The sequence below is a fragment of the Reyranella sp. genome (assembly GCF_004297405.1).
GTDB lineage: Bacteria > Pseudomonadota > Alphaproteobacteria > Reyranellales > Reyranellaceae > Reyranella.
The window spans coordinates 1-56927 of the sequence record NZ_SCVC01000023.1 but is presented as its reverse complement, the minus strand read 5'-3'; the positions used below and the strand labels follow the sequence as shown (position 1 = coordinate 56927).

Annotated in this window: 53 protein-coding genes (1 of these 53 running past the window's edge); 26 read left to right on the top strand and 27 right to left on the bottom strand. The window is 61.6% G+C overall.

The window, feature by feature from the left end:
• Positions 1-47, top strand: the 3' end of a protein-coding gene (locus EPO50_RS16490; protein WP_296345947.1) for a TetR/AcrR family transcriptional regulator. It extends 586 nt beyond the left edge of the window; the window shows 47 of its 633 coding nt (coding positions 587-633); the start codon falls outside the window, past its left edge; the stop codon is at positions 45-47.
• 53 nt (positions 48-100) lie between these two features.
• On the opposite strand, the gene EPO50_RS16485 is transcribed toward EPO50_RS16490, so the two are convergent.
• Positions 101-973, bottom strand: coding sequence for a fumarylacetoacetate hydrolase family protein (locus EPO50_RS16485; RefSeq protein ID WP_296345945.1), 873 nt, complete (start codon positions 971-973; stop codon positions 101-103).
• A gap of 103 nt (positions 974-1076) precedes the next feature.
• Here EPO50_RS16485 and EPO50_RS16480 point away from each other — a divergent pair, with 103 nt between their 5' ends.
• Positions 1077-1712, top strand: coding sequence for a hypothetical protein (locus tag EPO50_RS16480; RefSeq protein ID WP_296345942.1), 636 nt, complete (start codon positions 1077-1079; stop codon positions 1710-1712).
• On the opposite strand, the gene EPO50_RS16475 is transcribed toward EPO50_RS16480, so the two are convergent.
• Positions 1709-2506, bottom strand: a complete 798-nt coding sequence (locus EPO50_RS16475; RefSeq protein WP_296345940.1) for an HAD-IIB family hydrolase — start codon at positions 2504-2506, stop codon at positions 1709-1711. The two genes, EPO50_RS16480 and EPO50_RS16475, sit on opposite strands and share 4 nt — an antisense overlap.
• 70 nt (positions 2507-2576) lie before the next feature.
• On the opposite strand from EPO50_RS16475, the gene purB reads away from it, so the two are divergent.
• On the top strand, positions 2577-3902 hold the full coding sequence (gene purB, locus EPO50_RS16470; protein WP_296345938.1) for an adenylosuccinate lyase: 1326 nt from the start codon (positions 2577-2579) through the stop codon (positions 3900-3902).
• A gap of 24 nt (positions 3903-3926) precedes the next feature.
• Here the strand turns inward: purB and EPO50_RS16465 are convergent, their stop codons facing one another.
• Complete coding sequence (locus EPO50_RS16465) at positions 3927-4253, bottom strand: DUF1476 domain-containing protein (protein WP_296345936.1); 327 nt, start codon at positions 4251-4253, stop codon at positions 3927-3929.
• 108 nt (positions 4254-4361) lie between these two features.
• Between EPO50_RS16465 and EPO50_RS16460 the strand changes: the two genes are divergently transcribed.
• The 4 genes from EPO50_RS16460 to EPO50_RS16445 are packed head-to-tail and all read left to right on the top strand — an operon-like array spanning position 4362 to position 7515.
• The gene (locus EPO50_RS16460) at positions 4362-5210 is read left to right on the top strand and encodes a MaoC family dehydratase N-terminal domain-containing protein (RefSeq protein ID WP_296345934.1); all 849 of its coding nucleotides are present in this window, start codon (positions 4362-4364) and stop codon (positions 5208-5210) included.
• Positions 5207-5746 carry a hypothetical protein gene (locus EPO50_RS16455; RefSeq protein ID WP_296345932.1) on the top strand — a complete coding sequence of 180 codons (540 nt, stop codon included), beginning with the start codon at positions 5207-5209 and terminating at the stop codon, positions 5744-5746. Before EPO50_RS16460 ends, EPO50_RS16455 begins: the two co-directional genes overlap by 4 nt.
• A gap of 8 nt (positions 5747-5754) precedes the next feature.
• Positions 5755-6792, top strand: coding sequence for a glycosyltransferase family 2 protein (locus tag EPO50_RS16450; protein ID WP_296345929.1), 1038 nt, complete (start codon positions 5755-5757; stop codon positions 6790-6792).
• An 18-nt stretch (positions 6793-6810) separates the two neighbouring features.
• On the top strand, positions 6811-7515 hold the full coding sequence (locus EPO50_RS16445) for a class I SAM-dependent methyltransferase (protein WP_296345927.1): 705 nt from the start codon (positions 6811-6813) through the stop codon (positions 7513-7515).
• On the opposite strand, the gene EPO50_RS16440 is transcribed toward EPO50_RS16445, so the two are convergent.
• Entirely contained in the window at positions 7512-8633 is a 1122-nt protein-coding gene (locus EPO50_RS16440; protein ID WP_296345925.1) for a ferritin-like domain-containing protein, read from the bottom strand. The genes EPO50_RS16445 and EPO50_RS16440 overlap by 4 nt on opposite strands.
• A 140-nt stretch (positions 8634-8773) precedes the next feature.
• Here EPO50_RS16440 and purC point away from each other — a divergent pair, with 140 nt between their 5' ends.
• The 6 genes from purC to grxD are packed head-to-tail and all read left to right on the top strand — an operon-like array spanning position 8774 to position 13373.
• Positions 8774-9538: a phosphoribosylaminoimidazolesuccinocarboxamide synthase gene (gene purC, locus EPO50_RS16435; protein ID WP_296345922.1), complete on the top strand. Its 765-nt coding sequence runs from the start codon at positions 8774-8776 to the stop codon at positions 9536-9538.
• A gap of 20 nt (positions 9539-9558) precedes the next feature.
• On the top strand, positions 9559-9801 hold the full coding sequence (gene purS, locus EPO50_RS16430; RefSeq protein WP_296345920.1) for a phosphoribosylformylglycinamidine synthase subunit PurS: 243 nt from the start codon (positions 9559-9561) through the stop codon (positions 9799-9801).
• The gene (purQ, locus tag EPO50_RS16425; protein ID WP_296345918.1) at positions 9801-10490 is read left to right on the top strand and encodes a phosphoribosylformylglycinamidine synthase subunit PurQ; all 690 of its coding nucleotides are present in this window, start codon (positions 9801-9803) and stop codon (positions 10488-10490) included. Before purS ends, purQ begins: the two co-directional genes overlap by 1 nt.
• Positions 10487-12727 carry a phosphoribosylformylglycinamidine synthase subunit PurL gene (gene purL, locus EPO50_RS16420; protein ID WP_296345916.1) on the top strand — a complete coding sequence of 747 codons (2241 nt, stop codon included), beginning with the start codon at positions 10487-10489 and terminating at the stop codon, positions 12725-12727. The genes purQ and purL overlap by 4 nt, the downstream gene beginning before the upstream one ends.
• 10 nt (positions 12728-12737) lie before the next feature.
• Positions 12738-12974: a BolA/IbaG family iron-sulfur metabolism protein gene (locus tag EPO50_RS16415; RefSeq protein ID WP_296345915.1), complete on the top strand. Its 237-nt coding sequence runs from the start codon at positions 12738-12740 to the stop codon at positions 12972-12974.
• Positions 12975-13031: 57 nt separating this feature from the next.
• Entirely contained in the window at positions 13032-13373 is a 342-nt protein-coding gene (gene grxD / locus EPO50_RS16410) for a Grx4 family monothiol glutaredoxin (RefSeq protein ID WP_296345913.1), read from the top strand.
• 18 nt (positions 13374-13391) lie between these two features.
• Here grxD and EPO50_RS16405 read toward each other — a convergent pair whose 3' ends face one another.
• Positions 13392-14156 carry a class III extradiol ring-cleavage dioxygenase gene (locus EPO50_RS16405; protein WP_296345911.1) on the bottom strand — a complete coding sequence of 255 codons (765 nt, stop codon included), beginning with the start codon at positions 14154-14156 and terminating at the stop codon, positions 13392-13394.
• A gap of 73 nt (positions 14157-14229) precedes the next feature.
• Here EPO50_RS16405 and EPO50_RS16400 point away from each other — a divergent pair, with 73 nt between their 5' ends.
• The 4 genes from EPO50_RS16400 (at position 14230) to EPO50_RS16385 (ending at position 18786) form a co-directional block, all read left to right on the top strand.
• A complete protein-coding gene (locus EPO50_RS16400) occupies positions 14230-15813 on the top strand; it encodes an ABC transporter substrate-binding protein (RefSeq protein ID WP_296345909.1) in 1584 nt (527 codons plus the stop codon).
• 147 nt (positions 15814-15960) lie between these two features.
• Positions 15961-17535, top strand: coding sequence for an ABC transporter substrate-binding protein (locus EPO50_RS16395; RefSeq protein WP_296345907.1), 1575 nt, complete (start codon positions 15961-15963; stop codon positions 17533-17535).
• A gap of 315 nt (positions 17536-17850) precedes the next feature.
• On the top strand, positions 17851-18270 hold the full coding sequence (locus EPO50_RS16390) for a helix-turn-helix domain-containing protein (protein ID WP_296345906.1): 420 nt from the start codon (positions 17851-17853) through the stop codon (positions 18268-18270).
• Positions 18271-18294: 24 nt separating this feature from the next.
• Positions 18295-18786 carry a hypothetical protein gene (locus EPO50_RS16385; RefSeq protein ID WP_296345904.1) on the top strand — a complete coding sequence of 164 codons (492 nt, stop codon included), beginning with the start codon at positions 18295-18297 and terminating at the stop codon, positions 18784-18786.
• Between the two features lie 3 nt (positions 18787-18789).
• Here the strand turns inward: EPO50_RS16385 and EPO50_RS16380 are convergent, their stop codons facing one another.
• From EPO50_RS16380 to EPO50_RS16340, 9 genes are all read right to left on the bottom strand, one after another.
• Entirely contained in the window at positions 18790-20352 is a 1563-nt protein-coding gene (locus EPO50_RS16380; protein ID WP_296345902.1) for an ABC transporter substrate-binding protein, read from the bottom strand.
• A 126-nt stretch (positions 20353-20478) separates the two neighbouring features.
• Complete coding sequence (locus EPO50_RS16375) at positions 20479-21519, bottom strand: amidohydrolase (protein ID WP_296345901.1); 1041 nt, start codon at positions 21517-21519, stop codon at positions 20479-20481.
• A 27-nt stretch (positions 21520-21546) separates the two neighbouring features.
• Positions 21547-21978, bottom strand: coding sequence for an AtzH-like domain-containing protein (locus EPO50_RS16370; RefSeq protein ID WP_296345899.1), 432 nt, complete (start codon positions 21976-21978; stop codon positions 21547-21549).
• Positions 21975-23150 (bottom strand): amidase, encoded by a 1176-nt coding sequence (locus tag EPO50_RS16365; RefSeq protein WP_296345897.1) that lies wholly within the window; start codon positions 23148-23150, stop codon positions 21975-21977. Before EPO50_RS16365 ends, EPO50_RS16370 begins: the two co-directional genes overlap by 4 nt.
• Positions 23151-23181: 31 nt before the next feature.
• Positions 23182-26304, bottom strand: coding sequence for an efflux RND transporter permease subunit (locus EPO50_RS16360; protein WP_296345895.1), 3123 nt, complete (start codon positions 26302-26304; stop codon positions 23182-23184).
• 26 nt (positions 26305-26330) lie between these two features.
• Positions 26331-27551 carry an efflux RND transporter periplasmic adaptor subunit gene (locus EPO50_RS16355; protein WP_296345893.1) on the bottom strand — a complete coding sequence of 407 codons (1221 nt, stop codon included), beginning with the start codon at positions 27549-27551 and terminating at the stop codon, positions 26331-26333.
• 165 nt (positions 27552-27716) lie between these two features.
• Complete coding sequence (gene rpsD / locus EPO50_RS16350; protein ID WP_296345892.1) at positions 27717-28331, bottom strand: 30S ribosomal protein S4; 615 nt, start codon at positions 28329-28331, stop codon at positions 27717-27719.
• Positions 28332-28593: 262 nt separating this feature from the next.
• On the bottom strand, positions 28594-29712 hold the full coding sequence (locus tag EPO50_RS16345; protein ID WP_296345891.1) for a histidine kinase dimerization/phospho-acceptor domain-containing protein: 1119 nt from the start codon (positions 29710-29712) through the stop codon (positions 28594-28596).
• A gap of 44 nt (positions 29713-29756) precedes the next feature.
• Complete coding sequence (locus EPO50_RS16340) at positions 29757-30530, bottom strand: response regulator transcription factor (RefSeq protein ID WP_296345889.1); 774 nt, start codon at positions 30528-30530, stop codon at positions 29757-29759.
• Positions 30531-31085: 555 nt separating this feature from the next.
• Between EPO50_RS16340 and EPO50_RS16335 the strand changes: the two genes are divergently transcribed.
• Complete coding sequence (locus EPO50_RS16335; protein ID WP_296345887.1) at positions 31086-32426, top strand: outer membrane beta-barrel protein; 1341 nt, start codon at positions 31086-31088, stop codon at positions 32424-32426.
• A 170-nt stretch (positions 32427-32596) separates the two neighbouring features.
• Positions 32597-33004, top strand: coding sequence for a response regulator (locus EPO50_RS16330; protein ID WP_296345885.1), 408 nt, complete (start codon positions 32597-32599; stop codon positions 33002-33004).
• Here EPO50_RS16330 and EPO50_RS16325 read toward each other — a convergent pair.
• Positions 32997-33824 carry a phytanoyl-CoA dioxygenase family protein gene (locus EPO50_RS16325; RefSeq protein ID WP_296345883.1) on the bottom strand — a complete coding sequence of 276 codons (828 nt, stop codon included), beginning with the start codon at positions 33822-33824 and terminating at the stop codon, positions 32997-32999. The two genes, EPO50_RS16330 and EPO50_RS16325, sit on opposite strands and share 8 nt — an antisense overlap.
• A 706-nt stretch (positions 33825-34530) precedes the next feature.
• On the opposite strand from EPO50_RS16325, the gene EPO50_RS16320 reads away from it, so the two are divergent.
• The gene (locus EPO50_RS16320) at positions 34531-34869 is read left to right on the top strand and encodes a hypothetical protein (protein ID WP_296345881.1); all 339 of its coding nucleotides are present in this window, start codon (positions 34531-34533) and stop codon (positions 34867-34869) included.
• A gap of 16 nt (positions 34870-34885) precedes the next feature.
• On the opposite strand, the gene EPO50_RS16315 is transcribed toward EPO50_RS16320, so the two are convergent.
• Genes EPO50_RS16315 through EPO50_RS16300 form a run of 4 tightly spaced genes read right to left on the bottom strand, consistent with a single transcriptional unit; the run spans position 34886 to position 38434 of the window.
• Positions 34886-35377, bottom strand: a complete 492-nt coding sequence (locus EPO50_RS16315; RefSeq protein WP_296345879.1) for a DsrE family protein — start codon at positions 35375-35377, stop codon at positions 34886-34888.
• Positions 35378-35408: 31 nt separating this feature from the next.
• Positions 35409-36053 (bottom strand): hypothetical protein, encoded by a 645-nt coding sequence (locus tag EPO50_RS16310; protein ID WP_296345878.1) that lies wholly within the window; start codon positions 36051-36053, stop codon positions 35409-35411.
• Positions 36054-36061: 8 nt separating this feature from the next.
• Positions 36062-37114, bottom strand: coding sequence for a C4-dicarboxylate ABC transporter substrate-binding protein (locus EPO50_RS16305; RefSeq protein ID WP_296345876.1), 1053 nt, complete (start codon positions 37112-37114; stop codon positions 36062-36064).
• A gap of 27 nt (positions 37115-37141) precedes the next feature.
• Entirely contained in the window at positions 37142-38434 is a 1293-nt protein-coding gene (locus EPO50_RS16300; protein ID WP_296345874.1) for a hypothetical protein, read from the bottom strand.
• Between the two features lie 226 nt (positions 38435-38660).
• Here EPO50_RS16300 and EPO50_RS16295 point away from each other — a divergent pair, with 226 nt between their 5' ends.
• On the top strand, positions 38661-39716 hold the full coding sequence (locus tag EPO50_RS16295) for a glycosyltransferase family 2 protein (RefSeq protein WP_296345872.1): 1056 nt from the start codon (positions 38661-38663) through the stop codon (positions 39714-39716).
• Positions 39717-40178: 462 nt separating this feature from the next.
• Here the strand turns inward: EPO50_RS16295 and EPO50_RS16290 are convergent, their stop codons facing one another.
• Entirely contained in the window at positions 40179-40724 is a 546-nt protein-coding gene (locus tag EPO50_RS16290; RefSeq protein ID WP_296345988.1) for an FkbM family methyltransferase, read from the bottom strand.
• A gap of 263 nt (positions 40725-40987) precedes the next feature.
• Here EPO50_RS16290 and EPO50_RS16285 point away from each other — a divergent pair, with 263 nt between their 5' ends.
• Together EPO50_RS16285 and EPO50_RS16280 are read left to right on the top strand one after the other, a co-directional pair.
• On the top strand, positions 40988-43120 hold the full coding sequence (locus tag EPO50_RS16285; protein WP_296345870.1) for a hybrid sensor histidine kinase/response regulator: 2133 nt from the start codon (positions 40988-40990) through the stop codon (positions 43118-43120).
• 150 nt (positions 43121-43270) lie between these two features.
• Complete coding sequence (locus EPO50_RS16280; RefSeq protein WP_296345868.1) at positions 43271-45010, top strand: hypothetical protein; 1740 nt, start codon at positions 43271-43273, stop codon at positions 45008-45010.
• A 224-nt stretch (positions 45011-45234) separates the two neighbouring features.
• On the opposite strand, the gene EPO50_RS16275 is transcribed toward EPO50_RS16280, so the two are convergent.
• Both EPO50_RS16275 and EPO50_RS16270 read right to left on the bottom strand, forming a co-directional pair.
• Complete coding sequence (locus tag EPO50_RS16275; RefSeq protein ID WP_296345866.1) at positions 45235-46017, bottom strand: response regulator transcription factor; 783 nt, start codon at positions 46015-46017, stop codon at positions 45235-45237.
• Positions 46018-46279: 262 nt separating this feature from the next.
• On the bottom strand, positions 46280-47347 hold the full coding sequence (locus EPO50_RS16270) for a hypothetical protein (RefSeq protein ID WP_296345865.1): 1068 nt from the start codon (positions 47345-47347) through the stop codon (positions 46280-46282).
• Positions 47348-47574: 227 nt separating this feature from the next.
• On the opposite strand from EPO50_RS16270, the gene EPO50_RS16265 reads away from it, so the two are divergent.
• Positions 47575-49047, top strand: coding sequence for a flippase (locus tag EPO50_RS16265; protein ID WP_296345864.1), 1473 nt, complete (start codon positions 47575-47577; stop codon positions 49045-49047).
• 95 nt (positions 49048-49142) lie between these two features.
• Here EPO50_RS16265 and EPO50_RS16260 read toward each other — a convergent pair whose 3' ends face one another.
• The 3 genes from EPO50_RS16260 to rfbF are packed head-to-tail and all read right to left on the bottom strand — an operon-like array spanning position 49143 to position 51539.
• Entirely contained in the window at positions 49143-49691 is a 549-nt protein-coding gene (locus EPO50_RS16260; RefSeq protein WP_296345862.1) for a dTDP-4-dehydrorhamnose 3,5-epimerase family protein, read from the bottom strand.
• The gene (locus EPO50_RS16255; protein WP_296345860.1) at positions 49678-50781 is read right to left on the bottom strand and encodes an NAD(P)-dependent oxidoreductase; all 1104 of its coding nucleotides are present in this window, start codon (positions 50779-50781) and stop codon (positions 49678-49680) included. The genes EPO50_RS16260 and EPO50_RS16255 overlap by 14 nt, the downstream gene beginning before the upstream one ends.
• Positions 50766-51539 carry a glucose-1-phosphate cytidylyltransferase gene (gene rfbF, locus EPO50_RS16250; protein ID WP_296345859.1) on the bottom strand — a complete coding sequence of 258 codons (774 nt, stop codon included), beginning with the start codon at positions 51537-51539 and terminating at the stop codon, positions 50766-50768. Before rfbF ends, EPO50_RS16255 begins: the two co-directional genes overlap by 16 nt.
• 231 nt (positions 51540-51770) lie before the next feature.
• Here rfbF and EPO50_RS16245 point away from each other — a divergent pair, with 231 nt between their 5' ends.
• Both EPO50_RS16245 and EPO50_RS16240 read left to right on the top strand, forming a co-directional pair.
• Complete coding sequence (locus EPO50_RS16245; protein WP_296345856.1) at positions 51771-53243, top strand: MBOAT family protein; 1473 nt, start codon at positions 51771-51773, stop codon at positions 53241-53243.
• Positions 53244-53258: 15 nt separating this feature from the next.
• Complete coding sequence (locus tag EPO50_RS16240; protein WP_296345854.1) at positions 53259-54260, top strand: hypothetical protein; 1002 nt, start codon at positions 53259-53261, stop codon at positions 54258-54260.
• A gap of 3 nt (positions 54261-54263) precedes the next feature.
• Here EPO50_RS16240 and EPO50_RS16235 read toward each other — a convergent pair whose 3' ends face one another.
• Positions 54264-55331 carry a glycosyltransferase gene (locus EPO50_RS16235; RefSeq protein ID WP_296345852.1) on the bottom strand — a complete coding sequence of 356 codons (1068 nt, stop codon included), beginning with the start codon at positions 55329-55331 and terminating at the stop codon, positions 54264-54266.
• Between the two features lie 26 nt (positions 55332-55357).
• Positions 55358-56671: an NAD(P)-dependent oxidoreductase gene (locus tag EPO50_RS16230; RefSeq protein WP_296345851.1), complete on the bottom strand. Its 1314-nt coding sequence runs from the start codon at positions 56669-56671 to the stop codon at positions 55358-55360.
• Positions 56672-56927 lie beyond the last annotated feature (256 nt).

Here is a 56927-nt window from a genome sequence, read left to right as displayed (position 1 = left end):
CCACCCGCCTGATGCTGGGCGGCCTGCACCGACTGCCGCGGCGGTAGCGCAGTCGCACCGAGAGTGCGCCACCGAAGTGGCGTACCCTCGGTCTATTCGCCTAGGCGCCCTGGATCACCGGGTTGCGCAGCACGCCAATCTTCTCGATCTCGATCTCGCAGACGTCGCCCGGCTTCAGCCAGTTCGGCGGCTTGCGCGCCATCGCGACACCCGACGGCGTGCCGGTGATGATGACGTCGCCCGGATCGAGGGTCATGACCTTGGTGAGCTCGTGCACCAGGGTCGGCACGTCGAAGATCAGATCGTCGGTGTTGCTGTCCTGCATCGTCTTGCCGTTGACGCGGGTCATGATGCGCAGCGGCGAGCCGCCTGGCGGGAGCTCGTCGGAGGTAACGATATCGGGGCCGAACCCGCCGGTGCCGTCGAAGCCCTTACCCAAGGTGAACTGGCCGCCCGACTTGCGCTGCCAGTCGCGCAGCGAGCCGTCATTGAAGCAGGCGTAACCCGCGATCACGCTGAGGGCCTTTGCCTTCGGCACGTTGCGGCACTTCTTGCCGATGATGACGGCGAGCTCGGCTTCCCAGTCGAACTGGTTGGAGTGGCTGGGGCGCAGCAACTTGCCGTTATGCGGCACCAGCGTGTTGTTGAAGCGGGTGAACACCAGCGGATAGTCCGGGATCGCACTGCCGGTTTCCTCGGCGTGCTTGCGGTAGTTGAGACCGATGCAGAGGATCTTGCCGGGATTGGGAACCGGCGGCAGATACTTGGCCGACTTCTCCGACACCGTGGCGCCCGCCTTGGGCTTGGCGCAGGCCTTGAGGACGGCCTGCTGCAGCTTCTTGCCACCAGCCAGGATCTCGACGACCGACTTCGGTCCGCGCGGCATCTGCTTGCTGAGATCGATGATCTTGCCGTTGCCCGTCTTGACGCCGACGACGGCCTTGCCGCCGTTCTGGATGGTGCACAAACGCATCGTGTTTCCCCCTGAAAAGTTCGTCCGAAATACGGCCGCGGCGTAAACTCCTCCCTCCCGAAGAGCCGGTCAAGCCGGACACGTTTTTTGCTAGGCTGGCAGCATGCGCATCGTTCTTTTTCTTCTGCCATTCTTCCTCGCCACGCCAGCGGCCGCGCAACTCGTGGTGCCGCTCACGACGCCGGATGGCCGTGTCGGCTGCACCCAGGGGATGACGGGGATCGGCCGTCCGCCGGTCTGGCAGGCCGTTCCGGACAAGGACGGGCCCGACGGCTGGGCGCTCACCGAAACCGCCGCTGACGCAACGGACCTGCGTTTTCCCCTCTGCATTTCCGAGCAGACCGTCGCGCGCGACTTCGATGCGACGCTGCGCTTCAAGCCGATTTCCGGGTCGCGTGAGCAGGTCGCGGGTTTCGCCTTCCGGGCGCAGAGCGCCAACGACTACCTGCTCGTCCGTGCCAATGCGCGCGACAATTCAGTGCGCCTCTATCGCGTGGAAAAGGGCAAGCGCAGCCAGATTGCCGGCAAGGAGGCGCCGATTGCCCTCGGCGAATGGCACTCCCTGCGCGTGATCGCCGTCAACGACCGCTTCGAGGTGGCGCTCGACGGTAAGCCGCTCTTCACCGCCACCGACCGCGGCTTGGTCCAGTCCGGCGCCATGGGCGTCTGGAGCCAGGCCGACAGCATCACCCATTACGGCTCGTTGCTGGTGGCCCCGCCGACACCGCCGACGCGCTAGCGCCGCGCGGCGATCAGCGCTTTCGCCAGTTCCACGAAGCCCGCACCCGAACGCGCCGACGCGATCCAGCGCGGCTTGTGCTCGAGGCGGTCGGCGAAGTCGCGGACATTGGCCACACCCAGGGCATTGGGAAAGTAGCCGAACATCGGCGCATCGTTCGGCGAATCGCCCGCGAAGACGTACCGTTCCCGCTCGGCAGCGATATCGGCGCCGAACAGCTCGGCCATCATCGTGCGGCTGGTCGTGAGCTTGTCGTAGTCGCCGAACCAGCCGTTGACATGGATCGAGCTCACCTTGGCGTGGGCACCGTGCTTTTCGAAGATCGCGACGATACGTTCGATGTCGGCGGCCGGCAGCGGCGGAACATCCTCACAGAAATCGACGGCCAGGTCGGCCGCGCGATAGGGCTGGTCCGAGGCAATCCCCGTCCCGGGCACCTCGCGCAGCACCTCGGTGCGCACCGCGTCCAGACGGCGGCGACCTTCGGCACGCTCCGCGTCGGACTGGATGAAGCGGGTGCGGAGCTTGCCCGCGCCAGCGTCATGCCACATCCAGAAGGCGCCGTTCTCCCCCACCACGGCGTCGACCGGCCAGAAGCGGGCGATGAGATCGCACCAGCCGGCCGGCCGGCCAGTGACGGGGACAACCAGCAGGCCAGCCTTCTTCAGCGCCTCCAGGGCGCCATAGGCCTCGGCTGTCAGCTTGCCGTCGGTGGACAGTGTTTCGTCGATGTCAGTCAGCACGCCCTTGATGGCAGCCAGGGTGTCGCGGGGGCAGTTTTTGAGCGGTTCCATGTCTTCTGCAGATTGATGTGCGCCACTTCTAGCATGGCGTCGCACAGGCTTCGGCGCTAAAAACCCGGCCATGATCCCCCGCTATTCCCGGCCGCAGATGGCGGCCATCTGGGCCCCCGAGAACCGCTTCCGCATCTGGTTCGAGATCGAGGCGCACGCCTGCGACGCCATGGCGGAACTGGGCATCATCCCCAAGGCCTCGGCCAAGGCGATCTGGGACGGCGGCAAGAAGGCCATGGCCGCTTTGCAGGCCGATCCAGCGGGCAATGTCGAGAAGATCGACGCCATCGAGCGGGTCACCAAGCACGACGTCATCGCCTTCCTGACCTGGCTGGGCGAGTTCATCGGCCCGGAATCGCGCTTCGTCCATCAGGGCATGACCTCCTCGGACGTGCTCGATACCTCCTTCGCCGTGCAGCTCACCCAGGCGGCCGACATCCTGCTGGCCGATACCGACCGGCTGTTGGCGGCGCTGAAGAAGCGCGCGTTGGAGCACAAGGACACGCTCACCATCGGCCGTAGCCACGGCATCCATGCCGAGCCGACAACCTTCGGCGTCAAGCTCGCGGGCCACTACGCCGCTTTCGAGCGCAACCGAGCGCGGCTCGTGGCGGCACGCGCCGAGATCGCGACCTGCGCCATCTCGGGGCCCGTCGGCACCTTCGCCAATGTCGATCCGCGCATCGAGGAGCATGTCGCCAAGAAGCTCGGCCTGACGGTCGAACCGGTGTCCACTCAGGTCATCCCGCGTGACCGCCATGCTGCGTTCTTCGCTGCCCTTGCCGTGGTTGCGTCGTCGATTGAGAATCTCGCCACCGAAATCCGCCACCTGCAGCGCACCGAAGTCCGCGAGGCCGAGGAGTTCTTCTCCGAGGGCCAGAAGGGCTCCTCCTCGATGCCGCACAAGCGCAATCCGGTGCTGACCGAGAATGTGACCGGCCTCGCCCGCGTCGTACGGAGCGCCGTCGTTCCGGCGCTCGAGAATGTCACCCTGTGGCACGAGCGCGATATCTCGCACTCCTCTGCCGAGCGTTACATCGCCCCCGACGCCACCGGCACGCTCGATTTCGCGTTGAACCGCATCGCGGGCGTCGTCGAGCAGCTCGTGGTCTACAAGGATCGCATGAAGGCCAACCTCGACTCGCTGGGCGGGCTGGTCTTCTCACAGCGCATCCTGTTGGCGCTGACGCAGAAAGGCATGAGCCGCGAGGCTTCCTACGCTGCCGTGCAGCGCAACGCGATGGATGCCTGGAGGGGAAATGCCTCGCTGCTGGCGCTCTGCCGCGCCGACAAGGAGATCGGCGAATTCCTGGCCGATGACGAGCTCACGGCGCTGTTCGACATGAGCTATCACACCAAGCACGTCGACACGATCTTCAAGCGCGTCTTCGGCTGAAGACGCGCTTCCGCTGACCCTGGGTCAGTGGGTGTCCGCCATGATCTGCTTCTTGGCATCGACCAGCAGCCGCTCGGCCTGCTTGAGGATCGTGTGATCCTCCATCGGCTTACCGACGGCGGCGAGATCCTTCATGATCTTGTGCACGACATCAGAGTCGCCCGGCTTCTCGAAGTCGGCCAGGACCACTTCCTTGGCATAGGCTTCGGCATCGGCGCCCGTCTTGCCCAGCAGGCCGGCGGCCCACAGGCCGAGCAGCTTGTTGCGGCGGGCCTTGACCTTGAATTGCAGTTCCTGGTCGAGCTCGAACTTCTTTTCGAAGGATTTTTCGCGTTCGTCGAACGTGGTCATCGGCCGCTCCAGTTAACTCGTCGCGCGGGTTTATAGCGATCACGCGCGCGTCTTTCCACCCTGTGCTGGCGGTGGCAAAGTCGCGCCTCGCGAGGAGGATCGACCGTTATGTCACTGGAAAAGCTCAAGGAATGGATCGGCAGGACGCAGTCCGTGGAGGATCTCGCCGCTCCTTTCCCGGTCCGTGCACTGGCTGCTACCCTCGACGAGGGCGATCCCGATCCCCGAAATGGCGATCCGCTGCCGCCCCTTTGGCATTGGCTCTATTTCCTGGAGATCGCGCCGCAATCCAAGATCGGGCCAGATGGCCACGCCGAGCGCGGCGACTTCCTGCCGCCAGTGCCGCTGCCCCGCCGCATGTGGGCGGGCAGCCGCTTCACCTTCGACGGCGAGCCAGTACGCGTCGGCGAGACGATCGAACGGCGCTCCACGATCAAATCCGTCGAACCCAAGACAGGCTCGACCGGCTCGATGGTGTTCGTCACGGTACAGCACACGATCTCGGGACCGCGTGGCGTGTCATTGGTCGAGGAACACGACATCGTCTACCGCGAGGCCGCCAAGCCCGACGAAAAGCCGAGGCCACCGAAGCCAGCTCCGACCGATCCGACCTGGCGCAAGACGATCCAGGCCGATCCCGTGCTGTTGTTCCGCTTCTCTGCTCTCACCTTCAACGGCCATCGCATCCATTACGACCAACCTTATGTCACCGGGACTGAAGGCTATCCCGGACTGATCGTTCATGGCCCTCTCATGGGTTTGCTCCAGATGGAACTGGCGCGCCGCACGAACCCCGCTAGAATCGCCAAGAGCTTCGAGTTCCGAGCCCTGTCGCCGGTGTTCGCTGGCGGTGCGTTCAGTGTGCAGGCCCGTCGTGAACAAGACGGCTCGATAAAGACGTGGGTCGCCAATTCCAACGGCGGCCTGGCACAAGAGGGGAGAACTATTTTCCAATGAGAACGCATATCCATCACGGCGGCTGCGGCTGCCTGCAAGCCCTGTCACGCCGTGGCCTGTTCGGTCTTGGTCTCGGCGCGGCCGTTGCCGCCGCCACGGCGCCCGCCCATGCCGTCGAGGACAAGGGCTACGAAGCCATGCTGATGAAGTGCATCGACCCGCGCTTCACCACCAACACCTGGGCCTACATGGCGGGGCGCGGCTGGCAGAACGCCTACAGCCAATTCAACATCGCCGGTGGTCCGATCGCTGCCGTGGCGCCTGCTTTCCAGGAATGGCGGGCCACCTGGGAGGCGAACCTCAACGTCTCCGTCCAGCTTCACAACGTGAAGCGCGTAATCGGCATCGTGCACCGCGACTGTGGCGCAGCCGCCGTCGCCTATGGCGATCGCCTCAAGACCGACCGGGCCTTTGAAACCCAGATGCTCACCCAGGCACTACGAGCCTTCCGGGACCAGACGAAGAAGGCGCAGCCGCAAGTCATCGTCGAACTGGGCATCATGGACCTGAGCGGCGCTGTCGAGCCTGTGACCTGAGGGCGTTGGTGCCCGAACAAGCCTTCCCTTTCACTGAGGCAAAGGGCGCGGCGCTAGAGCACCAGCTCGCCGCGCGCCGTGAACGCCGACCCGTCGATCCGCTGCTGTCGCTGGTCATTCCCGTGTTCGACGAGGAGGAGTCGATTGATCTCTTCCTCGACACGGTCATACCGTTGCTCGAGCGCGCGTCGTTGCGCTTCGAGCTTGTCTTCGTCAACGACGGCTCACGTGACAACACCTTCGCCCGCCTGTTCGACAGAGGCCGCGGTGACCGACGCATCCGCATCGTCAACCTGTCGCGCAATTTCGGCAAGGAAGCGGCCCTTACTGCCGGCATCGACCACGCCAAGGGTGACATCCTGATCCCGATGGACATCGACCTGCAGGATCCGCCCGACCTGATCCAGCCGTTCATCGCCCGCTGGCGCGAGGGCTACGACATCGTCTATGGCGTACGCTCGGCGCGGCTCACGGACACGCGCGCCAAGCGCATGTCGGCCGGCTGGTTCTACCGTGTATTTAATTCCATGTCGCCCGTACGCATCCCGCCCAATGTCGGCGATTTTCGTCTGGTCGACCGGCGCGCCGTCGAGGTGTTACGGCAGCTCCCCGAGCGCAACCGCTTCATGAAGGGACTGTTCGCCTGGGTCGGATTCAATTCGATCGGTGTGCCATACGAGCGGCCGCAACGCGCCGCCGGCACCACCAAGTTCAACTTCTGGCGGCTCTGGAACTTCGCGCTCGATGGCGTCGTGAGTTTCTCGACCGCGCCGCTGCGCGCCTGGTTCTATGTCGGCGTGGTGATCGCCACCATCGCCGTCTTCTACGCGCTTTTCATCGTGACCCGCGTGTTGATCCTCGGCATCGATACCCCCGGCTATGCCTCGTTGCTGATCGCGGTCCTGCTCATGGGCGCCATTCAGCTCCTCTCGCTCGGCATCATCGGCGAATATCTCGGCCGCCTCTTCCTCGAGGTGAAAGGTCGGCCGATCTATGTCGTGGAAGGCGTCTACGAGGACGGCGCGGACGAGCCCCCACACGCGTGATCCTCGAGGCCTGACCTTATGGACCTCAAGGAAGAGGATATCCTCGGCGCAGACATTGCCCGGCATTGGTACTACCGCTCCAAGGCGGCAGCGCTGCGCCACGCCGTGGCTGGCCTCCAACCCCGACGCTTGCTCGATGTCGGCGCGGGCTCGGGCTTCTTCTCCCGGCATTTGCTTGTGGAAACAGCGGCCTCCAGTGCGCTCTGCGTCGACATCGGCTATCCGGCCGACCGCGACGACAGCGTCGCCGGCAAACCGGCACTCTATCGCCGCGACACAGGCCCGACGGATTGCGACCTCGTACTGATGATGGACGTTCTGGAGCATGTCGACGACGACCGTGGCCTCGTCCGGCACTATGCCGACAGGGTTCCTGCGGGCGCGCATTTCCTGGTGACAGTGCCGGCCTTCTCCTTCCTGTGGAGCGGCCACGACGTCTTCCTGGAGCACAAGCGGCGCTACCGCCTGCCCGAGATCGAGACGGCTCTACGTGATGCGGGGCTCGAGATCGTGCGCGGCGCCTACTTTTTCGGCCTGGTCTTTCCACTGGCCGCCACTGTCCGCCTCGCCGACCGCAACACGACCGAACCACGCAGCAGCCTCAAGAAGCACGGCACCTTCACCAACGGCCTACTGACCGCCATCTGCGCCGCCGAACTCCCACTCTTCCCGATCAACCGTCTCGCCGGCCTCTCCGCCTTCGTGCTCGCGAGGAAGCCTTAAGAGGCTGCGGCCAGGTCCTTGCTGACGATGCGTTTGCGCTTGGCGTTGATCTCGCGCAGCACGACCAGCATTTCCTCGGCAACGACATCGCCCGGGATGCCGTCGCCCTCGGCTTCGAGTTCCTTCATGTCGACCCACACCGCGTAGAGTGGCGCGGTGCGCTGGGTGATGATGCCGGCATGCAGAAGCGTCTTGATCAGCACGCGGAAGATGTTGGTGCTTTCCTTGAGCTGGTCGCGGCGATCGTCGTCAGTGAAGGTCTCCTTCACGGCGTCGCGCACCCACTGCCAATCGAGCCCGTACTTGGCGTAGATCACCTGCTTCTGCTCGGCGTTGATCAGGTTGAAGAGCAGCGTCTGGAAGATCTGCGCCGACCAGTCCTCGACTTTCTTGTGCTCGTCGGCACTGAGGTGGCCGATCGTCTTGGCGGCCCACAGGCGGCCGAAGCGGTGATGGAAGGCCTCGTCGCTCATGACGAGCTGCACCAGCCGGCGCAGCACGGGATCGTTGGTCTTGGCATTGAGCGTCGCGAACGAGCCCATCGCCAGGCCTTCGATCAGCATCTGCATGCCGACGATCTTCTTGTAGACCTCCTGTGTGCTCACCAGATCGTTGAGAACGGTGGCGATGGTCTTGCCGACGGGCAACGGTTCGCCCCAGCGTCGGGCGATGTAGCGGGTAAAGCCTGCGACATGGCGGGCCTCCTCGCGTGCCTGGTTGGCAGCATATTCCTGGGCACCCGGGTCGAGCAGGATGTGGCAGAGACTGGCCGACAGCGACAAAGCGCCCTGCTCACCATGCAGGAGATTGGAGACCGACCAGTGCATGACGTCGTTGGAGAGCTGGATCTTCTGCCGCTCGTCCAGCCGATCGGCGACGGCGCTACGCAGTTCGACCACGGTCTCCTGCGGCATGACCGGCGTCGCTTCCATATCGAACGGCTGGTCGAAATCGATGTAATTCTTGTCCAGCGGGTCCCAAAAATGGTCATGAGTGGCTGAAATGATGCCGTCGAAGGCATCGGTTCGGCGGCCGTAGCGTGCTACCTGCAACATCGCCGGGAAATCTTCCGGGGCGATAGTATCGTAGGCCTTGTCATAGGTGATTTGCTGGGCCATTGGGGGCCTCCGTTTCGAGGATCAATATGACGGTCGCGTCACCTTTTTCAATGGATTTTTCCCCAGTACCGGAGCATGGGGTTTCCGCCATATTCCGGCCCATTGGCGGGCGGCTCAACTTGCCCGCGCAGGAGTAAGAAATGTCCCGCCGCCGCCGCATCTACGAGGGCAAGGCCAAGACCTTGTTCGAGGGGCCAGAGCCCGGGACGATCGTCCAGTACTTCAAGGACGACGCGACCGCATTCAATAACCAGAAGAAGGGTACGATCACCGGCAAGGGTGTGATCAACAACCGTATCTCCGAGTTCTTGATGACCAAGCTCGGCGAGATCGGCGTACCCACGCATTTCATCCGCCGGCTGAACATGCGCGAGCAGCTCATCCGGCAAGTCGAGATCATCCCGCTCGAAGTGGTGGTCCGCAACGTGGCGGCCGGTTCGTTCGCCAAGCGCTTCGGTGTCGAGGAAGGCACCCAGCTGCCGCGCTCGATCATGGAGTTCTTCTACAAGAACGACCAGCTCGCTGACCCGATGGTAACCGAGGAACACATCACTGCCTTCGGTTGGGCGACGCCGCAGGACCTCGACGACATCGTGGCGCTCACGCTCAGGGTCAACGACTTCCTGTTCGGCCTCTTCCTCGGCTGCGGCATAAAGCTGATCGACTTCAAGATCGAGTTCGGCCGCCTATATGAGGACGACATGGTCCGCATCGTGCTCGCCGACGAAATCAGCCCGGATTCCTGCCGCCTGTGGGATCTGCGCACTAACGAGAAGATGGATAAGGACCGCTTCCGCCGCGACCTCGGCAAGGTCGAGGAAGCCTACCAAGAGGTGGCGCGGCGCCTCGGCATCCTGATCGACCAGGGACCGGGCGACGTGCGCGGCCCTACCACCCTTCAATAGCCCTGCCCCAGCGAGACGACATGAAAGCCAGAGTTCACGTGACCCTCAAGAACGGCGTGCTCGACCCCCAGGGCAAGGCCATCGGACATTCCCTCAACCGTCTGGGCTTTCCCGAGGTGGGTGACGTCCGCCAGGGCAAGTTCATCGAGCTGGAATTGGCCGAGACCGACAAAGCCAAGGCCAAGGCGCGGCTCGATGAGATGTGCCGGAAGCTCTTGGCCAACACCGTGATCGAGAACTATTCGATCGAGCTGGTCGGCTGATGAAAGCAGCGGTCCTCGTCTTCCCCGGCTCCAATCGCGAAGGCGATGTGGCGCAGGCAATCGAACTGGTCACGGGTCGCAGGCCCTCAATGGTCTGGCACGGCGACGGCGACTTCGAGAAGGTCGACCTGATCGTGGTGCCGGGCGGCTTCTCCTACGGCGACTATCTCCGTTGCGGCGCCATGGCGGCCCAGTCGCCGGTGATGGCGGAGGTCAAGAAGCGCGCCGCCCAGGGCGTGCCCGTCCTGGGCATCTGCAACGGTTTCCAGATCGTGACCGAGGCGGGACTGCTGCCGGGTACGCTGATGCGCAATTCGCATCTCAAGTTCGTCTGCTCGGACGTCCACCTCAAGGTCGAGACCAGCCAGAGCCTGTTCACCAACCGCTATCAGGCAGGCCAGGTGATCAAGGTTCCGGTGGCCCATGCCGAGGGCAACTATTTCGCTGACGCCGACACGCTGAAGCGACTCGAGGATCGCGGCCAGATCGCCTTCCGCTATTGCACGCCGAGCGGCGTGGTCGAGGGTGCGGGCAATCCCAATGGCTCGACCAACAACATTGCTGGCATCTTCAACGAAACCAAGACGGTGCTGGGGCTGATGCCGCATCCGGAGAATGCCGTGGAGCCGATGTTCGGCGGAACCGACGGCAAGGGTTTGTTCGAGGGTATGGTCGAGGCGCTGTCGTGACGATTGCTCAAGAGAAGAACCCGCCGGTCAAGCTCCCCAACGAACCCGCGATCACCCCCCAGATCGTCGCCGAGCACGGCTTGGCGCCGGACGAGTACGAGCGCCTGCTGAAGATCATGGGCCGCACGCCGACCATGGTGGAGCTCGGCATCTTCTCGGCGATGTGGAGCGAGCACTGCTCCTATAAATCCTCGAAGGTCTGGCTGAAGAAGCTGCCGACCAAGGCCCCGTGGGTGATCCAGGGTCCGGGCGAGAATGCCGGCGTGATCGACATCGGTGACGGCCAGGCCGCCATCTTCAAGATGGAAAGCCACAACCACCCCTCCTACATCGAGCCCTACCAGGGCGCGGCGACGGGCGTGGGCGGCATCCTGCGCGACGTCTTCACGATGGGCGCCCGGCCGGTTGCCAACCTGAATGCCCTGCGCTTCGGCGACCCGAACCATCCCAGGACACGGCATCTCGTGTCGGGCGTCGTCGCCGGCATCGGCGGCTACGGCAACTGCATGGGCATCCCGACGGTGGGCGGCGAGACGAACTTCCATTCCGCCTACAACGGCAACATCCTGGTCAACGCCATGACCGTGGGCATCGCGCCGTCGGATCGTATCTTCTATGCGGCCGCCGCGGGCATCGGTAATCCGCTGGTCTATGTCGGCTCCAAGACCGGCCGCGATGGCATCCATGGCGCCACCATGTCCTCGACCGAATTCAACGAGGACAGCGAGAGCAAGCGGCCCACCGTGCAGGTCGGCGACCCGTTCGTCGAGAAGCTGCTGCTGGAAGCCTGCCTCGAGCTGATGGCGACCGACGCGATCGTGGCCATCCAGGACATGGGCGCAGCCGGCCTCACCTCCTCGTCGTTCGAGATGGCTGCCAAGGGCGGCCTTGGCGTTGTGGTCGAGCTCGACAAGGTGCCGATGCGCGAGACCGGCATGAATCCCTACGAACTCATGCTCTCCGAAAGCCAGGAGCGCATGCTGATCGTGCTGAAGCCCGGCCGCGAGGAGCTGGCGCGTAAGATCTTCGAGAAGTGGGAGCTCGACTTCGCCGTCATCGGCCATCTCACCGACACCGAGCGCATGGTCCTGTCCTGGCATGGCGACATCGTGGGCAATATCCCGATCCCGCCGCTGGTCACCGAAGCGCCGATGTACGAGCGGCCGTGGACCCTGACGCCGCTGCCCGCCGAACTGGACGCTGCCAAAGTACCGGCGCCCAAGGACTGGAACGCCTCGCTGATCACCCTGATGGGCTCGCCCGACCTCGCCAGCAAGGCGTGGATCTGGAAGCAGTACGATCATCTCATCATGGGCAACACGGCGATCCGCCCGCAGGACGGCGACGCCGCGCTGGTGCGCGTGCCCGGAGGCCACAAGGGCCTCGCCATGACGTCCGACTGCACACCGCGTTACGTGCAGGCCCATCCCGAGACCGGCGGCCGCCAGGCCGTGGCCGAGGCGTGGCGCAACATCACCGCGACCGGCGCCAAGCCGCTCGCCGTCACCGACAACATGAACTTCGGCAACCCGCAGAAGCCCGAGATCATGGGCCAGTTCGCCGGCGCCATCATGGGCATGACCGAGGCCTGCAACGCCCTCGACTTCCCCGTCGTGTCGGGCAACGTCTCGCTCTACAACGAGACCGAAGGCCGTCCCATCCTGCCAACACCGACCATTGGCGCTGTCGGCGTGATCGAGGATATCGCCACCTCCGTCGGCTCGCGGCTGATGCAGTCGGGCCTGGCGCTCGTTCTCCTCGGTGAGACGAAGGGCTGGCTCGGCCAGTCGATCTACCTGCGCGAACTGCACGGCCGCGAGGAAGGTGCACCGCCGCCGGTCGACCTCGCTGCCGAGCGCCGCAATGGTGACTTCGTGCGCGGCGAGATCGTGGGCCGCCGGGTCGCTGCCTGTCACGATCTCTCCGATGGCGGCCTGTTGGTCGGTCTGGCTGAGATGTGCCTGGCGGGCGGGACCGGCGCCACGCTGAAGCTGCCGAAGGGCATCAACGCGCCTCACGCCTATCTCTACGGCGAGGATCAGGCCCGGTACCTGGTCGCGACCGACGATGGCGAGGCTCTGCTCGCCGCGGCTGCCAAGGCCGGCGTTCCGGCGGTCCAGCTCGGCTATTCAGGCGGTGTCAATTTGGTCGTCGAGGGCCTTCTGGACCTGCCACTCAGCGAATTGCGGGCCGTACACGAAGGCTGGCTTCCGGATTATATGAGCAGCGCGGCCTGAGGAGACACCCATGCCCATGCACGCAGAAGACATCGTCCGCCTGATCAAGGACGGCATCCCCGGCGCCGAGGTCGAAATCCAGGACCTCGCCGGCGATGGCGACCATTATGCCGCCACGGTCATTTCGGCGGCCTTTGCCGGCAAATCCAAGATTCAGCAGCACCAGATGGTCTATGGCGCGTTAGGAGGTCGCATGGGTGGCGTTCTGCATGCCCTGAAATTGACCACCATGGCGCAACGGCCCTGACGGCCCTATATTGTTGTCAAATCCCGCACCCACCGTGTGGTGCTCCAGGAGACCGACATGAGCGAACCCCAGGTGTTCGAACGTATCCGTGACGAGATCGGCAAGAACGAGGTTCTGCTGTTCATGAAGGGCACGCCGGTGTTCCCGCAGTGCGGCTTCTCGGCGGCAGTGGTCGACGTGCTGAGCCAGCTCGGCGTCAAGTTCCACGGCGTCAATATCCTGGTCGACCCTGAACTGCGTCAGGGCATCAAGGAATTCAGCCAGTGGCCGACGATCCCCCAGCTCTACGTAAAGGGCGAGTTTGTCGGCGGCTGCGACATCATTCGCGAGATGTTCGAGACCGGTGAGCTCGAGCAGCTTCTGAAGGAGAAGGGCGTGGCGCTGGCCGCCGCCGCCTAACTTCCCTTCGCCGCGGTCCTACGCAAATGCGTAGGACGCCATCGAGAGATTACCCAGAGTGAAGCTGCGATGGAGGGTGCGCCCCTGTGCGCCCTCGCCTGCCGCGCCGAAGGCGACGTGCAGCGGCAGGAAATGCTCATCGGTTGGATGGGCTTCGCGGGCATACGGCGCCTGCGTGCGATAGTCGGCGAGCGCCACCTCATCCCCTTTCTCCACAGTCTCCGCCAGCCAGTCATCGAATGCCTGCGCCCAGGGCTCGGGCTCGGATGAATCGCCGCTGCGCACCAGCGCCCTGAGATTATGAATGGCGCTGCCGCTGCCCATCACCAGCACACCCTCCTCGCGCAGCGGCGCCAGCTTCCGGCCAAGGGCGATATGATGCGCGGGCGTCTGGCCTGGCTGCACCGAGAGTTGGAAGATCGGGATATCGGCCTCCGGCCAGCCCAGCATGGCCGGCACCCAGGCGCCATGGTCGAGGCCGCGACGATGGTCGTGCGCTGCGCCTGTGAGCTTCGCCACTTTCTCGGCCAGCGCCGGGGCTCCGGGCGCGCTGTAACGCAGGCGATAGAGTTCCTCGGGGAAGCCGTAAAAGTCGTGAATCGTCTCGGGTTTACGCGCCAGCGATACCGCCGGCACGTCGGTATCCCAGTGCGCCGATACGGCCACGATCGCCTGCGGGCGCGGCACCTGCTGACCGAGGCTCGCCAGGAATGCCCGCGCCGGCACATCCTCCAGAATCAGGGTCGGCGCTCCATGGGACACGAAGATCGTCGGCATCGACATCGCTTTATTCCTCATCCGGCTCGTGGCAGCCTGTGTGCAAATCGGGGGGACCGATTCCTGGGAGGGGTGGATTATGCATGTAACACGGAGACTGGGGCAGTTGGCCGCCGGCCTGGGCCTTGCCATGGGAATGTCGCTGGCGACGCCAGCCATGTCGCAGACGACGCTCAAGATGGTCGCGCATTCCGACCTCAAGGTGCTGGACCCGATCTGGACGACCGCCTTCATCACGCGCAACCACGGCTACCTGGTCTACGACGTGCTGTTCGCCAAGGATGCCCAGCTGCGCATCCAGCCGCAGATGGTCGATAAGTACGAGACTTCGGCCGACAAGCTTACCTGGACCTTCACCCTGCGCGACGGCCTCGAATGGCACGACGGCAAGCCGGTGACGGCCGAGGACTGCGTGGCTTCGATCCGCCGATGGGCCGCCCGCGATGCGCTCGGCCAGCAGATGATGGCGCGCGTCGGCGAGATGGCGCCGGTCGATGCCAAAACTTTCCGCATCGTGCTCAAGGAACCGTTCGGCCTGATGCTCGACGCGCTGGGCAAACCGTCGTCTAACGTGCCGTTCATGATGCCCAAGCGGGTGGCCGAAACCGATCCCGGTAAGCAGATCGACGACTACACAGGCTCCGGTCCGTTCGTCTTCAAGAAGGAGGAGTGGAAGCCCGGCGAGAAGATCGTCTACGCCAAGAACACCAAGTACAAGCCGCGCCCCGAACCGCCGTCCATGCTGGCCGGTGGCAAGGTCGCCAAGGTCGATCGCATCGAGTGGCTGGCGATCCCCGACCCGATGACAGCGGTCAATGCGCTGATCCAGGGCGAGATCGACATGATCGAGGTGCCGATCCCCGATCACTTCCCTGTCCTCAAGGCTGACAAGAACGTGGCCCTGTTCGGTTGGAACCAGCTCGGCAGCCAGATCATCATGCGGCTGAACCATCTCCATCCGCCGTTCAACAATGTGAAGGCGCGTCAGGCGGCGATGCTCGCCATCGCCCAGGAAGATTTCCTGCGCGCCCAGGTCGGGGACGCCGAGATCTACAGGGTCTGCAACTCGCCTCTGGTCTGCGGTTCTCCCTACGAGAAGAGCTACGGCGACCTCCTCGTCAAACCCAACCTGGAAAAAGCGCGTCAGCTCCTGAAGGAGAGCGGCTACGACGGCACGCCGATCGTCATGCTGCACCAGACCGACCTGCAGTCGTCGAACCAGCTTCCGCCGGTCGGCAAACAGGCGCTGGAGAAGGCGGGCTTCAAGGTCGACCTGCAGGCGATGGACTGGCAGACCGTGGTCGCCCGCCGAGCCCGCAAGGAAGCGCCCGACAAAGGCGGCTGGAACGTCTTCTACACCACGACCGTCACGGTCGATGCAGATAACCCGGCCGGCAATTCCTTCACCAGCGGCGGCTGTGACAAGGCCTGGTTCGGCTGGCCCTGCGATCCCGAAATGGAAAAGCTCCGGACCGATTTCGTGAAGGAAAGCGATCCCGAGCGCCGCAAGGCGATTGCTCTCGCCGTCTCCGACCGGGTCATGGAACAGGCGGTCTACATCACGCTGGGCCAGTACAAGGCGTTCGGCGCCTATCGCAAGGATCGCGTCGAGGGCTGGCTTCCCGCTCCCGTGCCGATCCTCTGGAATATCAGCAAGAAGTAACCGGTACGCCGGACTGTGGGCCCTGAGGCCCGCGGGCCGGCCTGCTGCTTCGGCGCGAAACTCGGCGGCATGGACATTGCTCCATGCCTCAGGCAGGTGATGGCCTATCCACGCAATCCGGGGAGCCGAGGAGTCGAAGGAAGTATCATGCATGTAACGCGTAAACTCGCGCAGCTCGCAGCCTGCGTCGGGCTGTTGACGGCAGCGCCCGCTGCAATGGCGCAAACCACCCTGAAGATGGTTTCGCATTCTGATCTCAAGGTTCTGGACCCGGTCTGGACCAGTGCGCTGATCACGCGCAACCACGGCTACATGATCTACGACGTGCTGTTCGCCAAGGACGCGAACCTCAAGGTCCAGCCGCAGATGGCCGAGAAGTACGAAGTCTCGCCGGACAAGCTCACCTGGACGATCACGTTGCGCGACGGTCTGGAATGGCATGACGGCAAGCCGGTCACCGCCGAGGACTGCGTCGCCTCGCTGAAGCGCTGGATGGTACGCGACTCCTTCGGCCAGCTCCTGGCCGCCGCAACGGGCGAACTCAAGGTGATCGACGCCAAGACCTTCGCCATCGTGCTCAAGGAGCCGTTCGGCATGGTGCTCGAGGCGCTGGCCAAGCCGTCCTCGCTGGTTCCGTTCATGATGCCGAAGCGGGTCGCCGAGACCGATCCATTCAAGCAGATCGAGGACTACACAGGCTCCGGCCCCTTCGTCTTCAAGAAGGACGAGTGGAAGCCCGGCGAGAAGGTCGTCTACGTCAAGAACCCCAAGTACAAGCCGCGCGCTGAAGCGCCGTCGATGCTGGCCGGTGGCAAGGTGGCCAAGGTCGATCGCGTCGAATGGCTGGCCATCCCCGACCCCAGCACGGCGGTCAACGCGCTGATGGCTGGTGAGATCGACCTCATCGAATCGCCGGTGCCGGATCTCTTCCCGATGCTGCGGGCCGAGAAGAACATTGCGCTCTATGGCTGGAACAAGCTCGGCAGCCAGATCATCATGCGCTTCAACCACCTGCACCCGCCCTTCAACAACGTGAAGGCCCGGCAGGCCGCGATGCTGGCCATCGCGCAGGAAGACATGCTGCGCGCCCAGGTCGGCGACCCGGAAATCTACCAGGTCTGCAATGCGCCGTTCGTCTGCGGCACGGCCTACGGCAAGGAATATGGCGACCTGCTGATCAAGCCGAACCTCGAGAAGGCACGAGCACTCCTGAAGGAGAGCGGCTACGACGGCACCCCGGTGGCGTTGATGCAGCAGACCGACCTGCAATCTTCCAACCAGGTCCAGGCCGTCGCCAAGCAGCAGCTCGAAAAGGCCGGCTTCAAGGTCGACCTTATGCCGATGGACTGGCAGACCGTGGTCTCGCGCCGTGCCCGCAAGGAGACGCCGGACAAGGGTGGCTGGAACATCTTCTTCACCACCAACATCACGCTCGACCTCGACAATCCGGGCACCAACTCCTTCGCGTCGGGTGCCTGTGACAAGGCCTGGTTCGGCTGGCCGTGCGACGAGGAGCTGCAGAAGCTGCGCGCCGCCTTCATCAAGGAGACGGATCCGGCCAAGCAGAAGGAACTGGGGCTCGCCATCTCCAACCGCGTGATGAACGAGGCGATCTATGCGCCGGTCGGCCAGTACAAGGCCTTCGGCGCCTACCGCAAGGACCGGCTCTCGGGTTGGCTCGAAGGCCCCGTACCGGTGATCTGGAACATCAGCAAGAAGTGACCGAAAGGAAGGGCGCCCGATGACGGCGCCCTTCTTCTTTGTCAGGCTGCGACCTTACGCGACACGGCGACCAAACGCGTCAAAGGTCGTGAAGTCGTGTGCGGCGATGCCTTCGACGCACCGATCGGCGCTAGCCTGCCCATCGCACCGATCGACGTGCCGCCCTCATAGAGAGCGCCAATCTTTTGATTTAACTAAGAAATTTCCATTTGTTTCATCAGTTGATCTGATTTCTCAAAGTGACTGGAAACATCTGAGAGGCGGACTATATCTTCACCAGTAGGTACCAATTCGTAACCTTGGGAATATTGTCCGATGACCACTCCCGCCAGCCAAGTTCCGGTCGCCAGCGTCCCCGCCGCCAAGGCCAAGGAGAGCGCGACCTGTCCCATGGACTTCATCCTGCGCATGCTGATGGGCCCCTGGACGACGTACATTCTCTACAACCTGCGCACGCACGGCCCACAGCGCTTCGGCGAACTGAAGCGGCGTGTCGCGGGCATCTCCGCGAAGATGCTGACGGAGCGTCTGCGCACGCTCGAAGGCGCCTCTCTGGTGAAGCGCGACTACGAGGCGACGATCCCTCCGAAGGTCACTTATTCGCTGACCCAACGTGGGCACGAGCTCGACGACGTCATGGGACGTCTTGCCGAGATCGGCACGCGCTGGGAGGCCGAGGACGCGGCCAACCGTGCGCTACGCGCCGCGGCAACGGAGCTGAAGGCCGCGGAGTAATCTGCGACTCAAGACCGATCTAAGATGAATTCGATGACCTGCGATGTGCTGGTCATCGGCCATGGCCTGCATGCTCTCGTCACGATGGCGGCGGCTGGCGGGCGCCTCCTGCCCGGTCGCGAAACCCGCCGTGTCGTGCGTCGCGGCCGGTCCATCTCCGCCATTGCCCTCGACCACGGCGAGATCAGCGCCCGCTTTTTCGTCGACACCGCTGCCGGCCCGTCTCTTGCCGACCAGCAGGCCTTCGAGCCGATTGCTGGCCGCGAGTACATCGACACAATCGCGGTCACCGAGGGACCGGGCGGTCGATATGCCCTGCCTTATCGCGCAGCGCTGGCGCCGGCCATCGACAATGTGCTCGTCATCCCGGCCAATCTGCCGCCAGCCTTGGCACTGGCGGCCGCCCACGCCGTCGGCATCGCCGCAGTTCTGCTCGCTCGAACAGGACAGCCGGCCAACCAGCTCGATTCCGCAACCCTGCGCGAAAGGCTGAGAGCGGCCGGCGCGCGCCTCTAGCCGTTACTTCTTGCTGATGCCCCAGAAGGTCGTGATCGGCGCCGGCACCGGCCGGGTTACGACATTGGCGCGGACGGCCTGCACGCCGAACCATTCGCCGAGGGGAACATGCGTGACGACCTGCATGGCGTGACGCTGCACCTCTTCGGCGACGGCCTTCTTTTCGGCGTCAGTGGTCGCCTTCACGAACTTGTCTCGCAGCTTTTCCAGGGCCTCGTCGCACGGCCAGCCCGACCGCGCCTTGTCGCAGGTCGCGGTGAGGAACGGAGTCATCAGCGGATCGAGGATGTCGAGCTGCACCCAGCTTGTGCCGAAGGCGTTCCAGCCACCCTCAGACGGCGGTCCCTTCTTGGCGAGCCGCGCCACCATGCTCTGCCAGTCCATCGGCTGGACCTCGACCTTGAAGCCCGCCTTTTCGAGCTGCGCCTTGGCGACCGGGGCGATCTGCTTGATCACGCCGAGGTCCGTCGGCTGCGGCATCACCACGACCGTGCCGTCATAGCCCGCCTCCTTGAGGAGTTCGCGGGCCTTCGCGACATTGCCCTCGATGAGACCATCCATGCCGGTCGTCGACGCGAGCGGCGAGTCGCAGGTGAACATGGCCTTGCAGACGCGATAGTAGCGCTTGTCGCCGATACCGGCCTGCAGGAACTCCTCCTGGCTCAGCGCATAGGAAGCGGCCTGGCGCACTTTCTCGTTGTTGAAGGGCGGCTGTAGCCAGTTCATGCGGAAGACGTATTGGTTCGACGCCCGGCCGCGGATGAGACGGATGTTCTTGTCCTTTTCCAGGATGCCGAGATGGTCGTAGGAAACGCCCTCGATCATGTCGATCTCGCCGTTCAGCAGCGCGTTGAGCTGTGTCTCGGCATCGGGGATCCAGACCCACTCCACACGGTCGAGGTTCACGACCTTCCCGCCGGCGAGACCCGACATCGGCTCGGGCCGCGGCTTGTATTTCGGGTTCTTGACGTAGACCAGCTTCTCGCCCGGCTTCCACTCGTCCTTCTTGAAGATGAAGGGGCCGGAGCCGATGTAGTCATCGATCGGCTTGAAGGCGTCCACCTCGGCCATCTTCTTGGGCATCATGAAAGGAACGACCACCGAGGGCTTTCCGAGCGCCTCGATCAATGGCCCGAACTTCTCCTTGAGCACGATCTGGAAGGTCTTGGGATCGACGATCTTGTATTCCTGGAGCGACATGGCGAGTTTCTGGCCCATCGCATCTCGCGCCGACCAGCGCTTCAGCGAAGCGACGCAATCCTCGGACGTGACAGGCGTGCCGTCATGCCATTCGAGTCCGTCACGCAGCTTGAAGGTCCAGGTGAGCCCGTCGTCGCTGGTCGTCCAGCTATCGACCATCTGCGGCTTGACCTGAAATGCTTCATCGATCGCGAACAGCGTATCGTAGAGCATGTAGCCGTGGTTGCGCGTGATGTAGGCGCCGCTCCAGATCGGATCGAGCGCCTTCACGTCGGAATGCATCACGACCTTGAGGGTCTGCGCCGACGCGGCCGAGGCGGCAGCAAGCGTTGCAAAGGCTGCGAGGGAAACAACAAAGCGACGCATGTACGGCCTCCAACAATGGTGGCCGAAGTCTAAGGCGGTGCAATGTCTCGTGTCATCCGAAGTGAAGCGAGGAATCCTTTCAATGCTGAAAAGATTCCTCGCAGCGTCGTCCTGACACGATTCTTGCTAGCTGAGCGCGAGCTTGTAGACGCGCGCCGCCGTACCTGAAAACAAGGCTGTCTTCTCAGCAGCCGACACACCCATGGCGAGCCGCTTGAAGGCATTCCAGAGCACGCCGTACCCTGAGCTGATCTTGTCGACCGGGAAGTTGCTCTCGAACATGCAGCGGTCGGCGCCGAAGATCTCGACCGTCGTCTCGACCCAGGGCTTGAAGGCGGTGGCCAATTCCTGCGAACCGGGCGGAGTCGGCCGCTCGTAGAAATCGAACCAGCCCATCGCCATGCCGAGCCCACCCACCTTCACCGTGACGTTGGGCCGGCGCGCCAGCTCCGTCATGGATTTCTTCCAGGTAGCGAACACCTCGTCATGGCGGCTGGCATAGGAGGCATAACCGAGCGGACCGCCGACATGGTCGAGGATGATCTGGGTGTTGGGAAAGGCGCTCGCGAGGTCGGCGACTTCGCCGATCTGCGGATGATAGGTCCAGCTGTCGAAGGTCAGGCCGCGGCGATCGAGTTCGCGGAAGCCTTCGCGCCACGTCGCATCGGCCATCAGGCCCGGCGTCGGATTGGTGCGGGTCGGACGGATGCCAGGGTCCTTGTCGAGGCCGGTCTGGTAGCGAATGCCGCGAAAGCGGCCATTGCCAGCAGCGATCTGGGCGTCGAACACCGCACCGGCCTTCGCGCCAAGCCGGAGGTCGACATGGCTCACGATACCGGCGCAGGCGCGCAGACCGCCATAGAGGCCGCTGGCGCTCATCGCCGCGACTCCGTTGGCGAACTCGGTCTCGCCAAGGCAGCGCAGTTCCGCCGGACCTTCCTTGCGATACATCGAATGGCAATCGACGAACACCGTGGCCACGATGTTGTGGCCGGTCTGCGTGTCGGCCAGCAGGTCGTGGAACATGTAGTCGTTGCCGGTACGCTGCCAGAGATGATGGTGCGGATCGACGATCGGCAACGCCGGCTCCAGCGCTTCCTCCGTCACCTTGGCGACCCATTCGAGGTTTGGCGCGATGACATTGCCCAGTTTCGGTGATGCGCTCATGGGCGTTCTCCTCGTTTTCTTTGCGTCCTACAGGACGGGTTGCTCGCTGATCATCGAAACGTGCGCCGATACCACCTTCCAGCCGACATCCGGAAAGCGTACCCAGGTCTGGCTTTGCCGCCCAGTCATGTCCTTGCCACGGACCTTGTAGACGAGGTTCACGGTGGCGATGTCCCGTCCCAAGGTCAGGATATCGACGCGATAGCGCTTCTCCTTGGTGCCGGGCCCCGGCGGCCGCGCCATCCGATGGGCATGGATACGGTCGAAGCCGTAGCCGTGCTCGTTGTTGGCGAGGCGGATCGTGTACGGGCTGTTCCAAAAGGTCGCGTCGAGCACGTCGACATTCTTGTCGATCAACGCCTGTTCGTAGCGTTCGAACAGCGCACTCACCTCGGCAACAACTTCAGGAAGATTGGGCGTCAGATCTCTTGCAGACTCGGCGTTCACTTGGTCTTTCACTGGGCTCCCTCGAGAGCGCGCGCCACAGCCACCAGGCTGGCATCGCTGCCCCTTGCGCCGATGATGGACAGACCGATGGGGAGGCCGTCAACCGTCGCGCCCGGAAGGCTGACCTGCGGATGGCCGGCAAGTCCGCCCTGCGCGCAGAGACAGGTGATGCGATCGCGTAGCGGCTCAAGCACGGAGAGCGACTGGCTCGTCAGCGGCGCGGGAAACGGCGTCGTCGGCAGGCAGAGAATGGTGCCGGCCGGCAACAGATACTTCATCCGCGCCCGTGCTTCCTGCCGCATCAGGTTGGCCCAGGCGCGGTCCGCTTCGGAGATCATCGAGCCCATCACCAGCGCCCGCGCGACCGAGAAGGCGAAACGCGGATTGCGCTCGTCGAGCCAGCCCTTGAACGTGTTGTAGGCTTCCGCGGGCTGCAGCGTCCGCTGAGCACGCGCCCATACCGAAAGCCCCTGCGGTGCCATGACGTCTTCGCGGCTCGATCCAATGATGCCGGCAAGACGCTTGACCATCGGCTGCAGGGCCTCGGCCACATTGGCGTCGGCGAAGCCGAAAGTGTCGACAGCGACGATCAACCGATTGGGCAACGACGCGGGGATGGCTTCGCCCAACATCACCGACGAGACCTTGGCGAAGGTCTCGGCATCGCGGGCAAACCAGCCGGTCGTGTCGGAGGTCGGTGCCTGGGGCAGCATGCCAGTAACGTCGAGACGGCCGTGTGTAGGACGAATGCCGTAGAGACCACAGAAGCTCGACGGAACACGCACCGAGCCGCCGGTGTCCGTGCCCAGCGCCGTATCACAGATCCCCGCTGCGACCGCCGCAGCCGAGCCCGAAGATGAGCCACCAGGGACGCGGCCGGGAGCGCGCACGTTGCGCGGTGTGCCGTCGAACGCATTCTCACCCAGAATACCGAGCGATACCTCATCGGTGATCGTCTTGCCGATCAAGCTGGCACCGGCGTCGAGCAGGGTCTGCACGGCCCAGGCATTCCGCGTCGGAATAGGACGGCCCGTCGGCCAGTCATGGTTGCCGCCGCCCGTCGGTACGCCTGCCACGTCGAACAGATCCTTGGCCGCGAAGGTAAGCCCCGACAAGGGACCATCGGGGCAGCCATCTACGCGCGCGCGAGGGCCCGGCACAAAGGCGCCGATATCGTCAGTCATGGAACGCTACTCACTTTGTGGAGAGAAACGATTACTCAGCCGGCGTGGCTGGCACTCGCCCTTTGGTGCGCCAGCGCTTGGCCCAGCCGGGACTGAACTTCATGCCGGTCAGCTTGTCGAACCACATGTAGACCACCGGCGTGATGAACAGCGTGAGGAGCTGCGACACCAGCAGGCCACCCACGACGGTGACACCGAGCGGCTGGCGCAACTCGGCCCCGGCGCCATGACCCAACGCGATGGGCAACGCACCCAGCAAGGCACAGGCCGTGGTCATCATGATCGGCCGGAAGCGCAGTAGCGCAGCCTCGACGATCGCCTGCTCTGCCGTGGCGCCCTGCCCTCGCCGTTCGATCGCGAAATCGACCATCATGATGGCGTTCTTCTTCACGATGCCGATCAGCATGACGACGCCGATCATGGCGATGACGCTCAGGTCCATGCCGAACAGCATCAGAGTGATCAGTGCACCGATACCGGCCGACGGCAGGCCCGACAGGATGGTGAGCGGATGGATGAAGCTCTCGTAGAGGACACCCAGGATGATGTAGATCACGAGGATTGCCGCGAACAGCAGCAGTCCCTGGTTGGCGACTGCCTGCTCGAAGACCTGTGCGCTACCTTCGAAGCTGGTGGCGATGTTGCTCGGCAGACCTATTTCAACGGCTGCCGCGCGGATGTCAGCGGTCGCCTGGCCGAGCGCGACGCCCGGCTGCAGGTTGAACGAGATGATGACCGAGGGAAGTTGCGCGATGTGGTTCACGGTGAGCGACGTCGGCTTGTCGACGCGCTTTGCCACCGTATCGAGCGGCACCAGAGCGCCGCTTGGCGTCCTGATCTGCAGGCGCCGCAACACGTCATTAATGTCGGCGTACTTGGGATCGGCCTCGAGGATCACCTGATAGGTGTCGTCAGGTGCGTAGATCGTCGAGACTTGGCGCGTGCCGAAGGCCGAGTAGAGCAGCAGGCGGATCTGGTCGACCGACAGGCCGAGGCGTGACGCCGTATCGCGATCGACGTCGATCAGCGCCGACCGTGCCCGCACCTGCAAGTCGGAGTTCACGTCCATGATCGACGGGATCTTCTTCATCCGCTCTTCCATCATCGGCGCATATTCCCGCAACGCCGTGAGGTCGCTGGAGCGCATACCGAACTGATACTGGGCGCGGGTCTGGGTCGTGCCGAGATTGATCGACTGGATCGGCTGGAAATAGATATTGATGCCAGGCACCGATGCGGTCACTCGGCGCAGACGGGCGATAACCTCCTGGATCGTATCCTTGCGATCACCCTTGTCACGCAAGGTGATGAACATACGACCGGAGTTGATCGTGTTGGCCGCGTTGCCGCCGCCCACTGTCGACACCACCGAGACGACGTCGGGATCTCTCTTCAGGATTTCTGCCAGCACCGACTGGCGGGCCACCATGGCGTCGAAAGACGCATCATCCGGACCGACCGTCGAGGCCGAGATCTGACCAATATCCTCGATCGGAAAGAAGCCCTTGGGAATGGCCTGAAAGAGGATCGCCGTGAGAACAAAGGTGCCGAGCGTGATCGCGAGCACCAGGCGTGGCAGCCTCACTGTGTGACGCAACGCCCAACCGTAGCCCTCGGTTATCTTGGTGAAGCTCCACTCGAAGGCACGCAGCAGGAAGTTGTGCTTCTCGTGATGGTCGATTGGCTTCAGGATTCGCGAGCAGAGCATCGGCGTAAGAGTGAGCGACACCACGCCCGAGATCAGGATGGCGAAACTGATGACAAGGCCGAACTCGTTGAACATGCGGCCAACGACGCCGCCCATGAACAGCACGGGGATGAACACCGCCACCAGCGAGAGCGTCATCGAGATGATGGTGAAGCCCACCTCCTTGGACCCCTTGAACGCCGCCTCCATCGGCTTCTCGCCCGCCTCGATGTGGCGAACGATGTTTTCCAGCATGACGATAGCGTCATCGACGACGAAGCCCACGGCCAGTGTCAGCGCCAGCAGCGATATGTTGTCGATCGAATGGCCACAGGCATACATGCCGGCGAAGGTGCCGATGACGGAGATCGGCAACGCGATCGCTGGAATGATGGTGGCGCGGAAACTGCGCAGGAAAAAGTAGATCGCAATGATGACCAGCACGCCCGCCAATACGAGGGTGAACTCGACGTCCTCGACGGCCTCGCGGATCGATTTCGAACGATCGTTCAGCAGCGAAATCTCGACGCCGCTCGGCAGCTCAGCCTGAATCTGAGGCAGGATCGCCCTGACCCGGTCGACCACCTCGACCGTGTTGGCATCGGGTTGCCGGTAGACGCCGAGCACGATGGCGCGGGTGCCGTCGACCCAGCTCGCCACCTTGTCGTTCTCGACGCTGTCCACGGCGGTGGCGACGTCGGAGATACGCACCGGCGCGCCATTCTGCCAGGAGACGACCACCGGCATGTAGTCGGACGCCTTGCTGATCGGGCCGGTGGCGTCGAGGATCGCATTCTGCCTGCGATCGGCAATCGAGCCGACAGGCTTGCTTGAATTGGCGGCGACGATCGCGTTCTGCAGCTCCTGCAGGGTCAGTCCGCGGACGGCGAGTTGATCGAGATCGGCGCGCACGCGCACGGCGAATTTCTGCGTCCCGAAGATCAATACCTGCGCGACACCCGGCAGGGTCGAAACGCGCGGAAGGATCGCGCGATTGGCAAAGGCATCGATGTCCGACAACCGCACCGTCGAGGATCGCAGGGCCAGGAACATCACCGCCCAATCGGCCGGGTTGACCTTGCGGAAGCTGGGCGGCGTCGTGAGTTCGGGGGGCAGCCGGCGCATCGCCGAGGAGATCGCCGATTGCACGTCGAGCGCCGCGCCGTCGATCGAGCGATTGAGATCGAACTGCAGGACGATCGAAGTGTTGCCGAGCGACGAGGTCGACGTCATCGCCGTCACGCCGGCGATGGTCGCGAATTGACGTTCCAGGATCGAGGCGACCGACGCGGCCATGGTCTCCGGGCTGGCGCCAGGGAGCTGGGCCGAGACCTGGATGGTCGGGAAGTCGACACGTGGGACGGCGGCGACGGGAAGCTGCTTGAAGGCGAAGCCACCTGCGATGACGAAAGTCGCCATCAGCAGGATGGTCATGACCGGACGGCGAATGCAAAGCGCTGATAACATCTCCGGTCCTCGACCTCTTCCACTGTCTAGCCCCGCGGGGGCGCCGTGGCCGTTGCCGGATCGTTGGCGCCGGATTTGATGCTCACATTGGCCCCGTTGGCGAGGCGGAGCTGGCCGTCGATGACGACCGATTCACCGCCCGCGAGGCCCTTGCCGATCACCGATTCACCGCCCTGGGTGCGCTTGACGTCGACGTTGCGCAGTTCGGCAACGCCGTCCTTCACCAGGTAAACATAAGCACCCTGCGGTCCGAGCTGGACCGCCGCAGCCGGAACTGAAATGGCTTCGGGCTCGACGCCGAGCGTGATCTCCACCTTCACGAACTGACCAGGCCACAGAAGCTCATTGGCGTTGTCGATGCGCGCCTTGGCCGTCACCGTGCCGGTGTTGGGATCGACGTTGTTCTCGATGAAGGCCATCACGCCCGAGCGCTTCTTCTGATCGTCGACGATCGCCGTGACCTTGACCGGGCCGCTGGCCATGGCCGCGCGCAGGTCCGGCAGGATGACCTGCGGGATGGCGAAGCTGACGTAAATCGGATCGATCTGATTGATGGTGGCGAGTGTGCTCGTCGCCGTATTGTCGCCGACGCGGACAACGGCGCCGGCCTTGCTGGCAATCGATCCAATGCGACCAGACACGGGAGCACGAATTTCGGTGTAGGTGAGCAGGGTCTGCACGCTGGTCTTGGATGCCTCGTCGGCTTCCAGCTGAGCCTCGGCCGACTTCAGCGCCGTGTTGGCATTGTCGCGCTGAACCAGCGTCCCGGCATTCTTGGAGAACAGCTCCTCATAGCGCTGCAGGTCGCGCTTGGCCTGCACGACCTGGGTCTGGTCCTTGCGGATCTGCGCCTCGATCTGCGCGAGCTGCGCCCGGAGCGTTCGGCCATCGAGCTCGAAGAGGATATCGCCCTCCTTCACAAAGGCGCCCTCTTCGACATTGACCTTCATGATCTGACTGTCCATCCGCGGCTTGATCTGGACCGATGCAATCGATTGCACGGTGCCGACGGCATCGACGACGACCGCCATCGGCTTCTTGGCCACGGTCGTGACGATGACCGGGACCGCGCCGGCCGGATTGGCGCGGCCACGCCGTCCCTGTGGCTGCGCCTGGGCCGCCGGGCTCGATTGGGCTTGCTCGGCGGCCTTGGCCGTCGTGCCCATGCCCAATTGTTGGGCAATCTGGCCTCGATAGATGTAGGCAGCCCCGCAGATCACAATCGCGGCCGTCGCGATGACTGCCATACGGCCAATCCACATTTCTTTTCTCTCCAGACCCCAAGCCCCGCTTGAATTATAGGGCCAGCATGGCTTCCCGCACAGACGGCAGCGTTATTTTTTAGCGACCTCAATGCAAAAAACCCGCCACAACCGGGCGGGTTTTTCGTCGAAAAGGTGGTCGGGAGCCGACTAACGGCTGTAGTACTCGACGACCAGCGACGGCTCCATCTGGACCGGATACGGCACGTCGGCGAGCTTCGGCCCGCGCACATAAGTGCCCTTCATGTCCTTATGATCAACGGAAACGTACTCCGGCACGTCGCGTTCGGCCGTCTGCGTAGCCTCGAGCACCCGGGCCATTTCCTTGGCCTTGGAGGTCAGCTCGATGACGTCGTTGTCCTTCACCAGGTACGACGCGATGTTGACCCGGCGGCCGTTCACTTTGACGTGACCATGGCTCACCAGCTGGCGGCTGGCGAAGACGGTGATGGCGAATTTCATGCGGTAGATGACCGCGTCCAGCCGGCGCTCCAGGATCTCGACCAGGTTTTCACCGGTGTCGCCCTTGCGGCGCACGGCCTCGAGATAGTAGCGGCGGAGCTGACGCTCCGAGACCGAGCCGTAGTAGCCCTTGAGGCGCTGCTTAGCCATGAGCTGCAGGCGGTAGTCGGTCGGCTTCTGGCGACCCTGGCCGTGCTGGCCGGGACCATATTCGCGCTTGTTGATCGGGCTCTTGGGACGGCCCCACAGGTTGACCCTGAGGCGGCGGTCGATCTTGTACTTCGAATTCTCGCGCTTGCTCACGCGACACTCCTGTTGTTGCACGTCATATGCGACGCTGTTTGTCCGGATAGGCCTGGATCCAACAAGAGTTGGGGCGGGATGCCGGCTGGAGGGCCTGCAACCACGTTCTCCGGAGAAGCGCGGAACATACTGGCGAAACCCGCGCAGTCAAGCGCGCGTTTCTGCTTTAAAATCAACGGTTAGGCCCTTTGTTCGTCGATCTGGTTCGCGCGCGATGGGATAGCGCAGGGCGCCGTTTCGCAGTTCATCCAGCACCAGAGAGTTAGGTCGCACCATCGATTGGAAGGAAGAGATGGACAAAGACCTGCCCGTCGGGCTGAACAGCGGTCTTGAGGGTGGCGCCCATCATGCTCAAGTGACGTCGACATTCGTCCAGAGCCCACTCGACCGCCGGCAAGACGGATAGAGCGGTCCGATCACTCCCAGTGCGATCGTAGCAAATGACGATCTCGATCCAGCTGCGTTTCTCCGACAGGGACAGTCGAGCGGTCAGCCCCTCGCAACGTTGCAGACTGGCGACGAGGAACAGTTTCATCACCTCCTTGAGGCCATCCGTCTGTGTCCACACGATCAAGGGTTGAGGTGGGTGGGTCAACGAGACGGCACTGCCCATGCCAGCATGGACGATGAAGTCCTGCAGGAAGGCGCCGATATCGATCGAGTTGTGGAAGCCGAGAAACGAATCGACGAGCCTCGAGGTACCGGCCCGATGCGAATCGAGAATTCCGACCAGCCTGTCGCAAGACTCGCCAATAAGCGCGGCCGCCCGGTTGGCCTTTTGATGATCTTGCGGCAAGGTTCGCTGGATCGAAGCGAGCGACCCCGCGATGATGGCAAGCGGCGTGCGCATCTCATGACTGACTTCGCTCACCTGGCGGCGCATTTCCGACCCAAGCGTATGCATCGCGGTCATCAAGTCGCGCACGTCCATCGGCTCCGCGTCGAATTTCGCAGCCTCGCCGCCCACCTCAGAACCGACAGCAGGTGTTATGACACGTATGCGTTCGCTCGATAGCCGGTGAATTGCGGTGGCAAGAATCGCCACGCCAATCAAAGAGAAGACGAGAACTACAGTAAGCACCGTCTGCAACGTGTAAAAATCATCAGCTGCTACAGCAGCGACGACAAAGTTTACGCTGGATGTCTGTTGTACGTCTGGCGTTCCTATCGAACCAATCGCATCTCCAGCTTTCCTTAGAACGACGTCGCCCAGCCAGCTTTGAGTGTCCGTTTGGCGCTGTGCCAATTGAACATCTTCGATGACCTCTCTTTCCGTAGGAAAGGAAGCGACTTGGCTGGTCAGCGTCTCCAGCATTTGCTGCAGCGCCAGTACACACCAACCAATGCAAAGTGGAATCGCGAGCATAATGACGACCACCATTCGCAATCGATTTCCTGAGGTGGAGGGCATGAGCAAGCCTCTGCTCAGTCCCCATCGATCGCTTTCCAGACGTAGCCAAAGGACGTGAAGTTCTGGATGGCGGTAAAGGTGGGATCGGCCGCGCGAAACTTGCCTCGAATGCGCTTGATCGCCGAGCGAACGTTCGTTCGATACCCGTACTCGCCATTGCCACCGATGAAACCACGGTAACGAAGGCAATCGTATATCTCGCGGTAAGTCACGTATCGTCCCGCCCTCGACGCGAGAAGATTGACGATCTTGAACTCACCCAAAGTAAAATCGAGATCGTGGCCTTTCCAGAGGACCCGGCTGGCCTGCAACTTCAGCCTCAGGGAACCGACGTCGATAAATCTTTCCTCAAGGGGCGGAGCGTGTCTGGAGCCCGAGATGATGCTGCGGACGCGTCGCACGAGGATAGGAATACCACGGGCCTTGTCGATGAAATCGACGGCACCGCGGTCGAAGGCCAGCATCTCATTCGACGTCAACGCACGCCCTGTCAGGAAAATGACTGGCAGTGTGACGCCCAGCCGCCGAATTTGCGTCAATATGTCGAGCCCACTGCCTTGGGGCATGCTCCAGTCGAGAAGGATAAGGTCGGCTTCCTCAGCTGTGACCAGAGCCTGTAAGAAAGTCCGCGCATCGCCGAAGGCTTCGACCACGAAGCCGTGCTCGGCGAGTTCGCAGCAGAGCATCTCGCGGAAATGCTCATCATCATCGACGGCCAAGATGCGGTGCAAATGCTTGGCTGGCGCCGTTACTGGAACGACAATCGTGCTCTCGATCGATAGCGGCATGGCAATCTCCTCGCAGCAGAGTTCGCAACGCTGTCCACCTGGGCCGACATGTGTTTCCGCCGTATTAGCGGACGAATTGTGATCGGCTGGGCACTAAGCCTCAGGAACGCATCGGCGTCCTGGCTCGCACCTTGGCCAAAATTCCCACGGTAAAACCCCAAAAACAGCGCCGGTGCCGACACCTTTCCACTTCGGTGTCAGACACGATCCGGCTTCCCAATCTTCCCAATCTTCCACAACCCCTGTGGATTATAGCCAGCCCGCGGCCCATGGGTAGCCAGGCTACGATCACGTAAGTGTCAGTCACAATCTAGTCACAGATGTGTTCAAATGGCCTCTTTACGATGCAAAAAGGATGTGAACGGTCGTCAGGGCATTTCAGCTTTTTCTCGAAACTAAGAACCGTTCGCAAGAAAATCAGCGCCTGAATGCTCGCCCTAGTAGGGGGCTTGACGAAATCCACTAGAGGTTGTCCGTCGGCCGGCAAGCAGCGTTCGGTTCCCTTTTTCGCCCAAGTGGGTATTCTTGTGCAGTTATGCGGGGCTTGGGGAAAGAATGAACTCAAAACAGAGCCGCGTTTCACCTGGATTTTACAATCCTCTGATTTTCACGCTTTTCCTGTGCACAACCTGCTCCGCCTATGCGCAAACAATGTCGCCAGGCAGCGGGGCCAGCGGGACCCCACCTCCGCCCCGTCTCGAGCGCCCCGACGAACGCACACCCGCTCAGCAGCAGGCGGAGAGTTACGAGCCCAAAGGCGTGCGGCTTGGCGGTTTCCTCCTCTTCCCGGCGCTCGAGGCGGACGAGGCCTATAACGATAACGTCTTTGCCGTTTCATCAGGAAGCGGACAGATCGGCAGCTTCCTTCAACTCATCAGACCATCGGCTGAGCTGCGCTCGACTTGGTCGACTCATATGTTGAACGCTTATGCTCGAGGCAATATCGGCTTCTACACCGCTGCTCCGGCGCAGAATTTCCAGGACGTGTCGGTCGGTGTGGATGGCCGCATCGATATTCAGCGCGACTGGAATACCTATGGTGGCTTCTCGTTCAATCGAAAGCACGAGGACCCCGGCCTGCCGAACACACCAACCGGCCAAACCGGCGTCACGATCTATAATCAAGTGACCGGATTGGTCGGCTATTATCAGAAGGTCAATCGGCTGAGCGGCCGCGCGGAATTTGGCGTCGATACCTACAATTACTTCAACAATGGCCTCGGTATCGCCGAAGGCGTTGTTCCAAATAGCGACCGTAACCGCATCGAGTTTCGGGAATCGCTGCGGTTCGGCTACGAGTTTCTCGATGGCTACGAAATCTGGGCGCGCGGCAGCCTTAACCAGCGCATATACCAGACGCCTGTCGATGCTTTAGGCTTCGCGCGTAATTCGAACGGCTGGGATGTGGTTGGCGGTATCACACTCAACCTTGGCGGTCTCACGACAGCTGAAGCGTTCGCGGGCTATCTGCAGCAGAACTATGTCAATCAAGGGACCGCGCCTCTGCAAGGCCCCATGTTTGGTTTCATGGCCAACTGGAATCCCCAGAAGGAACTCTGGATCAAACCTTATGTCCGGCGCACGGTGAATGAAGCGGCTTACGCTGGTGACTCGGGCTACCTGAGCACCGCGATGGGTTTCAACACCTCTTATAACCTTCGTCCAAACGTTCGATGGAACGCCCTGGCCGACTATACGATCGCCGACTATCAAAGCTTTTCCGGCACAAACGCGCGTTACGATCAGTACATCACCTTGGGTACCGGTGTGATGTATCTGCCAGTGTCCGAGTTTTTCGTGGCTCTCAGTTATCAGTATGTCTATCGCACCTCTACCCAGGCTGGATTGGACTACGGGCAGAACGTGATCATGTTGCGACTAGGCGGTCGTCTATAAGCCGCGCAGATCACAACGATGGTTGTCACAGCGTGTGACAACTATGTGTCGACCAAGTTGAATGCTCAGCAAAATTCCTGCCTGCCGCTAAAGTCAGGTTATGGGGCGGCACGACGTGTTGACCTGTCCAATGGTCCAAAACGAGGACTAGTCATCATGGGGCATGAGAGATGAGCAGTGATCCGTGTTTGGGCGCGCGGATATTGGTCGTGGAAGACAGCCAGCTGTTTGCTGAGGTGTTGTGTGAATACCTGCGCGATCAGCAGCTCGTTCCTATCGGACCCGTGGGCCGCGTCGAAACCGCTTGCAGCCTAGCGCGCGAGAGCGAGATGGATGCTGCCATCGTGGATCTCAAGCTGGCGGATCGGTTCAGTTTTCCGGTTTGTTCGATACTGGTCGAGCGTCGCATTCCGTTCCTGTTCTTGACGGGCTACGGAGAACTGTCAGTGATTCCGACCGAGTATCGATCCGTGCCGCTGCTCTCCAAGCCGTTCCAGCTGGATAAAATGCGCGAGCTCCTGCGGGTATTGTTGGTTCAACGATCCGCCGGACAAAACCGACGGCTCAGCTTCAGCTAATTCTCAGCTGAAGCATTAGTCGCCGATCGCTGTCCGGCGCCAGGGCCTTATGATAGCACGCAGGATCAGCGAGAAAGCCGAAGCCGGCCTTTCCTTCCACGATCGTGACTCTGTCGCGAGAGTAATACCTGAACAAAGTCCGCTCGGTTTGGCGTGTCGACGAGAGCTTCAATCGCCAGTTCTTCTGTTGATGCGATCCACGGATCAAGACGTGAGCGCCGGCGCGCACGTCGACATTGGTGAGATAGAAGTAGACATAAAGCGTATGCCGCGGCTCGATATCGTAGTGATAGTCAATCGTCTGCCCCGCCCAGCGCCTCTCTTCCTCCCCCATTGTGGACGCCGGACTCCAGTAAAGCCTGGTCAGGCATTCAGTGGGCGGGTAACCAAGAAAGCGCGTCGCGAGCGTCCTGATTACAGCGTCATGCTGAAGTGTTTCGACATCCGGGCAGTTGTCCGGAGCGTCGACGTCAGCCACGGCGATTTCGGCTCCAGCAGGCGAGCGGCCTTGCTGAACCTCATCGATGAGAAAAGTCTCGGCATTGTTGCCCTGCCGACAGGGCGCTGAGCTCGCGTATCGAGTTATCGACGCCACCATGGTGGCAGGCAATTGCAACCCGCCTCCATAACCTGAGGTCTTCAGGTGAGCCTCAATTGCTTCGATATCGACAGCGCCAAAAAGAGGCGAGTGCACCACGACCGAGCGGCCGGCTGCCACTGCTTCTGCAAATGCCGCTCGGCGGGTCTTCAACGTGTAGGCGTTCCAACGATCAAAGCGCCTCAACAGCCGATACGAATGCAAGGGACGTGCATGCTTCAAGGTCCACAAGACCGATCGCGATGATGCGAGCATACCTGCGCCCCTACCGTGCCCAGTCCGTGTGCTGAAACAAGCCTGGGAACGGTAGCGTGAAAGCTACAGGTCGACCAAGCCGCCGGCTCCATAGGCCGAACTCGGCCCCCCACGCGATGTTCACCTTGGCCTCGGCAACTTGAAGGCCCCCGAGAGGGATGGACCCTCTCCTCCCGACAGCGCTCGCGCGCGCCCTTCGAGGCGGCGGCATGAACAGCTCGGGGTGTTCATCACATGTGAAAGGCTAGGGATCGATAGCATAGCTGTATTCGAAGGCACCATGTTGGTGGTTCCGGGAGCTAAGCACGCGCAACAGGGAGTGAAAAAGAACCCGCCTGCGGAGCTCCGCAGGCGGGCGCCAGCTTCGCACACGGGGGGTGTATCGCAGCTGGGCAAGACACGGCGTTCTTTGCCCACGATACAGGCTTGCTCCTCCAATTCGTGTGGCGAGATCGTGACGAAGATTTCGGAAGCGTGCGGCGGCTTTCTTCCGGCATTCCGAAGAAGAGACACTCTGCATACTGATCCGCGAGCTGCAGCGACGCAGGAATTGTCCTCGCAATGCGCCACAACGTTCGCAACCATAGGTGTAGCCTTTTCATGATCAGCATGGTTGGCCTCTTGGCTGTCGAGCGGTGAAGCGTAGGCTCGACGCTCTTCAAGGAGCTGATCCGTGGAATACGTCCTCATCGTCCGCAAAGAATGGCGACAAGCGACCGACGGCCTGTCTATTGGCGCAAAAGGACTCCTCACCACATTACTTGAAAGAGCAGCTGCCCAACGCTGCACCGAGATTTCCATCTCCCTCGCGACGTTGACGCCGCATCTCGATTGTCCGCGGGGTCGGGAGAGCTTTGCCGCCTGGCTCGCCGAACTTAAGCTGCGTCGCCTGGTGCGCGAACGGCCCCTTGGTAAATTCGCCATCGCGCCGGGCTTATGGACGGTCGCAGTATTCGAATTCCCCCGGAGCCCCACTCCCACTCTGGTGACGTTAGCCACTCATCCCGATTGAGTCGCCGGTAGTGGACTCAGGGGCGAAGATATGCCCAGCCCTGTTCCTGCAATTCCATAACGCGGACGACTCCCGACTTGGTCACGGTGGCTTGGGAAATGAGCGGGATATCTTTGCTTTCGGCCTTGTTCATGTTGGTTTGCGTATTGGCGCAGGCCTTGAACGAGATAGAGGGTGACTTTTCGGCCATCACCTTAATCCGATCTTTCACGGGAGAAGTATCTTCGCGCAACATGTGCAGGCCAGCACCGAAAGTCACGATTTCGATCTCAACGCGCTCCCCTAGCTCTCTGTAGTGGTTCTCAACGTTGGTCGCATTGTTCAGGGCAAGAGTCATGGTCGCCGGCTCATTGACGTTCACCTGAATGACGAGCCGATGAGTCTTTTTGTCACTCGCAAGAGGATTGGAGCTCATCGAACTGCTCTGGCCAACGCCAGGTGTCGTGCCCAAGGACAGCATCATCACCAGGCACGCGATCACGACGGATAGAAAATTGAAGATCGCCATTTCTTTCTCCTTTCGCGGCCGCTCAAAACCTTCAGGGACGCGTCGTTGCAGTTGGCCATTTGCAAGGGACAGCCATTCGCTCCAGCAGGCCCTTTAATCCGGCGATGCCGTATCGTCCTTCCGCGTCCTCCCGTTGCCCACTGACCACACGAAAGGAGATTTCACCTTGCGCTGGCAGCGACATGATCAGCCTGTGCACGTCGACGCCCAGCACGAATCCCGGCCCCGCAATTGCTGGAGTATTAGGAACGACGATCGGTTGATTGCCATTGACGGCATAGAAGATGGTTCCCTTGGACGCGCGCGGGGCGGCGCCTCGTTCCGTCAAGATCATTTCCGTGCGCCCGCTGCGGCAGCTCACCGTGAGCACCATCTGGCTGCCGCCGGGCGGGCCGTAGACCGCCGTTGCAACAGCTACGGGTGAATAGTCGAGAGGCGACACCGTCTGGCTTACGACCCAATGTTCTGTCGCGCGGCCTTGCTGAGTTGGGACCGACGGTGCGGTTGATGGTGACGTAGACCCTGGCGATGGTGTTGCCGTGGAGATCGCGTCAAGACACTCCAGCCGTTCGGTCTGCGGAAGAAGCAAGCAGGCACGAATCTTGTCCAAGGCTTCGCCAGCAGCCTGGGCTTGCGCTTCGCCCATCACCATAAGGGCCGCAGTGAAGCTGATCATCGCTATATTCATTCTTTCGTCTGTGCCTTGTGTACCTGCCGATCCAGCCACGCTTGCGCAGCCGCGAACCGGCTCAGCCCGGGAACCGTTGCGCCAAGATTCACCGTCTTCCATTTGGCGTCGAAGCCGGGAGCCTGGAGTCGATCGATTCGAGAGAAGAGATATTCGGTGAAGCGCGCGACGCGCTGAAAGCGATTGGAGCCGACCGGCCAGTTGTAAGCGACCAGAACCGTCGGTACCGAAATGGTTGGTATGCGCTCTCCGGCCGTGATCAGGGCGGGATATTCCACGGCATTCAGGGACGCCGGCAGGTAGTAGTCCTCGAACCGCGAGTCGTAGGGTACTGGCAGAAACTTGAAGCCAGGCTCCCACTTCTCCCTGAGAAAGATTTCGACTGGCTTGGACGTCACGAACACGACGGCGGCAATGTCGCCCCTGCGCATCTGCTGAAGTGCCGAAGGATGGGGCACGAACATCTTCTCCACGTCGATGCCAAGGCGACTGAATATCAGTGGGCCTGAATAGGACGCCGCCGTACCCAACGTGTTGAAGTTGACCTTCTTGCCGGCAAGATCTTCGAGGTTACGGATTTCAGGACGGACGAAGACGTGCAGTTCTGAGGGGAAGAGATTGAGCAAGTAGACAACATGCCGGCCAATATCCGGCATTTGGATTCGGTATTCGTCCAGCACATCGGTGTTGATGACGGCGAGATCGACTCCCCGCAGGTAAAGCAGCGAGTTCACATTCTCGGTTGGACCACGTGTGACGATCGGGAGGACATGGAGGTTGGTCCCATCGTCGACGACCCGCGCCATCTCAGCCGCAAGGCGCAAGGGAGCTCCCTCGATCAGACCACCGGCAATACCGACCGTCCAGGCGTTGATCTTCTCCTGGCGAGCTTCAAACGCCGAGAGGCGCCGGGCGGACGACTGGTCCTGGGCCTCGAGCCGACCCACTGCCGGAGCGAGAGTAGCGACGATCACCGCAAAGCAGATCAAGTATCGTGCGGACATATTCATGAGCCCCCAACCTTGCGCTCGCGTGTTGCCGGCGCCCAATCGAGTTTGCCTTCTCGACGCGGTGGCTTAGGGCAAGGCCGCCAACCGCGCCCTTGCCTCCAGCACACCGGCAGCAAGAGCCTGAGCGTAGAGATCTCGCGCCTTGGCGACGTCCGGCTGGGTGCCGACGGCTCCCCACTTCGCCAGCGCGACTGGATCGTATGTTTCGGCAAGTGAGTACAAGGCAGCTGCGCTGCCGGGTTCCGCGGCATGCTCGAGAACAACCCTGGCCGCACCGATGTTGCCCTGGCCGATCAGGACATTGGCGCGCTTCATCAAGGGGACGGTGTCGGCCATGCGCTCGGGCAAGGTCGATCCAGGCACCAGGACCACCGACTCCGGCGGCTCCCCTGCAACGTCGTTTGTGGTCAGCACGGAAGGGAGCGATAGCTCGTGTACAGGCAAATCGGTTACAGCTATCGAAGCCGGTGGCGCGACCGGTTCGACAGCGGCTGACACCGCCTGCCCTTCCCGTGATTTTGCTGCCATATGGTCGGCCAGTTCGGCCGCCAGCTGTTCACTGCGGCCTCGCTCCTGCGTCAACTGATCGAGAGTATTCCGGGTAGAGGCTTGTGCCTGCTGCAGCGCCTGCCGGAGGGCCTCGAGCTCCTTGTCGGTTTCCGGCCCAATTGATCTCGCTGCCACTTGCTCGGCCAGCTGGCTGGCCAGCTCATCACTGCGGCCTCGCTCTTGCGCAAGCAAGTCAAAGGCGGACTTGGCGGAGGTTTGCGACTGCTGCAGCGCCTGCCGAAGGCTGTCGAGCTCTTCGTCGATCCCGGCCCTGCCGGCCAGTTCGGCCGTCTGCGACTTCAGGATAGTCCGGGCAACTGCCAGCTCTCCCGCCAGCGCGTCGGCTTTGGCGCGTTCCTGTTGCAACATGTGCGTTGTCTCGGCGAGGCCTGCCGTCATGGTTGGCTGGGGCACGTTGGCACCAGCGTGCTTCGCGTCGGAGAACCACCAGGCTGCGGATACAACGGTCAGCGCGGCAGCGATAATGCCGACTCCCGACCAGTAGCTCGCAACATTCGGGGCGGAGGACCGACTGAATTTGCCTTCGCGTTCGGGTATCATTGAATCTTCGAGCGAAGGTAGAATCTCCGATGGACAGGCAACGGGCTGCGACGCAGCGCGCCGGGCCGCTACCTGCACTTCGAGATTTTTGAAGAACTTCTCCTCGGACGCCGGCCTCTCGGTGGCCGGGGCGGGTTTGCCTGGAAACACGGTACGGCCGGCTCCAGAGCCCTTCGAGCCCTGCAATCCGACGGCAGCCTCCGATGTCACTTTCGGTGTGTCAGCGCCGTAGCCGTTATCACGCAGCATGGATCTGCTCCGTCCAACCATCTGCACACGGGCCCCACCAACGAAGGTGGTTTTTGACCCTAATGCCAATGGTCCGTGCCGCGTTGTGACAACATTGGGTCGACGCAATCTCGAAGATCACCGAACGATTGCGGCCGATCTCGATTGCACAAGGGTAGCAATCATCCTTGGAGCACCACTCGGTCACCTGCTCCAGTTCCACAAGGGGAGGAGCAGGTTGCACAGCATGGCACTATCCGTAGTCGTGCCGGTCTATAACGGTGCGGCGACTATCGGGGATCTCGTCCGCGCGCTGCGTGCCCTCGAGATCGAGGGTGGACTCGAGATCGTGTTGGTGGTCGACGGGAGCCCTGACAATAGCCTGGACGTCTGCAAGATGCTGGCCGTCGCACCTGGAGCGCCAGTGACCGTCCTCAGTCTCAGCCGCAACTTTGGCGAGCATAATGCCGTGATGGCTGGCCTGTCACGAGCGCGTGGAGACTACGTCATCACGATGGATGACGACCTTCAAAATCCACCCGAAGAGGTGCGCCGCCTGTTCGAGCACGCCCGCGACGGAAAATACGACGCCGTCTACACCTATTACGAGAAGAAGGAACACGCGGCGTGGCGCAACATTGGCAGCCGATTCACGAACTGGTGCGCCGATCGACTAATCGACAAGCCCCCGGGTCTTTATCTTTCCAGCTTCCGCTGCATCTCCGGCTTCGTGCGGGAGCGCATTACAGCCACTTATGAGGGCCCCTACCCCTACATTGACGGCCTGGTCTTCCAAGTCACACAGAATGTCGGCCGCATGCAGGTCAGCCACCTGCCTCGCGCTGAAGGCCATTCCAACTACACGCTGCGGCGCCTGGTCCGGCTCTGGTTGGCAATGTTTCTCAACTTTTCGGTGATGCCGCTCAGGCTGGCGACCTTACTGGGCCTGGGGGTCGGTGGACTTGGCACTTTGGCTGCGGCGTTCACCATCATCGAAGCAATCATCTCCGACAAGGCGCCGCAAGGCTGGGCCTCGTTGATGGTCGCTGTGCTCGTGCTGACGGGTGTGCAGCTCGTCGTTCTGGGAATGATCGGCGAGTATCTCGGCCGTATGTTCCTGGCGGTCAACCGCAAGCCGCAATATCTGGTGCGGGAGATCTTCTGGCGCGGTGCGAATGGCCTCGACGTGGAACGGCCTAAGGTGGACACACGCGCCGCGGGCCAGCCGTATCGAGGCAGAATCCCGACCGTCGCGCGAACCTGGCCGAACCAGGCGTGGACGCAGAGCCGCCGACAACTCTAGCGCGCGGTCGGGTTGTGTGGCAGAGCGCTGGAAGGATCGATTGTTAGTGAAGGCACATCGGGAAGCGGTCTTCGCCGCCTTGTTTGCGTTCAATTGTGTTCGACAGCATCTCCTTCCGTGACCGCAGCACTGTATCGCTGGGCACCCGATATCTAGATCTGATCACACCCCTCGACTGCACTTTCTGTGCAGCATCAAAATCAAGTGGCGTTCCGGATACGCGGAGAGGCCGTGACCGGGCACCCAACAAGAAGCCGGAGTCAGGCAGGAGCGCTCCTATGGGAGAGCGGGAAGGTATTGGGGCCATCGAACGGGCTCCAATACTTCTCGTACATTGCCTTCGAAGCACAACTGGGCACGAAGGGTAGCTCAAAGGGCTGCTAGGGGTCGTGCGCTTGCCAGCATCACCGGCGCAGCTTCGGCCACTGCCGGTCTCATCAGGATGACCGGGCTCGTAGCGAGTCAGAGCGTGGCGAGCCGGTCTGAGATGCGACGGATCGTGCTGATGGGCTCGTCAGGCGGCAGGAAGATGAAGTTGTAGACAGGAGCGCCCGCGGCAGCGCGCTGCGTGCGCTCTCGGCAAAAGGAGGCCATCGGCTCGAGCCGACCTTGGTGCATGAAGTGGCCCGTATAGCCCAGCCGGTTGAAGTAGGCGCAGGTGAACGCGAGCGCACCCTCCAGTCCCTGGTCATCGATCCTCACCAGCAGACGGGGTCGGCAACGACGGATCGTGTGCACAGCCCCATCTAGGATTGCCCGTTCGCGACCCGCGACACCTATTTTGATGAATCCAGTGTGACCACGATAGACGGAGTCGAGCGGCGCCATGGGAACCTTCGCGGCGTGGCAGGTAGCGTAAGATGCGGAGTCGCGACGCAGGCTGCTTGAAGAACCCAATGCCGCGTCAGCGTCTATCGCCGACGTTATCAGTTCGACGGAGCCGACTTCATCGTAAAGTGCGATTTGTTCGACTCGTACGTCGATCCCCGGAAACCTTTGGCGCCCCATCGGCAAGGGAACTCAACCAGATGTACTTCGACCTCGCCGAAACGCCCATAGAAGAGCGCCTCGCGCCAATTCGGCACGTAGGTAGGCAGGCCGCCGGCACCGCGGTCGTGACGAGGCGCTGATATCACCGATTGCATAAGCCTATCGTCGATGCCCTCTCGGGTAGCCATCAAGCCCCTGCTGTAATGCCGGTCGTCGGGCGCAACATAAATCCACTCCGCACGCTATAGCGGCACAGGAAGTAATATGGCTAACTCCTAGTTGTGAGCCCCGCCAAGACCAGCCTTTTCTGGCCATTGCGCTTGATTGTCGTGCTGAGCCTATTCGTGCCGGGTGTCCTCTTTGCCTACTCGACCTGGGAGACCCATCGCGACCTCGATTTACAGGCCGGCGAGCGCATCGAACGATCGCTGGACATCCTTCAGGAACACACATTGAAGGCGTTCCAGACAGTGGAGCGCGCCATAGCGGAAACGAACGAGGTGGTGCGCGGGCTTTCAGACCGCGACATCCAGCACAGGGAGGCCGACCTCCATCTTCGGCTCAACCGCATCCAGCAGGACCTACCCCAGATCGAGTCCATTTGGGTGTTCGACCGCGACGGCCACCCTTTGTTGTCGAGCACCATTCTTCCCGCCCCCCGGGGGTTCGACAACTCCGACCGAAGCTACTTCGATGCATTGCGGAAGGGGCATGCTGGCACCTTTGTCGCCGAGCGGGTTCGCGCGCGCGTTGGTTCGCTGCGCGTTTTCGTGGTCAGTGGGCGCCGAGAGGGCACTCAATCCAACACCTTCGAAGGCGTCATAGCGATTACGATGAGGCCCGATCATTTTGGGGAATTCTATCGCAAGCTCGCCCGCGGCAATGATGTTTTCACGCTCCTTCGGACCGATGGCTCAGTTCTGGTACGCTATCCAGAAACGAGGGAAGACCAGCCAACCTCAAGCAGTACGCTGATCGCGGCCATTCGCACCCAACCCGAAGGTGGGCAGTTCACCGTGGTCTCCCAGATCGATGGCGTCGAGCGCCGGGTTGGCTATCGTCAGGTGCCGGGCTTCCCCGTTTTCGTAGCCGCTGGACTCGACACCGACGCCATCGCCGATCAGTTCCGTACCGCCATTCTCGTACGCCTCATCGTCGGGCTGCCCGCCGCTTTTGTCATGTTCGGCCTCGCACTCTATGCGCTGCGCCGCGCTGAACGCTTCGAGCAAGAAGTAGCGCGCCGCGAGGCCGCCGAAGCCGCGTTGAAGCACGCCCAAAGACTGGAAGCCATTGGTCAGCTAACAGGCGGCGTAGCGCACGATTTCAACAATCTCCTTATGATTGTAAGCGGCAACGCGGAGCGTCTGCGGCGCATCGTGGTCGAGGAATCACGCACGCGTCAGGCCCTCGACGCTATTGGCATCGCCGTCCAGCATGGCAGCGACCTCATCCGGCAGCTTTTGGCATTCTCGCGTCGTCAGACTCATGAGGCAAAGGTAGTCGATCTCACGGAGCGATTGCCGGCAGTGCAGGCAATGCTGCAGTCCAGCCTACGAGGCGATATCTCCATTTCGGTCGACATGGATGAAGAGACTTGGCCAGTATATGTCGATTTCAGCGAATTCGAGCTTGCCCTGCTCAATCTCGCCGTCAACGCTCGCGATGCGATGAACGACGGCGGGCTCCTTCAGCTTTCTGCCAAAAACGTGGTTGTGCCCCCTGACGACCCGCTCGGGATCGTCGGCGATTTCGTCGCCGTCGCCGTGACAGACACCGGCAGCGGCATCCCTCCCGAAGTACTGGGCCACATCTTCGAGCCCTTTTTCACGACCAAAGAGGTGGGTAAAGGGACCGGCCTTGGTCTTTCCCAGGTCTATGGCTTTGCAACGCAAGCCGGCGGCACAGCTGCCGTCACAAGCGAACCAGGTCACGGGACCACTGTCACCCTGTATCTCCCGCGGGCCTTGGATGAGGCCAAGGCTGAGTCGCAATCCCGACTCACGGCCGAAGAGCCGAAGGAACGGCAGAAGCGATGGCGGGTGCTGCTTGTCGAAGACAATTCTGCCGTCGCGGAGGTGACCCGTGGTCTTTTGGAGGAACTCGGCCACAGCGTCCGTGTGGCATGCGACGTCGCCTCGGCTCGGACGGTGCTGAACAACGGCGTCGAGGAAATCGATATCGTTCTCTCAGATATCGTCATGCCAGGCGGTGCCAGCGGACTGGACCTTGCACGGGAAATCCGACGAGAGCAGGGCGATGCAGTCAGGGTCATTCTGGCGACTGGCTACAGCGACCAGGCGCAAGCAGCAGCCAACGAGGGATTCCCGATCTTGCGCAAGCCGTACGATATCAATGCTCTTCGGTCAGCTCTCGCCGACGGGGCCAGCGAAGCCGGTACCGACGCGCCACGCTGAGTCGGCAGTTCATCAAAGCGAGGCTGCGGCTTCGACCTTCTTCACGGTTTTGCCACACCCGGCCCGCCTCGCAGACTGTTAGGCAGGGCGAAGGAAGGCCGTGCTCATCATTGAGCATGCGACGGCTCGCTTATTGGGGGCACTCGAACCTTGTTCGGTGATGACGCAAAACGGCTGATCACGCGGTCGCTTGTCGAGGCCCCAGCGTCGGCGTTGGCGCTGGTTGTGATCGCCGGCCTGCCGGTGCTGGTTGCGACCTGGGCGCTGATGTCGCCCGCCCACATCCTCTCGACGGCGATGACATGGGACTTCCTCTTCAACCTGTCCGGTGCGTGGCACCTGTATTCTGGGCAGACGGCCCACATCGACTTTCATGAACCGGTCGGCCAACTCAATTTCATTCTGACAGCGATCGGGTTCCATCTGCTGGGACTTAGTCCGTTTGCCTTTCTGGTCAATGTAGCGATCGTCGTCTCGTTCCTGTTCGCAGTCTCCATCCTGGCCTCCTGGCGGCGTCTTCCACTGCTACCGGCGGCAATATTCGTGATCTTCGTCTGTCTGCTGGCACTCGTGCCAGTCAATGTCGGGGACAAGCAGTTCGAATACACGTTTGCCATGTCGTACAACCGGTACTGCTGGAGCGCATTCAGCATTCTGGCATTGATCTTGTTCGTACCGCCTCAGCGACGCAGCGGCGACTGGGTCGACATGGTGTTGGCGGCTCTGCTGCTCGTGGCGATGTTCTATCTCAAGATCACCTACTTCGCGGCAGGGCTGGCCACGGTGGCCTTCGCCATCCTGATCCAGCCTCGCATTCGTCGGCAATGGCTTGGCTGGTCTTGCGTCGGAATCTTCGTCGTCGCAATTGCTCTCGCGCCCTTCAATCATCCGTATCTCGTCGACATACTGGATGCCGCCAAAGACGGGGCGGTGCGCAGCTACCTGTCAATGCACCTACGGTATTTTGCTGCCGCCAGTGGCGAGTATGTGCCTTACATTGCCTGCGTGGTGGCTGCCTTTGTCATGTGGTGGACAGGCCAGGCACCGTTTGGGTTCCCCCTCTCCCTCGCCTTCCTGTTTGGCATGGCGCTGGTGCTGCTGTCGCAGAACTCACAAACCGCCGGGCTGCCCTCGACCATTGTAATCGTCCTGGCGCTCTACGACTTCTTTCGAACGCGTTTTGCCTCGCTACGGCACGGTAGTTTGGTTGTACTCCTGTCGACACTGCTCGTTTTTCCCGCATTCTCGATCGCTACGTCAGTGGTGACCCTTGGCGGTTATTTCGCAGCGGCCAATAACCCGCGAGGCTTGTACGTCGTTGACCGGACAAACCTGCGTGGGTTGGCCGTGCCGGCCGGCGAACGCGGTGCGTTCGCCCCCAACCTTATCGAACATCCTCGGCAGGTCCATGTGGGGCCGCTGCGTTACAACTACTCTCAGTACGGATACGTCGCACTTCTGCTGGAAGCAGCCGACCTGTTCGGCAGCAATCGAGCCGGCGAGCAGCGCTCGCCGGGCCGGATCGCGCTGCTCGAAACGATCAACCCGCTTCCTTTCATGCTCGGTCTGCCCCCGGCGCGCGGCGCCAACTTGTGGTCCGAGTGGACGGCACCGCTGCGCCCGCCTGCAGAGTATCTCTCCGACGTCGATTATGTTCTCATCCCGAGAATACCGACGAACATCGACTGGACGATGGCGTTGGTGCGCTACTACAGGAGCCACCTCACTCATCACTTCCACAGTGTCGCGACAACGCCGAGTTGGATCCTGCTTGGGCGGTCCCAGCCGGGAAAGACACAGCCGGCCGATCTGTCACTCGTCCTCGACAGCATCGTACCCCTCCTCAACGAACGTGCCAGCACTTCAAAAAGCCTCGAAAGGCCGTCTTGATCGTTTCGCTCCGAGGATGAGCGCGCAAAAGCCTTCGTCGTTGACGCCACCCCAAACTCCTAGCCGATTGCAGTTGCTTGGACGAGCTTGCTTAGGTTTCGAAGGCGAGCGCCGACATTGGTAGTGACGTTATCGAACCGGACTTAACTCGGTCTTGACCGACGCAGAACCACCGTGAATCTCGGCCTCCTCGCCGTAGGCCGCCGCAGATTTAAACTCGGCACCTACCTCACCTCTGGGGCCGCGGGGTTGTCTCCGTCATCACGCCAGCGATAACCCAACGTTCTATGGGTCTCGATGGACGAGAACAGGCGGTCGCAAGAGCAGAACTTCGCGCGGATACGGCGCACCGCGGAACGCACATTCACCCGATAGCCTTGCTCGCTACTCCCACTGATAAAGCCCGGATAACGGATGTGATCATATATTTCGCGATGGGTCACGTATCTGGGGGACCTTTCGACGAGAAGCTGAACCAGGGAGAACTCGCCCAGCGTCAGCCTTGCATCGGCATCGTCCCATGTCGCGCGGCTTTCGACCGGATTCAAAACGAGCTTTCCGAATCTCTGCAGCCGGCGCTGGGCGCGTTCGCCGGGCGCGTCGTTGGTGATGATGCGCAGGCGTCGGGCGAGAATTCCGAAGCCGCGTGCCTTGTCGATATAGTCCAGGGCGCCGGCCGCGAACGCCCGCAGCTCGTTTGCCACCAACGGTCGCCCCGTCAGAAACACGACAGGCCTGTCGATGCCGCGCCTTCTCAACTCTCCGAGCAGTTCGGTTCCCGACAAGCCGGGAAGTTGCCAGTTGAGAACGATGGCATCCGCCGCCGCCGCGACCTCCGGAGCCTCGAGAAGCGATTCCGCATCCGGGTAGATCGAGACAGCGAAACCCTGCGCTGCCAGTTCGTTGGCAATCAACTCGCGAAATAGAGCATCGTCTTCAACGGCGACGACCTGTATGGCACCGCGACGCAGCTGATTCTCCTGACCTTCATCAAGCGGCGCCTTCATGTGCAAAGTCCCCTTCCGACGACCTGTCGACACCGAAAAGCTATTGCTTTGGTCGCGAGATAGGCCGCGTTCGTAGTCGAATGGTGAAGCGCTTTTTCCTCCCGAGATTTGTCCGAGCCCGTCGTCAAATCATTTCTTTTGGTACCATCACATTGCCAAATTCGCTGTGACCAGTTTGAGAAGGAAGATCGGCCGAAAAGACGGCGATTGTCGCAGGCCAGGCGCGCACGAACGTAGATAGCCGTCCACTCGATCCGCGCAGCTACGTCGTCTTGACGTCGATGTTGCCTGAAAGGTCGAGGTTCGAGCGATCGCCCGAGAACCTCATGCTCACCAGGCCCTTACCAGAGATCTTCGCCAGCTTCATTTTGTTCTCGAACCCGCTATAGCCCTCGACGCGACAGCCGTCCAAAAGGAGGTCACCGTCATTGAGATATGCCTCAACCAAATATGGTTGTGTGCCGTACGTGCTGGCGCGGCACGCATAGAGCCGGCCCTCGTTCATCAACTTGATCCCGCATTCGCCGTTGTTCTCGAAACCGCACCCCATAGCCATTGAAAGACCTGCAGTCGCGTGAAGGCCCGGCCCCTTGTTCTCGACGAAATAGGTCTGGGAGATATTGAGATCGCGGGGCTCTTCGTAAGGGATGACGCTTTGGGTCTCTATGCCCGCGTTGCCATTCGTGCGGAGCTGGCCGCCGAAGATGGAGATGGCCGACACGATGCCCAGGTCATCCCTTGGCCCGTCGTTGCGGAAGGTCATGCCATTGCGGCCGTTGTCGGCACACGTCACGGCATGGCATTCGCCTTCGAAGACGCTGCCATTGAAGGACAACCCGTCTCTCGCGAAGCCCCCGACGTCGAGGTTCATGAACTTCCAGCTGTAGATCCAGCTCTGATTGGTCGCGCAAATGAGAGCGATCGCGTCCTGCGCTGGACTTCCGGCAACGATTACGCCGTTGCAGAACTTCATACCGCGCAAGGAGACTTTGCTCGCAGTAGCCGGAATGCGAATAGTGATCGCGTTCTGCCGCGGGTCATCGAAATCGGCAATGAGCTTGGCGCCGTTCAAGTCGACACCCGGCCCTAGCATATTCGTGGTGACGTCAATTGCGATCGGACGTCTCAGCCGCACATTGCCGCCAGTCCAATTGAGCATGTCCCCGGTTGCGAACTTCGCACGCAAGGCTGCCTCGAAGTCAGCGGGATCCGGGTGAGGCGGCACTATCACCGGGGCTCGCGACCATTGCTGGGCGGTCACCCGCGACGTGGCCAGTTGCAAAGACAGCGCCGCCGTTGCGCCCGCGAGAAGCTTCCGCCTTGTCGACATCGGGCCTCCATGCGAGGGGCTTGCAGTGTCGCCCAGCCGCGCAAGGCGCGAGGTGATAACAATGTGACCTGCCGCCCCGCCTTTTCCGTCCCTCTGTCACTCCAACACCGCAGATTGGGTGAAGTGTCGCGACTGGGCAGCACTCCTAGCCCTCACCTTGGCCTGTCCGGCGAGCGACGCCACGCTTTGGTCACTTGGACCACAATGCTTCATGATCACAATGAGGCATGTCCTCGGCCACCCCCGCCCTCGACAACGAGGGGGCGCACACCAGTGCTGCGCAACGCCGCATCGCCACCAATTTCCTGACACTCGCGGTGACGAGTGTCGCAGGCTTGGCCATCACCATCCTGATCAGTGTCTACGTACGCCGCGTTCTGGGTCCCTCCGCCATCGGCCAGGTGAGCTGGGCCATGGCCGCGGTGGGCTATTTGACAGTGCTCGCAAGCCCCGGCCTTGCCACGGTAGGCCAACGAGACATCGCTCGCAGTCCCGAACGAACGGAACATCTGTTTGCTCTGGTCCTGACAATGCAGACCTTGCTGGCGGGCCTACTCTACGGGCTGGTGGTGGCCTTCGCAGCATTGGAGCCCCGCGGTCCGGTAGTGAGCGCTCTGCTCGCTATCCAGGGCCTCTCGCTGCTGCTGATCGCCTGGAACAGCGGCTGGGTGCTGCAGGCCCATGAGCGCATGGTCGCGCCCAGCCTGGTGGCTCTGGCGCTCAACTTCCTTCAACTCCCCGCGCTCATCGCGCTGGTCCATGGACCGGAGGATCTTCTGCTCTACGCGGCGCTTGCCCTGCCCTTTACGATGGCGGGCGTCATCTACAACATCTGGTACCTATCGCGGCGGCGCATTATCAACCCACTTCGCTTGCGACCGACCTTGGCTGGGGCTCGCGAGATACTGCGGGAAGCTTGGCCCTTGGCCGCTGCCCAGGCGGCTATCGTGATAATGCTCCACAGTGGGACCTTCATCCTGGGTTTCACGGACGGCGACGACGCTGTCGGGCAATATGCGACAGCTTATCGTTTGATGCTGGTCGCCTCGGTGATCACCGCCGCCCTGTGGAACGCATACTTTCCGGCGCTGGCACGCTCGCACAACACCCCGAGTGAAGCGACAAGGCTATCTCGGGAATACCTCGGCCTGCTCGCTTGGATGGGCCTGCCGATCGCCGCTCTCGGATGGGCCCTCGGCCGCCATGTCGTGGAGTTGCTTTATGGACCTGCATTCGCGCCGAGCGGACGCTATTTCGAATGGCTTTGCCTGACCATCGGTTTAACTTTCCTGAATTACGGCATTGTCGCGAGCCTCGTCCCCTGGGGCCGCAGTGGTCTGCAGTTCAAGATCACGGTGGGCGCAGCAGCGCTGAATGTGGCCGTCAATGCGGTTGCGCTGCCGCTGTATGGGGCTTGGGGCGCAGTCGCGGCGACGCTGGCCTCGGAACTACTCGTCGTCATCGTTGGTCTGACGGTGCGCCGCCGGCTCCGCCTGTTCTGGCATCCGATGCTGCCAGTCATTGGTCCACCGCTCGCCTGCTCGATGGCAGTTGCGCTCACCCTGAACGCCCTGCCTGCGACGCTCGATCGGTGGTGGTGGCTGCAGCTGGCGTGCGGCGGCGCGGTGTTGCTGATCTGCCTGCTCGTCTTTGAGCGCCGGGCGCTATCTCGCTTGATGCAAACGCTTAGCGCCCGCTGACATCGCTAGAGCGGCATGAGTTGAGATGGAACCGCTCAGGGTTCCATCTCAACTCATACGCGCGAACGGACGGCGGTAGAACCACACATCATGCTCTATGCCGCACGAACAGATGCCGCATCCAGAAGGGGCCAGCTGGAATCCTGCTTGGAAATCAGGCTGACCGGTAGCGGCCAGGTGATTCCCACGGCCGGATCGTCGTACCGCAATCCCCTGCCCGCTGCAGCCGTATAGGGAGTAGACACCAGGTAGTTGGCTTCGGTGTCATCGACCAGCGTCTGAAACCCATGCGCGCAGTTTTGGGGCACATAGAGCATTTGCGGCTTGTCCGGCGAAAGAGTGACGCCGAACCATGCACGATAAGTCGGCGACGTCGGGTCGATGTCGACAATGACATCGAAAAGCGCGCCGCGAACACACCGCACCAATTTGGCCTCACCGAAAGGCGCAACCTGCCAGTGAAGCCCCCTCATGGTACCCTTGGCGGGATTGATCGAGACGTTGGCCTGCAACACCTCGATCTCGATCCCTTTTTGAGCGAACTCTTCGCGGCACCAGGCGCGGGCGAACTGTCCACGCTCATCGACATGCGGTTGCAGCTCAATCAGGAAGGCGCCCTTGATCGGCGTTTCATGAAAAATCATAGCTTCTCCAGAAGAAGTCCGAATCGATCTGCTTACTCTCGAGGAGTTTCTGTAGTTGACGCAGTCTCGTGTAAGGCGGCGCGTTGAAGACGTCGTCATCCATACCGATGTGCTCGAACAAGGCACGCATCTGGCGTGCGCCCCGATCCGCGTCCCATTCACATTGGAAGCCAGGCAGGAGTTGGCCGATCTTGTCGAAGGAAACGCGGTAGCTGCGATTGTCACCGCCAAATTCGCCGAACGTCACCTTACAGTTCGGAAACGCCCGGCCGACGGCCTCAGCGATATCCCGGACACGATAATTGTTCTTGTTGTCGCCAACATTGAACACTTGCCGGGCCACGACCTCTCGCGGCGCATCGAGCGAGGCCACGATTGCACCGCCGATATCCCGCACATGGACCAGAGGACGCCACGGCGTGCCGTCACTCGTCATGGCGATGCGGCCAGTCGTCCAGGCGAGACCCGACAGGTTGTTAAGAACGATATCGAAGCGAATACGCGGTGAAGCACCGAATGCCGTGGCGTTGCGCAGGAAGGTGGGGCTGAATTCGTCGTCTGCCAGCGCCAAGACATCCCGCTCCACTAGCATTTTGCAATGCGCGTAGGCCGTCTGTGGGTTGGGCTCAGAAGTCTCCGTCACCACACCCTCGGTTGCCGCACCATAGATGCTGCAGGAAGAGGCGTAGATGAATCGAGAAACCCCGGCTGCCTTCGCGGCTGCGGCCAAGGCGACCGACCCATGATGATTGATAGCGTAGGTCTTGGCTGGATCCTGTTCACAGAGCGGATCGTTGGATAGTTCTGCGAGATGTACGACAGCCTCGAAGCCTTCCAAATCGCGTGGCGTCACGGTCCTGATGTCCCGCGTCAACGTCGCCGGCCGGTCCTGTCCATCGTGGTACAGCAGGCCGGCGCGATAGAAGCCGGTGTCCAATCCAACAACGTCATAGCCGCGCTCCATGAGGAGGGGCGTCAGAACAGTTCCGATAAACCCGTCGGCACCGGTCACGAGAACCCGCGGCTTGGCCAAGTTTGTCGCCGCCGATCGTGCGTTCGCGGCACTCTCCCCGTTCACCAGGTTTTCCATTGCGCCCTCCCGGATGTCCATTCGCTTTCGAGTACGTGCTTGTCGCGCAGCGTGTCCATGTTTTGCCAGTAACCGCGATGGCGGTAGGCAACCACTTGTCCTTCGGAAACCATGGCTTCGAGCGGCTCGCGCTCCCACACAGTGTCGTCGCCGTCGATGAAATCGAGGGCTCGTGGTTCGACAATGAAGAACCCGCCGTTGATGAAGTCGCTATCCTCGTTCGACTTCTCTCGGAACCCCATAACGCGGTCCTCGCCACTACGCAGGGCAAGAACGCCAAATCGACCGGGTGGCCGCACGGCAGTGACCGTCACCAATGCGCCGGCGGCCCGGTGGTAGTCGATCAGCTCGGTCACGTTGATGTCGGCGACGCCGTCACCGTATGTCAGGCAGAAGGGCTCGTCGTCGAGATAGGGGCGTATCCGCTTGATCCGGCCCCCAGTCATCGTCGACTCGCCGGTATCGATCAGCGTCACGTTCCAGGGTTCGACGCCATTGCGATGCGTTTTTACGGACCCCGCGTGTATGTCGAACGTGACGTCGGAGCGATGAAGTGCGTAGTCACGGAAATACTGCTTGATCAGATGGCCTTTGTAGCCACAGCAGATGATGAAGTCGTTGAGGCCATAGGAAGAGTAGATCTTCATTATGTGCCAGAGAATTGGCTGCCCACCAATCTCAACCAGTGGTTTGGGCCGGACCGCGCTCTCCTCGCTGATGCGAGTGCCATAGCCACCGGCAAGTATAACCACCTTCATGGCGCTCCTCCGACGAGGCACTGGCCCCAAAGCGACGCCGTACGACTTCACTCGACAATCCTTCCAGACGCCTTGTTTCGCTGCGAGTGACCAGATTGTGGCACCGACCCATTAGCTGTGAATGTGGCTGCGCTAGCACAAGGATAAGCCCTGAAATCACGGGGTCATCACGCCTTTCCTTCGGCACTTCATCATTAGATCGACCGCCATCACGCCTGGGTTCGCCAGTTCATGCTCTTCAACTCATACGAGTTCCTTCTCGTCTTCCTCCCGATCACACTAATACTGTTCTTTGCGATCGCTCGCCGGGATGGTGCAGCCGCACGCCTGTTCCTTTTGATCGCTTCATTCGCTTTCTACGCTTGGTGGAGCTTCGAGTATGGGCTCCTGATGGTCGCCACCATTGTTGTGAACTTCGCGTTCGGACGGGAGATTCAGCGCAGACAGGAGGGCGGACAGGCATCGGCGTGGTCCCTGCTGGTGATCAGCGTGGCCGCGAACCTCTCATTGCTGGGATACTTTAAGTATCGCAATTTCTTTATCGAGAATCTCACCGCCGCTCTCGGTACTGAGTGGGTGCTGGCGCCTCTCGTTCTGCCGCTCGCGATTTCTTTTCACACCTTCCAGCAGATTGCCTACTTGGTGGACTCGTATCGGTGCAAAGTGAAGCAGCCGCGGCTGCTTTCGTATGCGCTGTTCGTGCTGTTCTTCCCACAGCTCATCGCCGGACCGATCGTCCATCACTATCAACTCCTGCCGCAGCTCCAGAGTTCGCGCTTCCTTCGTTTCGACCCCGAGTCTTTTGCCAAAGGAGTGAGCTACTTCATTCTTGGTCTGGCCAAGAAGGTACTGATTGCTGATTCTCTGTCGGCGATTGCCGATCCAATCTTCAATGGAGCCATCGCCGCGCCTCCTACTCTGACGGAGGCTGCCGCCGGTACACTGGCTTACACGTTCGGGCTCTATTTCGACTTTTCCGGCTACTCCGACATGGCTGTCGGTCTTGCTTTGATGTTCGGCATCAGGCTGCCGTTCAATTTCGGCTCACCTTATCAAGCAACCTCAATCATCGATTTCTGGCGTCGCTGGCACATTACGTTGTCGAACTGGCTCCGGGACTACCTTTACATCCCGTTGGGTGGCAGTCGGCACGGATCTACGCGGCGCTACGCCAACTTGCTGCTCACGATGCTGCTCGGCGGGTTGTGGCATGGCGCCGCCTGGACCTTCGTGGTCTGGGGGCTGCTGCACGGCGCCTTTCTGGTCATCAATCACGGATGGAACGGACTTACCGCCCGATTGAAGTCACGGGGACGCGACGTCAGGCTGCCGGCCGTTGTCGGTTGGCTCCTCACTTTCTGTGCCGTTTCGATTGCGTGGATCTTCTTCCGCAGCCCCAGTTTCGAGCACGCCCGGGCCATGATCGAAGGCTTGTTCGGCTTGAATGGGCTGCATTCCGACAGGCTCGCCGATGTGGTCGGCGTGGGAAAAACCCTGATGCTGATCTTCGTTGCAGCTATCGCCCTGCTGCTGCCGAACACCCAGCAGCTAATCGAAGGCGAACGTCGAGGTTCGCCACTGCGCAGCGTCTTGGGCCTGAAATGGCGGCCAACGATGGCATGGTCGGTCGCGTTGGCATTCCTGCTTTTCCTATCCATCACGCAAATGTCGGCGGTGCGTGAGTTCGTCTATTTCCAGTTCTGATCGCTCGAGGCGCGCATGGATCCCAACTCAGCCAAAGTCGATGCGACTGCTGCGACCAGCGCAATCCATCGCAAATTCATCCGGCGGTTCGCCGCTTCTCTGGGTATCATCATCGCCTGCTTCGCCCTGGTGCTTCTAGGCTTGGATCAGGCGGGACGCTTGCCGCCCCCTCCGCTGACGGCCAACGTGTGCATAGACGAGAAGTTTCGCTTCCTGGCGCAACAGGACTTGAAGAACGTGGACCTGATCGCCGTGGGATCGTCGGTCACCTGGCGCAATCTCGATCTCGCGGTCGTCAAGAAAGCGGGCTTGTCGAAGCATCCGCTGAACGTTGCTCCCTGTTACTTGCACGCTGGGGAGACAACTTACTTCACGGAATTCCTGTTGAGCCGAATGAGCAAGGTCAAGCAGGTGATAACAGTGGTCGCTCCACGCGACTTCGAGCAGTGTAAACAACCTAATGAAGCCTTCTTCTCACGCCCTCTCGCGGAGGCATACATTTTCGAAGGTATGCCGAGCTTTCCGATCTACTTATCCAACCTTAAGCCGGCGCTGTTTGTTCGCGACTTGTTGCATATTCGCGAGATGAGGCAGGATCCGCAACATCAGTTCTCCATAGTGATGGATGGCTACGGCAGCGGTCCGCTTTACAGCAGCTCGGACTGGCTCCCTGAGCCGCTGCTCGTCCCAACCTGCTTCCAGGCACTGGCGGAACTGGAAAAGGTCGTCAATCGACATGATGCGAGGCTGATCGTTGCCGCCTTTCCCATGCAGCCAGCGTGGCGGGATCTCCATGACCCCGATGGGAGTCTGCTCGATGCTTTCGAGCAACGCCTGAAAAGCGTTCTTAGGTCGCCGACCACAGCCTTCGTAAGCGGTCGACAGAGGGCCCTCCAGGATCTCCACTATGCCGATGGCGTTCATTTCCTCTGGAGCAGTGCCCAAACCTACACACGTCTTGTCATGAATGCTCTGACATCGAAGCAGGCCGCTGTAATCCCTGCGTCTTCAGAGTAGGCCTCAGCGAATAACCGTGCGCAGCACGAAGTAGATGGAACGGGCCACCACCGCCGGCGCCAGACTGCATCGGACGGCTTCCGCCGCCTGTCTCCAGGCTGCGGCCCGCTCGCCCTCCTTCCACAAGGTTCGGGCTCGACGAGCTGCACGGACGCCTGCCGCCCGTTTAGCGGCACGGCTAAGGCCATTCGCCAGCGGCCGCGGCAAGTCTTCGTAGGAAATGGCAATCGACCGGCGTTCATCGGCGACGTTCTTGCCCGATCGCATCAAGCCTGAACTTGCCGCACCGGCGTGGAGCCGATAGCAGGCAAGCGGCTCGGGATCGTAGAAGACGGACTTACGCACCGCGATTCGCTTCCACATATCCCAATCAATGCAGTGGCTGAGTGTCGTTCGAAAGCCGCCCAGCTGCTCGTAGGTGCTGCGGCTCACGACGATCGAGACGAACTGAATACGCTGTTCGAGAAGCTGCTTAAGCGCAAAAGACTCATCGAGTACGCCAGACTGGCGCGCCTCGAGTTCACCGATACCCATCCATTGCCCGTCGGTGTCCATGTAGATCGTCCGACACAGTGCGGCGCCTACATCTGGGTTCGCTTCGATCCCCTGGCGGAGATGGCTGTAGAAGCTCGTCCGAACGGTATCGTCCCCATGGAGAATATGTACCCAATGCCCTTGCGCACGACGGATACAGTCGTTGAAGTTCTCCACCATACCGACGTTCGAGGTTTGGCGATGATAGGCGACCCGACCGGCACCGACTTCGCGGACGATGGCCTCGGTGTTCCCTTCTGTAGAGCAGTTATCGAGGACCTCGATCTGCATCTCGGCCGCGCCCGGGTCTTGTGCGAGAACGCTTTCCAGCGTGCCGCGCAGATAGTTCTCCGGGCAGTTGTAGACCGGAATCATCACCGACCAGAACGGTCGGTCTGTCCTGTTCTGCAATACAGCGATCGCCGGCGGGGCGCTACCGTGCGGACCTTCGGCCCCTGTCACCGGCGCGGACATAGCGGGAGACCGAACCGGCCCGGTATCGATGAAGGGAGAACGAAGGACCTCGACCATGCCCATAGCCCTCTAGGTGGCGATAGCCAGCCTCATGCAACGGCCGCGGCCACACCCGCAAACAGTGCGTTCTGCTCGGCGCGCAACCGGTCGATCAGCCTGTCAGCAGGGAGCTCGACATCGGCGTAGCGCAAAACCTGATCCTTTGGCACGTCGTGTCGCAGGCGACAGCCGGGAGCAATGCCCATGGGCAATAGGCCCTCGGCATGCACTGCTTCGGCACTCTCACACTGTCCATAGGTCATGTAGTGTCCCAAGTCGTCGAGAGTGGAACCTGCCGCGAGATCCGTCTTGGCAGTCGCGATGACATCGACCATCGGCTTGCCGGCCGGCGCAATGGCTGCATCGCCGAACAGAACGGCACGCGCGATCGTGTTTGGCACCTCGAAATGGCACAAGTGATAGGGTGTGTAGAAGCAGTAGAGCGGCCCCTCGCCCAGTTTGTACAAGTTGAGGTAGTGGCGCTGTGCTGGATGATTGATCGTGCCAAGCACGAAGACACCCGGGCCGGGCGATGCCCCGACAACATAGTCGACGATACCAGGCCCATCGAGAAAGAGCTCGGCGGGCAGCAACTTTGCAGCCTCCTCGATGGGCGTACCAGTAGGTGCCGTCGGCCCGAACATGCCGCGCCGTCCTACGCTCATGCCGGTCGCATTGGCGATGATGGCCTGTTCAAAGGAGACCTTCGTGCCGTCGGCAAACGAAGTAACCATGTGCGCCTTCTGGCCCCATTTACGCGCAAACCCTTCCTGCGTGGTTGGGTTGCGGTACGGATCATGGAGTCCTTTGATGTTTCCGCACACGACTGGGCGGATGCCAAGCCCGCGCACAAACCGATACAGATTCATCGTGACGCCCGGCTGGTCACCATCGACGTTCGTGAAAATCACGCCCATTGAGTCGGCGCGACTTTTCAACAGGGGCCCGACCGTACCATCGAGCTCCGCATTCATCAGGACGAGGTGTTTGCGGTTGGCAATCGCCATGCATGCTACCTGGGCCGCATACTCGATCGAACCGGTCGCCTCGAGGATGACATCGATCTGATCGGACGAGCAGAGCAGGCGCCAATCCTCGGTGACTGCTGGTTTGCCAGCAGAGATAGCGCGACCAAGGGCTAGCGCATCCTCAACAACGCACGCCGAGCCTTGGCCGGCCTCGCTGTACGCTCGGAGGGCTGGTTCTATATGCCGGTTGGCAATTGCAACCACGCGTATGCCTGGCACGGCTGTCGCAATCTGCAGGACGACACCGCGGCCCATGAAGCCGGCTCCGACGATGCCCAATCTGATGGGCCGGCCCGCTGAAGCGCACTCCTGGAGTGCTCTATCCACGATAATCATGAGCGAATTCTGCCAACAACTTTGGGCTGAAATGTGTGACATCAATGTGGTGTCTAATGCCCGTGCTGCATCGCACAAAACATTACTCCGCCCACGAGAGCAGGGTGGCATATGTGCGATAAAGCACGCTCGCCCTCGGCGTGGTTTACATGCAATGGCGGAAGCTACAGACGATGCAACAGTGAGACAGAGGCCGATCTCCCCGACATGACCCCTCTCAAGACGCGCGATTGCCGCTGGATTGGTGTTCCTGGCG

Coding starts and splice junctions, on each gene's coding strand:
- EPO50_RS16485 (WP_296345945.1), bottom strand. CDS start 973: ATGCGTTTGTGCACCATCCAGAACGGCGGCAAGGCCGTCGTCGGCGTC.
- EPO50_RS16480 (WP_296345942.1), top strand. CDS start 1,077: ATGCGCATCGTTCTTTTTCTTCTGCCATTCTTCCTCGCCACGCCAGCG.
- EPO50_RS16475 (WP_296345940.1), bottom strand. CDS start 2,506: ATGGAACCGCTCAAAAACTGCCCCCGCGACACCCTGGCTGCCATCAAG.
- purB (WP_296345938.1), top strand. CDS start 2,577: ATGATCCCCCGCTATTCCCGGCCGCAGATGGCGGCCATCTGGGCCCCC.
- EPO50_RS16465 (WP_296345936.1), bottom strand. CDS start 4,253: ATGACCACGTTCGACGAACGCGAAAAATCCTTCGAAAAGAAGTTCGAG.
- EPO50_RS16460 (WP_296345934.1), top strand. CDS start 4,362: ATGTCACTGGAAAAGCTCAAGGAATGGATCGGCAGGACGCAGTCCGTG.
- EPO50_RS16455 (WP_296345932.1), top strand. CDS start 5,207: ATGAGAACGCATATCCATCACGGCGGCTGCGGCTGCCTGCAAGCCCTG.
- EPO50_RS16445 (WP_296345927.1), top strand. CDS start 6,811: ATGGACCTCAAGGAAGAGGATATCCTCGGCGCAGACATTGCCCGGCAT.
- EPO50_RS16440 (WP_296345925.1), bottom strand. CDS start 8,633: ATGGCCCAGCAAATCACCTATGACAAGGCCTACGATACTATCGCCCCG.
- purC (WP_296345922.1), top strand. CDS start 8,774: ATGTCCCGCCGCCGCCGCATCTACGAGGGCAAGGCCAAGACCTTGTTC.
- purS (WP_296345920.1), top strand. CDS start 9,559: ATGAAAGCCAGAGTTCACGTGACCCTCAAGAACGGCGTGCTCGACCCC.
- purQ (WP_296345918.1), top strand. CDS start 9,801: ATGAAAGCAGCGGTCCTCGTCTTCCCCGGCTCCAATCGCGAAGGCGAT.
- EPO50_RS16415 (WP_296345915.1), top strand. CDS start 12,738: ATGCCCATGCACGCAGAAGACATCGTCCGCCTGATCAAGGACGGCATC.
- grxD (WP_296345913.1), top strand. CDS start 13,032: ATGAGCGAACCCCAGGTGTTCGAACGTATCCGTGACGAGATCGGCAAG.
- EPO50_RS16405 (WP_296345911.1), bottom strand. CDS start 14,156: ATGTCGATGCCGACGATCTTCGTGTCCCATGGAGCGCCGACCCTGATT.
- EPO50_RS16400 (WP_296345909.1), top strand. CDS start 14,230: ATGCATGTAACACGGAGACTGGGGCAGTTGGCCGCCGGCCTGGGCCTT.
- EPO50_RS16395 (WP_296345907.1), top strand. CDS start 15,961: ATGCATGTAACGCGTAAACTCGCGCAGCTCGCAGCCTGCGTCGGGCTG.
- EPO50_RS16390 (WP_296345906.1), top strand. CDS start 17,851: ATGACCACTCCCGCCAGCCAAGTTCCGGTCGCCAGCGTCCCCGCCGCC.
- EPO50_RS16385 (WP_296345904.1), top strand. CDS start 18,295: ATGAATTCGATGACCTGCGATGTGCTGGTCATCGGCCATGGCCTGCAT.
- EPO50_RS16380 (WP_296345902.1), bottom strand. CDS start 20,352: ATGCGTCGCTTTGTTGTTTCCCTCGCAGCCTTTGCAACGCTTGCTGCC.
- EPO50_RS16375 (WP_296345901.1), bottom strand. CDS start 21,519: ATGAGCGCATCACCGAAACTGGGCAATGTCATCGCGCCAAACCTCGAA.
- EPO50_RS16365 (WP_296345897.1), bottom strand. CDS start 23,150: ATGACTGACGATATCGGCGCCTTTGTGCCGGGCCCTCGCGCGCGCGTA.
- EPO50_RS16360 (WP_296345895.1), bottom strand. CDS start 26,304: ATGTTATCAGCGCTTTGCATTCGCCGTCCGGTCATGACCATCCTGCTG.
- EPO50_RS16355 (WP_296345893.1), bottom strand. CDS start 27,551: ATGGCAGTCATCGCGACGGCCGCGATTGTGATCTGCGGGGCTGCCTAC.
- EPO50_RS16345 (WP_296345891.1), bottom strand. CDS start 29,712: ATGGTGGTCGTCATTATGCTCGCGATTCCACTTTGCATTGGTTGGTGT.
- EPO50_RS16340 (WP_296345889.1), bottom strand. CDS start 30,530: ATGCCGCTATCGATCGAGAGCACGATTGTCGTTCCAGTAACGGCGCCA.
- EPO50_RS16335 (WP_296345887.1), top strand. CDS start 31,086: ATGAACTCAAAACAGAGCCGCGTTTCACCTGGATTTTACAATCCTCTG.
- EPO50_RS16330 (WP_296345885.1), top strand. CDS start 32,597: ATGAGCAGTGATCCGTGTTTGGGCGCGCGGATATTGGTCGTGGAAGAC.
- EPO50_RS16315 (WP_296345879.1), bottom strand. CDS start 35,377: ATGGCGATCTTCAATTTTCTATCCGTCGTGATCGCGTGCCTGGTGATG.
- EPO50_RS16310 (WP_296345878.1), bottom strand. CDS start 36,053: ATGATCAGCTTCACTGCGGCCCTTATGGTGATGGGCGAAGCGCAAGCC.
- EPO50_RS16300 (WP_296345874.1), bottom strand. CDS start 38,434: ATGCTGCGTGATAACGGCTACGGCGCTGACACACCGAAAGTGACATCG.
- EPO50_RS16295 (WP_296345872.1), top strand. CDS start 38,661: ATGGCACTATCCGTAGTCGTGCCGGTCTATAACGGTGCGGCGACTATC.
- EPO50_RS16290 (WP_296345988.1), bottom strand. CDS start 40,724: ATGGGGCGCCAAAGGTTTCCGGGGATCGACGTACGAGTCGAACAAATC.
- EPO50_RS16275 (WP_296345866.1), bottom strand. CDS start 46,017: ATGAAGGCGCCGCTTGATGAAGGTCAGGAGAATCAGCTGCGTCGCGGT.
- EPO50_RS16270 (WP_296345865.1), bottom strand. CDS start 47,347: ATGTCGACAAGGCGGAAGCTTCTCGCGGGCGCAACGGCGGCGCTGTCT.
- EPO50_RS16265 (WP_296345864.1), top strand. CDS start 47,575: ATGTCCTCGGCCACCCCCGCCCTCGACAACGAGGGGGCGCACACCAGT.
- EPO50_RS16260 (WP_296345862.1), bottom strand. CDS start 49,691: ATGATTTTTCATGAAACGCCGATCAAGGGCGCCTTCCTGATTGAGCTG.
- EPO50_RS16255 (WP_296345860.1), bottom strand. CDS start 50,781: ATGGAAAACCTGGTGAACGGGGAGAGTGCCGCGAACGCACGATCGGCG.
- rfbF (WP_296345859.1), bottom strand. CDS start 51,539: ATGAAGGTGGTTATACTTGCCGGTGGCTATGGCACTCGCATCAGCGAG.
- EPO50_RS16245 (WP_296345856.1), top strand. CDS start 51,771: ATGCTCTTCAACTCATACGAGTTCCTTCTCGTCTTCCTCCCGATCACA.
- EPO50_RS16240 (WP_296345854.1), top strand. CDS start 53,259: ATGGATCCCAACTCAGCCAAAGTCGATGCGACTGCTGCGACCAGCGCA.
- EPO50_RS16235 (WP_296345852.1), bottom strand. CDS start 55,331: ATGGGCATGGTCGAGGTCCTTCGTTCTCCCTTCATCGATACCGGGCCG.
- EPO50_RS16230 (WP_296345851.1), bottom strand. CDS start 56,671: ATGATTATCGTGGATAGAGCACTCCAGGAGTGCGCTTCAGCGGGCCGG.